The organism is Arthrobacter sp. TmtSoilC79 (assembly GCF_059739405.1).
On the sequence record NZ_AP046051.1, the window covers coordinates 2,617,717 to 2,675,387 of the forward strand.

A 57,671-nucleotide genomic window follows, 5' to 3' on the forward strand; every position below is an offset into this window, starting at 1 on the left:
GCCATCAGCATCGTGGGCTTTGACGACATCTTTGGCGCTGACTTCACCACCCCATCCTTGTCGAGCATCAGATCCCCGCTGGGAGAATGCGGATCGCTGGCCGCCGGGCTGATTCTGAACTCCTTTGCCGGCACCCCGCAGGAGCCCAAAAGCCTGATGGTGGACACGGAACTGGTCATCCGAGGATCTGCAGGTCCGGCAAGGAGTGCGCCATAAAGTGACCTGTAAACCGAGCGCTGGTCAATTTATACTTGGCTTGCGCTCTCGCGATACTTCACTTTCGAAGAGGGAGTACTGTATCTATGGTGTGGCACTCAGTTTTCAATTACTCTTTATCCATGGACTCCACAACGTCACCCCGGAAACGCTACGCGAAGACTCTTGAGCGACGTACGGCCGTTGCCCGGGCAGCCCTGGACATTGTCCTCGAGAAGGGGCATCGGGCTTTGACCACAGCTGAAGTCGCAGCGCGTGCATCCATGAGCGAAACTGCCATGCTCTACCACTTCCCAACACGCGATCACATCCTCGTGGCAGCAATGGAGCTGGCAGACCAGGAGTATCGCGCCATCCTCACAGCAGAGTTCCATGTCATTGACGGAGGAAACGCCGACTGGCCCCCACCGGCAATGGCACACCTGACACTGGATGACCAGGCCACAACCCGCCTGTTCCTTTCCCTCAGCGCGGAGGCGGTGGATCCCGGACACCCGGCCCATTCCTACCTGAAGGCCCACCACGAACAGGTGGTCTTTGAGTTCGCGGAAGGAGTGAGGAGACGCCAGGCAAAGGGGCTCGCGGATTCAGCGTTGGACCCGGACAAGGTTGGCCGCCAAATGATGGCAGCCTGGAGTGGCCTGCGGATGCAGTGGCTGATTGATCCCACCCTTGATCTCACCTCAGCAGTTTCCCAGGCGTTCCTCGCACTTAATGGGCACCCGCTCATGAAGTTCAAGCAGCAACTAACAGAGCTTATGGCCAAAAGCCAATCGGCAATTCCTTAAGAGCACCCTTCGGGATCTCCTGAAATAGACTCCGCCGCCTCGATCTTCGAAATACATTGTTTCGTTTATCAGGGGGCTATTTGTCGTACCCAGAAGTGAAACCTGCGGAATAGATTTAATCTTTAAAACATTTCTTGGCAATCGGTTGCCTTTTCGGTTTTCCAATGCTTTGCTAGTGATGTCGGTCACCCCCGACTGAATGGCCCAGACAATGGTCCCCCCTAAATCTCCAAAAGCTTTTCCTCAATGACAAAGGAGTCCCAAGACATGTTTCCTGTCTTGTCCCGAACCACATCACTGACCCGTGCGGTCGTAGCCTCAGTCGCGGTGGCGGCACTACTCTCCACAGCGGCCTGCTCATCTTCCGATCCAGCATCGGAGGCAAGCAGTTCCTCACGCAACGAGGAGCTCAGCATTGCCGTTCAAGCCCAGCCGGCTTCGTTGGACCCGGCCCAGCTCGCTGAAGGACAGCAGTCGTACATTTGGGCATCCATTTTCGACACTCTTCTCATGGTGGACAAGGACAACAAGATCCGTGCGAACGCGGCTGAGAGCTGGGAATATTCAGATGACCTCCGCACACTGACCCTCAAACTTCGCAGCGACCTGAAGTTTAGTTCCGGAGACGCCGTCACCTCCAAGGACGTTGCAGCAACCTTGGAGAGGACCAGGACGACACCGGGCCAGCAACAGCCCAAGCTCGCCAAGGTGTCTTCAATTTCCGCCCCCGATGCTTCGACGGTAGTCATTCAGCTTTCCGCTCCTGAACCATCGCTGCTGAACTACCTGGCGCAGGCCACAGGCGTTATCGGCGACGCGGACACGCTGGCATCAGAGACCACCAAGCTCCGCCCAACAGGCTCAGGACCCTACGTCCTATCGGACAAAACTGTGGACGGCACCGAGTACGTAATGGAACGCCGGGATGACTACTGGAACGCCTCGGTCTATCCCTTTAAAACCGTGAAGGTCAAAGTCATCCAGGACAGGACCGCCCAGTACAACGCGCTCCAGGCAGGGGAAGTAAAGGCAGCCCTGATTCAGGCCCCGCAACGCAAGCAGGCTGAAGGTGCGGGATTCACAGTCAAGGAGGTGCAGGCTACGGCCGCTCTCGTTCTCGTCCTGGCCGATCGAAAGGGAGAACTCGTTCCTGCCCTGGGCAATGTAAAGGTGCGCGAGGCCATCAACATGGCCTTTGACCGGGAACAGGTGGTGAAGGCCCTCCTCAACGGACTGGGCAAGCCTACGGTCCAGGTGTTCGACCCCAACAGTGGAGCCTACGACCCCGGGCTTGAAGATGCCTACAGCTTCGATCCGGCGAAGGCACGCAAGCTTTTGGCCGAGGCCGGATACGCCGATGGTTTCTCCATGACGATGCCAAGCACGGTCATCTCCCAGTCCTTCGAGCCTGTGATCACGCAGGCTCTTGCGGACATCGGGGTGAAGGTGACGTGGGAACCTGTGCCTCCGCAGAATACAGCGTCATCAATTGCTTCGAAGAAGTACCCGGCAGTTCTTTGGTTCTACGGTCTGAACAGTGCAGGCCGTCAGGTCGGCGACATGTACGCCCCTGAAGCCTTCCTCAACCCCTTCAAGTGGCAGGACCCCGAGTTCGACACGTTGCTTCAGTCCATTGCCACCGAACCGGACGATACAGCCCGTGATGCTCTGTATAAGAAGGTCAACGAATACACCGTGAAGCAGGCATTGAACGCACCGATCGCCTACGTAGGCACGCTCTGGGCCACAGCTCCGGGCATTGATTTCCTCCCTACCGGGGTGGTTTTGCCTACCGTACGTGACTTCGGCTTGTCTGGAAAATGATGCCAACCAGGAGCTCAGAGACGCCAAAGGAAAAGCCGAGAGTCTACTCATGATCAGTTACGCCCTACGACGACTTGGAGCAGGCATTGTCCTTGCCCTGCTCGTCACTTTAATTACCTTCTTCCTCCTCAGCGGCTCCTTGGAATCCGTTGCCCGCGAACGGCTGGGGGCTACCGGGACTCCGGAGTCGTTGAAGGCACTGATGACCGAACTTGGCTTCGATCGGCCGGCCATCGTCCAATACCTGGACTGGCTCGGCTCCGTCCTGACCGGGGATTTTGGTACCTCCCTTTTCACCAGTCAACCCGTAGCCCCGGCCGTTGCCGCCCGACTGGGCGTGACCCTGTCGCTCGTGGTCACAGCGCTCATCATCACAGTGATCGTCAGCGTTGCGCTGGGCGTCTGGGCAGCCACCAGGGGTGGACTGGCTGACAAGGTCTCCCAAGGCTTGTCCTTGATTGGTTACGTGGTCCCCGGCTTGCTCATCGCCATTGTCCTGGTGGCTGTTCTCGCGGTGAATTTGAAGTTGCTGCCGGCAACCGGATTCACTCCTTTCGCTCAGAATCCGGGGAAATGGGCCACATCGATCACCATCCCCGTCATTGTGCTTGTCATCGGTGGAGTGGCCAGCATGGCCGCACAAATCCGCGGCTCCATGATCGGCGAGCTCAGGAAGGACTACGTCCGTACGCTGAGGACCCGCGGGGTACCAACGCGCTCGATTGTTCTTCGCCACGCGCTTCGGAATGCGGCGAGTCCTGCCTTGACGGTCCTGTCCCTTGAATTCATTCAAATGCTCGGTGGTGCGCTCATCATCGAGAACGTGTTCGCGCTTCCTGGCTTCGGCGCCTACGCATTCAACGCCTCCCTCCAAGGCGATATCCCTATCATCATGGGCATCACCCTGTTCAGCGTCATGTTGGTGGTCATGGTGAACCTCATTACAGACGTCGTGAACGGCTGGCTCAACCCGAAGGCGAGAATCTATTGAGCATCGAAGAACTCAGCGTGGATCCGGGGCTTGCATCCCCACCCAGGAAATCTCCGCTAAGGAAACTCGCCAAGGACCCCCAGGCCATCATCACTTCGGTTCTGCTGCTTGCCATCATCATCCTGGGTCTCCTGACGCCGTTGATTGCGCCGCATGATCCCAATGAGGCCCAACTCAATGCCATCAACGCGGCACCCGGGACCCCGGGGTACATTTTGGGGGCCGACCAAAACGGGCGCGACATCGCTTCGCGGCTTCTGCATTCAATCGGTACCAGCCTGATCGCAGGATTAATCGGTGCAAGTGTTGCCTTGACCATCGGCATCACCTTTGGCCTGATCGGTGGGTACTTCGGCCGAAAGCTGCGCAGCGCAACGGAGTGGGTTTTCAGCCTCATCATGACGTTTCCGGGGCTCTTGCTGCTAATAGTCCTGATGCCGGTCACCAAGGGCGACTACCGGGCAACCATGCTCATCTTTGGGGTCCTGCTCTCCCCCGGCGTTTACCGTATCGTCAGGAACCTGGTCCTTGGGGTCAAGAACGAACTCTACGTTGACGCTGCGCGGGTATCGGGCTTGTCCAACCTGCGGATTCTTGGGCGGCATGTGTTGTTTGCTGTCCGCGGTCCCATCATCGTTGCCACCGCATTTCTTATCGGCTCCGCAATCAGCCTCCAGTCGGGCTTGGCCTTTCTCGGAGTAGGGTCAACACTGGTTCCCAGCTTTGGCGCGATGATCGCCGATGGCTTCACAAATCTCTACGTCGATCCCACCCAATTCATCTGGCCCAGTGTCATGCTCGGGACTCTGACAGCTTCCCTTGTATTGCTGGGCAACTCACTAAGGGACGCCTTTGAGGGCGTCAAACTCACGCCCGTGAAAGCCCGGGCCGCACAAGCCGGCCGCACCCCCGCGAAGGACGCCGTCCAGGGCTCGACGACGGACCTGCTGTCCGTCCGCGATCTGGGCATCGCTTACCCCACACCCTCGGGCGAACTCAAGGAAGTAGTGAAAGGGGTCGAGCTCACGTTACAGGCAGGTGAAACCCTGGGCTTGGTGGGTGAATCCGGCTCAGGAAAGACACAAACAGCTTTTGCCATTCTTGGTGTGCTTCCGCCTGAGGCCGTGGTCACGCATGGTTGGGCACAGCTGGCTGGCCGCAATTTGATTGGCCTTACCGAACGGGAGTTCCGTACCCTTCGTGGACGCGACATTGCCTACATACCCCAGGAACCCATGTCCAATCTGGATCCCTCCTACACAGTGGGCGCCCAACTCGTCGAAGGCATACGCGCCTCTGCACAGATGTCACGGCGGGAGGCAAAAGCAACAGTAATGGAGCTTCTGGTGCGTGTTGGAATTGAACATCCTGAACGGACTTTTGACTCTTATCCCCACCAGATCTCCGGCGGAATGGCCCAACGCGTCCTCATTGCAGGTGCTGTGGCCAGTCGTCCCAAACTCCTCATCGCCGATGAACCCACCACTGCCCTGGATGTCACTGTCCAAGCCGAAATCCTGGACCTTATCAGGGACCTGCAAGCCGAAATGGGCATGGCCGTGTTGCTAGTGACACACAACTTCGGCGTGGTGGCAGACATCTGTGACCGGATCGCCGTGATGCAGGACGGCCGGGTTGTGGAATCAGGGACAGCACTGGAGCTCTTCCGGGAACCTCAACATCCCTACACGCAGATGCTCCTCGGATCCATCCTTGACGAACACACCGTTCGGACCGACCAACCCATTCCCGTCTCGGCGGCTATTTCGGGGAGTAATTGATGACACCGCAGTTGTTGAACGTGGAAGACCTTCGCGTCGCCTTCAAGGGCCGGGGCTTCAGGCCCAGGGAAGTGGAGGTCCTGCACGGAGTTTCCCTGTCAATCGCCAAAGGTGAGACTCTCGGCGTCGTGGGGGAATCCGGGTCCGGCAAAACCACCATTGGCCGGGCCGTCCTTGGGCTTGTCAAGCCGGCATCGGGCCGCATCACCTTCCAGGGTTCGGATATCACCCACGCCACGCCCAAGGAACGCCGTCAGTTGTCCAAAGACATCCAAGTGGTGTTCCAGGACCCCTACACGTCCCTCAACCCGTCCCTGACCATCGGCGACACCCTGAGCGAGCCCCTCATCGTCCAGGGAACAAGTGCCTCTGAAGCCCGGACCCGGGTTCGGATGCTGTTGGATCAAGTCGGCCTGCCCGGGGACGCGGCTGAACGTTTGCCCCGGGAGTTCAGCGGCGGACAACGGCAACGAGTAGCCATAGCCCGGGCCCTTGCGCCCGAACCCAAACTCATTGTCTGCGACGAACCCGTCTCGGCGTTGGACCTTTCCACACAGGCCCGGGTCATGGACCTCTTCATCGACATCCAAAGGCGCACAGGCGTTGCCTACTTGTTCGTCTCACACGACCTGTCCGTGGTCCGGCACATCAGCCATCGGGTCAGTGTCGTCTACAGGGGGGACATCGTTGAAACCGGCCCTGCGGACCGGGTAACTTCCACACCCGAGCACCCCTACACCCAGCGACTGTTGCTGGCTGCACCCATCGCAGACCCCGTGGAACAGGAGAAGCGCCGGGCAGATCGGCACCGATTGGCTGAGCTGCACCGGGAACAGCAAGTCCAGGCTGGAGTTGCAGGATGACGAATGGACCCGTGGATGAGGCACGTCGTCCCCAAGCTCCACTGCGGTGGGCTGTTGCCGGGGCCGGGACTATCTCCCGCAGCATAGTGCCGGATCTACAGCTCTTGCCCGGAAATCACGTGGAAATGATCTTCAGCAGAAACCCGGCGAAAGCCGCCGGTTTCGCAGAGGACTTCGGCCTGGACAGGTGGACCGATGACTTCGATTCGCTTGTCATGGACCCTGAGGTTGACGTTGTGTATCTGGCGACGCCGTTCGCTACCCATGCTGCCTTGGCGCGCCAAGCGCTGAATGCCGGCAAACATGTGGTTGTCGAGAAGCCCATGGCACTGAATGCGGATGAAGTGCAAGACCTCTTTGCGCTTGCCGAAAGCCAAGGGCTCTTCCTCATGGAAGCAATGTGGATGAAGTTCAACCCCGCATTCCAACACCTCTTCGAACTGCTCCGCACTGGAATCATCGGACAGCCTTCCAGCATCCGCGCAGGATTTGGCTTTCCCCTGATCGCCGATGGTGGCAGCAGATGGGATATTGAGCGCAGCGGAGGAACGCTCCTGGACCAAGGGATCTACCCGGTGACCCTGGCCCACTCAATCTTCGGTGAGCCAACATCCATAACGGCCAACGGCCGCCTGAGGGCCGACGGGCTCGACTTCGCCGAACATTTCACCCTTGACTTCGCAGGGGGCCAGTTTGCGCAATGCGCGAGTTCAATGACCGAATTCGTCGATCCCTCTGCCTCCATCAGCGGCGCCAAGGGCTGGATCACCATCCCAGGCATGTTCTGGACATCCACTACCCTCCAAATCCACGCAGGTTCCTGGGAAAAAATGTTCGCCCCTGAACCCATCGATCACGCCCGCGAGGGCAACGGCTATGTTCCCATGCTCAGAGCCGCCGGCGAAGCAATCCGTGCCGGCGATACCCAACACCCGGTACATCCGGCAAAAGACACGATTGCCGTGTTCCGCACCCTGGACACCATCGCAAGCCAGTTATCTCATTGACAGCCAAGCAGGAGAAAATACATTGCTTAAGCCCCGCTCTACAATTACCCGCGAACTTATCAACTTGGACGGCCTTTGGCGCTTTGCCGTGGAGAATCCCAACGTCCCGGAACCCTGGAAAGGTGTTCTGGGAGGAAATCTCGAGGCCGCCGTACCGTCGAGTTACAACGACCTTTTTGCCGACCAGAAGATCCGGGACCACGTGGGCTGGGTGTGGTACCAGCGGACCGTCCGTGTACCGCGGGGCTGGACCGGCGAAAGAGTTTTGCTCCGCTTGGACGCAGCCACGCACGAGGGCAAGGTCTATGTTGACGACGTCCTGGTAGCCCGGCACGTAGGCGGCTACACACCTTTTGAAGCAGACATCACGGACCACCTCTCGCCCGGAGATGAATTCAGGCTCACGGTTGGGGTGAACAATGAACTGACCAGTGCCACTATCCCCCCGGGCAGCATCAGCGTCAGCCAGGACGGGCGACGCCAACAGACCTACCTGCATGACTTCTATAACTACGCTGGCCTGGCACGGTCAGTGTGGCTCTACAGCAAACCAGAACGCCATATCAGCGACATCACTGTTGTTACCGGCGTTATTGGCCGAACCGGCGTCATAGATTATTCAGTCGAAACAAGTCACAAGACGCCGGTCCGCGTCCGGGCTCTGGATGCTGCAGGCCAGGAAGTTTCATCGGCCGAAGGCACTCAGGGGACACTTACCATCGAGGATGTCTCGCTGTGGCAACCAGGCGCATCTTACCTATATAACCTGATGGTAGAGCTCCTCGACGGCGAAGACGTCATTGACAGTTACACGGAACCGTTCGGTGTGCGGACGGTGGAAGTCCGCGGGACCCAGTTCCTCATCAATGGAGAGCCCTTCTACTTTACGGGCTTCGGCAAACACGAGGACACAGCCGTCCGGGGCAAGGGTCACGATAACGCCTACCTTGTGCACGACTTCCAGTTGTTGGACTGGGTAGGAGCCAACTCGTTCCGGACCTCGCACTACCCCTATGCGGAGGAGGTGCTGGAATTCGCGGACCGCCACGGCATCGTCGTCGTCGATGAAACCGCAGCCGTTGGGCTGAACCTGGGGGTCCAGGGAGGGCTCACGGGGGTGGGCCCGAAACCCACTTTTTCACCGGAAACCTTCAACCACGAAACCCAAGCAGCCCACGCGCAGCACCTTCGCGAGGTCATCTCACGCGATAAGAACCATCCAAGCGTTGTCATGTGGAGTATCGCCAACGAACCGGCCTCCAACGAGGACGGGGCACGGGAGTTCTTCGAGCCTCTCGTCCAGCTCGCCCGTGAGCTCGATCCAACCCGTCCCCTGACCTACGCCGCCGTCATGTTTGCCACCTTCCAGAACGACAAAATCGCGGATCTCTTCGACGTCCTGAGCATTAATCGCTACTACGGCTGGTACATCTTCACCGGGGACCTTCAGACCGCAGAAGATTACCTTGAACGTGACCTCCGCGGTTGGGTGGAGGCCTTCGGCAAGCCCATCATGATGAGCGAATACGGGGCAGACACCATGCCGGGACAGCACTCCATCTGGGACATGCCTTGGAGCGAGGAATACCAGCAGTCCTTCCTGGCCATGAACCACCGGGTCTTTGACAGGATTGACGGCTTTGTAGGGGAACACGTCTGGAACTTTGCCGACTTCCAAACGTCCAACGGCATCCACCGTGTGGACGGCAACCGTAAGGGTGTTTTCAGCCGGGATAGAAAACCAAAAGCAGCAGCACACGCCCTGCGTGCCCGTTGGACTGGTCTCAAGCGTGCCAAGCCCGCGGTGGACGAAACAGCGGTCCCCGAAAACTTAACAGCCCAGCTCAAAGCAGCACCGGCTCTCGAAGGAGCAAAATGACCAACCGCACCAAGGCACTGACCGGCTCCCGCCCTATTCGGGAATGGCTTGCCCATCCCGCTGGCGGTCCCCTTCTTCGGGGAATGCTAAAGGAGGCAGGTCAGGACGAATCAGCCCTGAAACCCATCGATCACCTTGCCCTGCAACAGCTCGTGGAACTCGGTGGCGGACAGTTCCCGCAGTCTTTGCTTGATCATCTGGTCAGGGAAGCAAATGGGGGAATCGAACCAGAGGCGGACGCCGAGGACATCGACGACACCCTTTGGCAAGAACGCATCACCGATGGCAGATTCCTGGGTAAGACTGTGATCGTCACGGGCGCCGGCTCGGGTATCGGCCGGGCCACTGCCTCCAGGATTGCCAGGGAAGGCGGCAGGGTGATTGCCGTAGACATCGCAGCTGCCCGGCTTGAGGCACTGGCGATGGCTCACCCGGAGGCTGAGGTGGTAACCGTCCAGGCTGACATCACCAAGGAAGAAGACATTCTGAGGATTGTTGAAGCCGCTGGAGACCGGGTATATGCGTTGGCAAACGTCGCCGGAATCATGGACGACATGACCCCGTTGCACGAGGTGGCCGATGAGGTCTGGAACCGGGTGTTCGCGGTCAACGTGGACGGAATGTTCCGCCTGACCCGCGCCGTACTTCCGATCATGATGGCCGCCGGGCGCGGTTCCGTCGTAAATGTGGCCTCCGAAGCCGCACTACGTGGCAATTCTGCAGGACTGGCGTACACCGCTTCCAAACATGCAGTTCTCGGACTCACTCGCAGTACCGCCTTTATGTACGCGCCTCAGGGAATCCGCGTCAACGCAGTGGCCCCGGGCCCGGTTGCAACAGGCATCGAGGCCACCTTTGGATCCGAGCTCGGCGCGAACCGGTTGGGACCGTTCATGCAGATAATTCCCCCTGTTGCTGTGGCCTCGCAGTTGGCTGCCTCCATCACGTTCCTCCTCAGCGAGGACGGAACCAACATCTCCGGAGCCGTCCTGCCATCGGACGGTGCGTGGTCAGTTCAGTAGGCGCTGAACTGACCACGCTGTACCGCAAGCCACCATTCTCGGGTCACGTCCGCGAACGCCGGGATAACGTGAGGCTAGAACAGGGTTTCGCTTCGGATGACGTTGATCATGGGTGAAAGCAGTCGCAGGAGACTGTTGGCTTGATCGTGTGCTTCGTCGTTTTGGCCTGTACGTGACCGTCCTCGACGACGGTCACGTACAGGCCGGCGTCGGCGGCTCCGCCCCGGAGAGAAGTTCGCCGACCGCCCCCAATTCACTTCCGCATGCTTACACCAGACCGCGATGATCGATACACCTGAAAAGTGATCAAGCGTATCCGCCACTACGAGACCCTGGGCGTGACGGAGTTCGGCCTCTGGTCCTACAACAGCCTGTCCCATGAAGAGAAGAAGCGCTCATTGAAACTCTTCATCGAACACGTAGTACACGCCTTCCAGGAAGTACCGGCAAACGCCGCCCCATAGTCTGGTGATGTTTTCACGAGCCAATGCCGGAGCGCTCTGAAATCCACCGAATCGGCCGTCCTGGCCAGCCGGGCATGCGCCTGGCTGGCTAGGCCGGCCGCAGAGGATGGCCACCGTTGGGCGCGGCGGCGGACTCAATCCTCGGCGTCGGAGCCTAACTCGCCCTGAGGGAAAAGATGCCGGCGGGCGGCGCCAACAAGCTGGCGTTCTACGCCTACTTGCAAAGAGGCGCCTCCCGCAGGCAGCGGTTTGCGCACCGGATCTCTTGGAAGGTTGCCTGCCCTATGCTTGGTCTGGATTGAATCGGATGTGCCAGGGAGGCCTTTCCCTTGAAACCGGAGGAACACGATGACCACAACGGATCCCGCCCACCGGTTTCGCGGCGGGACGCGCGAAGGTGAAGCCAGAGCACTGGTTGCACTGGTGACTGGGGCAACCTCCGGTATCGGGGCGGAAATTGCCAAGCGTCTCCGTCAGGACGGGTTCATGGTTATCATCAGCGGCCGCTCCGTCGAAAGGGGCGAACGCGTGGCACGCGAACTTGGTGACACCGTGCACTTTGTCCAGGCCGACCTCACGGCACCCCGCGCGGCGGAAGAGCTCGTGGAGACGACGATCCGGGTAGCCGGCAACTTGGACGTACTGATCAATAACGCAGCAGTGGATCACGTAGGACCGCTGCTCGAAACACCCTCCGACGAGATCCGGGAAACATTCGAGATGAATACCTTTGGAGCTATCTCCTGCCTGCAGGCCGCGGGCCGCGCCATGCGCGCCCAAGGCACGGGTGGCGCAATTATCAATATCACTTCCCGTTTGGCCAGCGTAGGCGTCCCCTCCATGTCGATCTATAGTGCCAGCAAAGGGGCCATGCTCGCCCTTACCTCTGCAGCAGCCGTGGAGCTGGCACCCCACAATATACGTGTCAACGCTGTCGCACCGGGCATGACAAACACGCCCCTTTACGCCGAATGGTTGTCGGCCCAGCCCAACCCGGAGGAAACCATGCGACATGTGGCTGGCGCAATTCCCTTGGGACGGATAGCCGAACCCGCAGACGTGGCCGCGGCGGTGGCTTACCTGGCAAGTCCCGCAGCCGCCTACGTCACCGGCGTCTCACTACCGGTCGACGGCGGCTACCTTGCCCAATAACTTCCTGCCCACCGCCTTCCAACTGCGCCAGCCCTATACTTGCCCATGATTCGGCGGGCGCACGACCGGCTCTATCGTTGCTCTACCCCGCACCAATCAGCGATGAACAGCGCAATCGCCCTGGTGACCTCGCGAAGTGATTCCACAGACACACATTCGTCGGCACCGTGTGTACGCTGGCACTCGGGTCCGAACACCAGCGATGGAGTGTTATCGAACAACCCATAGACCCGTGCGTCGAGATAGGCAGGAGTGGTAACGGTGCCCAATAGCCGGCCGTTGGCTGCGGCGAAGGCTCTGCCAAAGGAATCTTCTGCCTCGCTTCCGGGCTCCAAGGAGTAACCGTCTGAGTAAAACCCCGTCTTGGTAACGCTCGGTATAACGCCCCCGAGGGCTGGATTCTCCTGCGCCGCCCGTTCGATGGTTTCAAGTATTTCAGCCCATGCGTCCCCGGCGGCACGTCCCGGGGGAAAAGCTACTCGCATGCTGAACTCACACCAGTCCGGCACTGATGAAGTCCAATCGCCTCCATTTATCAGACCGACGTTGAAGTTGAATGGGTGTTGCAGCTCCTCAAAATACTTGACTGATTTCGAAGCCTCGTTCCACCTTGCTTCAACTCTCCGCAAGTCGGAGATAAGGGCGTAAGCGGCATCCACTGCGTTGAAGCCTTCGGACATCTCGGCTGCATGAGCTGCCTGTCCGGCAAGGCGGACTTTGAACCAGATGACCCCGACGTGTGCCCTGACCAACTCGCCGCCCACGGGCTCCGGGATCAAAACCGCATCTGCGTGATAGCCGTGCTGGAGAGTTGAAACAGTGCCGTTGCCGGTGCTTTCTTCTTCAGGTACAGACTGCAGATGAACTCGGCCCAGAGGGCGCAGACCGGCAGCCTGCACGGCAGCCAAAGCGAAAGGGGCAGCTGCCAATCCTGCTTTCATGTCCGCAGCTCCTCGGCCATAGAGCCACCCCTCAGCTATCACCGCGTTGAAGGGTCCGCGGCTCCAGAGCTCGGGTAAGCCCGTCGGTACGACGTCGACGTGTCCGTTCAGTATCAAGCTGCGTCCGGTCTCCACTTCCGGAGTATAGGTACCGACCACGACTTCACTGCCGGAATAGTCGACGTCGATTGCGCCCGCGGCTGGGTGGAGGGCAAGTTCCGCAGGGTCGAGGGTCCACCGGTCGATGGTCAGCCCCAAACTCCTGTACCGGGACTCCATCAGGTCCTGGGCCGCCTTCTCAGAACCCCGCAAAGAAGGGGTTTCGACTAAGGAAACAGTGAAGGCCAACTGTTCATCGAAGGCTGCATCTACAGCTGAAAGAATGGCGTGTCGTTGCTGGGGCGTTGTCATGGAGTCCTTTCAGGAACCTCGGCGTTTTTCAGGAGCCAATCATGGCGGGAGAGTCGACGGGCAGGTTTTTTAGCCTGTAACGTTCCAGGGCCGCGACGCCAGTGGCCGTGGCGATAACGAGCAGCGCGTAGAAGGCAGCTACACTCCAAGGCCCGGTACCCACCAACAATGCTTGGGCTACCAATGGGGTGGAGCCACCAATGATCGTTGCGCACAGTTGATAGGCGACCGATACTCCGGTGTAGCGTACGTGGATCGGGAAAGCGGCCGCTAGGGTCGAGGCCAACAGAGCATAGTAGGCCGACCCTCCGAAAACATTCAGGACCATCATGGTGGCTAAGAACACGATGTTGCCTGACAAGAGCGCCAGGAACAGGGGCACAATCATCAACAGGGCGAGGCCCAAAGCACCGAGCATTAGTTTGAGAACACCGATTCGTTCGGCAATCCTCGCTGCCATAGGCTGCCAGATGAACTGGAGGATTGCGGTGGCAAGGAAGATATTGAGGATTACTTGACGGTCCATCTTCAATTGCCCAGTCGTCCAAGCGAGCAGGAAAGTGTTGCCGAAATAGGCCGATGAAATTCCCAAAATGGATGCCAAAACTCCGAGCATCACGGCCGTGCGTGCAACACGAAAGACAGTCACGACCGGGACTTCAGCGACCTTCCGGCGTGCCTTCGCCTCGGTGAAGGCCGCGGATTCCTCTACTTTGGCCCTGATGACCAGCCCTACGACCACAAGAACGGCGGAGAACAGGAACGGTATACGCCACCCCCATGCCAGAAATTGCTCGTTGGGTAGAAGACCGACCAGCAGGAATGCCAGGGTCGCCAGGATGGAGCCGGCCGGTGAGCCCTGTTGCACCCATGTCCCTGCCCGCCCCTTGTTTTGTTCTGATGCATTCTCTGTGGCAAGGAGGACTGCGCCGCCCCATTCACCGCCAACTGCTATCCCCTGCAGTGCGCGGAGCAAGATCAACAGCACAGGAGCGGCAATACCTATGCTGGCGTAGCCCGGAAGGACGCCGATCATGGCGGTGGCAATGCCCATCAGCATCAAAGTGATGATGAGCGTGTTTTTCCGCCCGATCTTGTCCCCGAAATGCCCAAAGATGATGCCGCCAAGCGGGCGGGCAAGGAAACCCACCCAGAAAGTGGCAAAAGACGCCATGAGAGCTGCACCCTCCGCCGCCTGAGGGTAGAAGACTTTGCTGAAAACCAGGGCTGCGGCAGTGCCGAAAATGTAGAAGTCGTACCACTCGATGGCGGTTCCGACGAAGGCCCCCAGAGTGGCGCGCCTTTGCGCCGTCGTGCGATCCGCCGGGATCTTGGCCATGTTGTCTCCTTGTTGTCGTAAAAAGAGGTGCAGGTCACTTCTACGACAACTATGGGCGGCCAGGACCTTTCAGTCATCGGTCATGTGACCGATGTTGCGACGTTTCGAAGTCTCTAGCATGTGGTGACCGTGTCACGCAGTCATCATCCAGGAGAGGTCGTCATGCAAGAAGCAAAAGTTGTGGTTGTTACCGGTGCAGGCAGTGGGCTGGGCGCAGCAATTGCCGATACCTTCGCTGGACAAGGTGCAACCGTTGTCCGTGGGGATATCCGCTACGAAGGTGAAAGGGACTCCCGACTTTTCCTTGACCTTGACGTGGCTGACTCCACTTCGTGGGAGGACTTCGCTTCCTCCGTGGAGCGGCGTTTCGGCGCCATTTCCGTTCTGGTCAACAACGCCGGCGTCAGTATTCGGACGGACTTGCTGCGAACGTCCGACGAGAAGTGGGACCAGATCATCCGGACCAATTTGTGGGCTCCATGGAAGGGAATCAAAGTGTTCTCCCCCCAGCTTCAGCAAACCAACGGAACGGTCATAAATGTGGGTTCCATTTATGGCGAGACTGTGCCTCCCATGACTGGTGAACTGCCTGCTTCTGTCGCATATCAAGTGAGCAAGGCGGGGCTGCACAGACTGACGAAGGTGGCCGCCGTTGAGCTGGCCACCATGGGCATCCGTGTCAACGCAGTTATGCCCGGAGTCTTCAGAACGCCGCTTCTGGAGGACCTCCCTGACTCCGAAGCCCGTCTTCGCATCGCCGGAGCACCCATGAACCGTGCGGGTCAAGTGCAGGAACTCGCCGCCGCCGTCGCGTTTCTCGCAAGCAACGAGTCCTCGTTCGTGACAGGTGCATTGCTACCGGTGGACGGGGGTTACCTCGCAGCGTCCTAGCCCATCCACCGTTTGCCCTAACCACCAGGCCCAAAGGTTACAAATAATGTCCAAGCAACAAATCAATATGCTGCAAACCCCGGCTTCCGCGGCAGCCCAACGTCGAGCAGTTCTCGCCGGGAGCTTCGGAAATCTTTTGGAACAGTACGACAACCTCGTATACGCCTACTCGGCCAGCCTTTTGGCAGTGGTGTTCTTTCCAACAGCAGAAGGCATCACAGGGATATTGGCAACCTTCGCCGTTTTTGCAGTTGGTTTCCTTGCCCGGCCCGCCGGAACACTGATTTTTGGCCATATTGGCGACAAAGTCGGCCGAAAACAGGCCCTTATTGTGAGTGTGGGGTTGATGGGCGCAGCAACTTTACTGATAGGTTGCCTGCCCACCTACAACTCCATAGGCGCCTGGGCTCCCGCTCTGCTGGTTGCCGTACGCCTTATTCAAGGCGCCGCCGTCGCGGGTGAGTGGGCGGGCTCCGCCGCAATGCTTGTCGAGTACGCTCCCCCGCACCGCCGCGGCTTTTTTGGAAGCTTTAACCAAGTAACCACGGCGGCCGGATTTCTCCTTGCTTCTGCGGTCGTCGCCCTGAATTCCCTTTTCTTCGATCAGCAGGAGATGATCGATTTTGGTTGGCGCGTACCTTTCCTGATTGGTGTACTCACGGCGGGCGTGGCAGTGTTCCTCCGTTTTGGCTTGGCCGACACCCCTTCGTTCCAAGCTGAAAAAGACGCGGGACAAACCGCAGACAAACCATTACGGATTGCATTCACTACTCAAAAGCTGGCGATAGCAAAGGGATTCGGATTTACGGTCGGTTGGACTGTCGCCTACTTTTTCTTTCTCACCTACATACCTACGTATCTCACGACCGTCGCCGGGGTCTCTCCGAACGTAGCCAAGTCCTCCAACCTGGTGAGCCTCGCGGTCATGGTTCTTGCAATCGCCGGCTTCGGTGCTTTGTCCGACCGAATTGGCCGCAAACCCCTGTTACTCATCGGGTCAGGCGGTTTCGTCGTACTGAGTTATCCGATCCTCCTGATGTTCGGCACTGGAAACGACTTCCTGGTGTATCTCGCACAGATCGTGGTGGCTGTCATCCTGGCCGCATTTTCAGGCCCGGGCCCCGCAGCCCTGTCCGAGCTCTTTCCCACCAGGGTTCGCTACTCATCCCTGGGCATCGGCTACAACTTCTCCGTCATGCTCTTCGGTGGCACGGCCGCCTTCTTCGCTACAGGGCTCGTGACGGCAACGGGCGTACCCGAAATGGTGGCTTTGCTTCCGATGGCCGCCGCTCTGGTAACCCTGCTCGTAGTCCTGCGGATGCCCGAAACTTTCCGCACTCCCCTTCGTTAGGACCAACCAATGCAACCAATCACCAACACGCCAGCTGTCTTCGCCGTTCAGGGCTCCTACTTGGACATGGGCGAGCAACTGGGACAACAATCCGCCAACCTCATAGAGCAAAGCCTGAACACATACGTCCAGCGTTTCAAGGACGATGCCGGGCTCACGGACAACGACATTGACCGTTGGGGCGAGCGGTATTGGCAAATCTTGAAAAGCTACAACACTGACATTGCTGCCATGCTCGAGGGCATGGCCAGGGGTTCCCGTCAACGCGTAGGACGACTTGCGGCTCTGAATGCGCGGACCGAGATACTCTATGGATCCGGATATACGGAAGAAGGATGCACTTCGGTTTCCGTCGTGTCGAGCCATACCGCAGATGGTCACACACTGATCGGTCAGAATTGGGACTGGCATCCTGAGCAAGGGCCTGCCACCTTCCTTTTGGCGACCCGTGACACGAACGGCTTCTCCGTGTTGTCACTAACGGAAGCAGGCATGCTTGCCAAGTCAGGGTTGAACTCCGCCGGGCTGGGTGTCTGCGCCAACCTGCTTGTATCTGACCGGGACGCAGGCGGCCATGGTGTGCCGTACCACTACTTGCTTCGCGGGGTCCTGCAAGCCAGGACCATGAGCAAGGCTCACAAGGCGGTTCTTGGGGTCAGCCGGGTCTCTTCAGGCAATATTCTCCTGGCTGACGCCGACGGGGAATCAATCGATTTCGAGTTGGCTCCGGACGACTTCGGTTATCTCCTGCCGGCAGACGGAATGATTGTCCACGCGAATCATTTTGAAAGCGGGCTCAACCTCAAAGACTTGAAGGCTGGTACAAGCGCACTGACTCTTCTGAGGTCCTCCCGGTTGCGCCGACTACTGGAAGGCAAGGCCCAGGATCGCGCCGTCGAAGTCTCCGATCTGATCAGCGCCCTCAGAGACACCTACTCCTACCCTGACGGAATCTGCCGTTACCCGGACCCCGGAGTCCCAGGGAACGAACAGGTATCCACCGTCTATTCCGTGGTGATGGACCTTAACACCCTGGACTTATGGATTGCGCCAGGTTCACCAAGTGAAAACCCCTACTCGAGATGGAATCTGCACTCACTCTTTACCCCTGGCCAGCAGCCGAACCTTGAGTTCCACCCTCTGGAGGCTGCACATGTCCACTAAAAGGGGAACCGTTTGCCTGACCTTCGACTTCGATGCCATCTCATTGTGGATTGCGAGGTCCATGACCTCGCCCGGCCCGGTGTCGCGGGGCGAGTTTGGTGCTTACGCCATCCCCAGAATACTTCGCCTGCTTTCGCGCAACGGCATCACCTCGACGTTCTTCATCCCTGGGCACACCTTGGAAACCTATCCCCAAGAGAGCCAGTGGATAGCCGACGCCGGCCACGAAATCTCCCTGCACGGATACGCCCACGAAAACGTTTCGCTTCTGACCGAAAGTGAAGAAAGGAGTATCAATGAACGAAGCATCGCCCTTATTACGAAGCTGACTGGCTCGGCGCCCAAGGGTCATCGCACACCAAGTTTCGACTTCACGAACCACACAGTAAAAATCCTTGAACAACTGGGGATCGAATATGACTCCTCCCTTATGGGTCAGGACTACCAGCCCTACTTTGCGCGTTACGGCGACCACTGCCCGCCCGACGCTTCCTTCGAGTTCGGAACGCCCTCTTCAATCATGGAACTGCCGGTTTCCTGGACCTTGGACGATTATCCACACCTTGAGTTTGTACGCACCAAGGACTTCGTCATGCCCGGGCTTGCAGATCCGCAAGCCATGTTCAGATCCTTCCTCCGCGATGTGGAATTTATGGTCCGTGAGGAAACCGGAGGAGTATGTGTGGTGACGCTCCATCCGCAAGTAATCGGCCGGGGCGGGCGCCTCCTGGCCTTGGAGCAGTTCATTGAGCAGTGCCTGGATTTGGGCGTTGCCTTTGAGACTTGCCTCAATGCGTCCAGGGAGAAGCGCAGGGAGCTTCTAACGAAATGAAAGATCTCTCGCGCAAATATCTTGTCATCGGCTCAGAGGGAGGTCTCGGGAAATCCGTAACCGCAGCCATGGAAACCTCCAAACATTCTTTTACTGGCTTGGACCTGCCTGAAGTAGATCTGAAGGTCAACGGAACTTTGCGGCCAATGATTGAAACCAAGTGGCTGGAGTCGGGTCCGTTCGACGGCTTGGTTTTCGCGGCCGGAATGTTTCCGGCAATACTGGCCGACGAAACGAGCGAGGATCAGTTCGATGAACTCATGGTGGTCAATGCACGCTCGGCGTTGATCGCGATAACGACCATGGCCCGGCTGACTGTGGCTGACTCCCGGCAGTGCTCGGTAGTTGTCATTAGTAGCACCGCAGCGGCCCGGGCGAGGACCGGTACCACCGCCTACGCAGCTTCCAAGGCCGCCCTGGAAGCAATAGTCCGTGGAGTCGCACTGGAGAATTGTTCAAGGGGCTTCCGCGTCAATGCTGTCGCTCCCGGGTTTGTTGACGGTAGTTCTCCCCTCAACGCAGTCCCGCGGGATTACGTCGCCGCGCTCAGCACCGCTTCGCCTCACGGAAGGGTCGCGATCCCGCAGGACATCACACCAGCGATTATGTGGCTCCTTAGCGCGGAATCACACTGGGTCACAGGTCAGACACTAGTGGTTGATGGCGGCACCAGTCTTGGGTCGCAGAATGCTCCGAACTGGCTGAAATAGACACTCTGTAAGCAGTGTTACGCCCTTTCGGGCCCTTACGTCGGGAGTAAAATTGACGAACTAAAGGTCACCCTAGGTCGCTGACAGGACTGGATGATGGATCGCCGCACTTGTGCTCCACTGCCCGCGAAAACGGATCATCAGATCATCGTGTGGGATGTAGACAACACTCAAACCACCAGCCCCGGATTTTTTGCTGCCAGAGCTTCCTTAGTTGACTATGCTGTCCGTGCTCTGAATAACAAGGTTTCCCACGTGTCGTTCTTATTCGTCGATGGACGACACGTACGGAGAATACGAATTGAGACTGCAGTTGGCCATAGGCTTTCCACGGTTTTGACGGCCGAGTCCACACCTCCGCCCTTCGGATTAACGGTCAGAGAGCTCGAAGTGGCCTCCTGCGTAGCTGGCGGCCTTTCCAATCCCGAAATCGCGGAGCTGTTTCACTGTGCCCGACGAACAGTCGCTACTCACATCGAACACATCCTCACGAAACTCAACGTCGCCTCCAGGGCCGCTGTAGCTGCCTTGATCGCGGCAGCCAACGCTTACGTTGCTCCACTGTGCACTACCAGGATCGAGTTACCGGAAGACCTTCGACAGGTTCTCCTCACACAGGTGGCGGAGAGGCGAGGGCCGGCTAGCCTTCAGCGGGCGGCGAGCATGAGGCCTATTCGTCTGGCCTCAATTTTTCCAGAGGGAATCGCAGGCCGGCATGACGTGGGAAGCATGCGTCGCGGCTCTGAGCTTGCTGTTGCCCGGCTGAACCGGATCGGCGGTGTTAACGGACGCCCGGTAGAACACGTGGCAATCGAGACCTCAGCAGAGAGTCTTGCCCGGGTCGTGGGAAATATGCAGGACATCGATATGGACGCATTCACGCTGGGAAACTTCCCGCTGCCCGCTGCGTCCGCGGCGCTCCACGTCGCATCACGTAGCGGTACACCCTTGTTGCACGGCATGGTTAATCCGGCCCTGAGCCACGACGTGATGGAAAACTCGACGATACTGGGAAACACCTTCCAGGTCTGCGCGACAGAAATCGCCTATCTGTCCGGTTTTTCCCGAACACTTAGCATGTTCGTGGACACCGGACAGTGGGAGCCCCCGGGCAAGTCCGTGGCCTTGGTGGTGCGGCAAAGTTCGCTGGCGCGGGCGAGCGTCGAAGACCTCCAGCGCGAGGTTGAAAACAGCGGATGGAAGGTTGGGTTGGTGATTACCGTTGATGACAGTGAACCCAACCTCGCCAAGGTGGCCGCCGAGGTTTCACTGGCACGTCCAGCGGCTGCCTACATCTCCGTTTTTCCAGAACGCGATCTCGAGGCCTTTATCGGCGGACTCAAGACCCATGGAAGTCCTCCGCTGGTATACACGGCATGGTCACCGACCGTCCCGAACTTTGCCGCCCGTCTGGGACGGTTGGCAGAAGGGTTGGTATGGTCCACCGTCATCGGAACCTATGATGATCCGGTCAGTGCACCGTTCAGGAAGCTTTACACTGCCACTTACGCGCAGGATCCTGGATCCGGCGGGGCGGCAATGCACTTTGACATGGTCAACGTTCTCGCTTCGGCCTGGTCGCAAGTGAACGCTCCGTGGGATTTTGAAGTTGTCAAAGCGGCGCTCAGGGACACTGTGTACCGCGGAGCCGCAGGACCGTATTACTTTGGCGGAGCGGGGCAAAGAGCACTGTCATTTCCTGATGACACCTTGGATGCCTCATTGGGGCACATGCACCTGGTCCATCAGATTCAAGGAGGCCTAAGCAAACTCATCGGACCGCCACCGTTGGCAAGCCACAAGTTCGTCGCACTCGAGCCGGACCACAAGCCGTAAGAGTCAGAACGTCTTCCTATTGCGCCTGTTCTGCCCTTCGAGGTCGTGTATGCCGCCAAAGGGCGGGCCTGATGGACAGGCCCGCCCTGGTGGTTCCCGGAGGGTTCAGATTTCGGTTGACTGGACTCGGCCGCCACCGTGCTTGATGGGTGGTTGGTGTCCGCTGTCCGGATTTTGGAGGTCCTCGACACTTTGAGCAGCGTTGCTCTCTCGCTCGTGGAGACGCATCTCCGGTGGTTCCTTGCGGAAGCCCTTGGTCAGGAAGGCGAGGTAGATAACGCCCAGGGCGATCCAGCAAAGTCCGATGGTGATGGCAATGGAACTGAGCTGGGTCAGGAGGTAAATGTCGACGCCGGCACCCAGGATGGGTAACACTATGAAGCCGATGACCGACATCTTTTTGCCCTGCTTACGGCTTCGGATGAAGTAGGCGATAACGCAAAGGTTGACCGTTGTGAATGCCAGGAAGGCTCCGAAGTTGATAAAGGATGTGGCGATTTCCACGGAGATGTTCAGTGCCAGCATCGCCATTGCGCCGACCAGGACGAGATTGAAGACGGGCGTTTTGGTTCGGCGATTGAGGCGCCCGAAGAGCCTGCGGGGCAGGACTCCGTCACGGCCCATGACATAGAGGAGGCGGCTGGTGCTGGCTTGGATGGCAAGGCCGGATGCGAATCCGCCAATGATGCCCAGGATATTGGTGACGTTGGCGTAGAACTGACCCCCGACCAGGACCTGCATGGCGTACGCGGCAGTTGCCGCTTCCTCAAAGTCCCCACCGGGGTGTACCAGCTGCATGATCAAGGAGACAACAACGAAGAGTATTCCACCGACGATGACAGTCAGGAGGATCGCGCGTGGGATGTTCCGCTCAGCGTTTTTGGTCTCTTCGCTGAGCGTGCTTACGGCGTCGAATCCCAGGAAGGAGTAGGCAGCAATGGCGGCGGCAGCGGCGACGCCGCCCACCGTGGTGGCGTTGTTCCAGAAGGGATCCGTGAACGACGCCGCCGGGTTTCCGCCGAGGTAGGCCAGACAGTATGCGATGAAGATGCCGATGAGAGTGACCACCAGAAGCGTCAGGACTTTGTTGACGCGGTCGGTGAGTACGATTCCCGTGACGTTGATGATCGTCGTCAGACCTGCATTCAGCGCGAGCCAGGCCCAAACCGGGATGTTGGGAAACTGCGCTGCCAGATAGAAGGACTGGAAAAGCCAGGCCACGGTGGGAAGGAAGAGGTAGTCCAAGAGGATTGCCCACCCCACGAGAAATCCGACGCGGGAATCGAGCAACCTCCTCGCATACACGTACGCAGAACCGGAGTTCGGGAAAATCTTTGCCATCTTCGCGTAGCTAAGTGCCGTCAGCAACATGGCGACGGCGGCTAGTGCGAACGCCGTGGGCGCTGTTCCCTCGCTGGTGGCGGCGATAACGCCGAAAATCGAAATGACGATCCCCGGGGCCATGTAGGCCAGCCCGAACACGACTACCGATAACAGCGATAGCTTGGGGGCAAGTTTGGTGGGCTCAGCGGACATGGGAGGTTCCTTGGGCTAAGGCAGTGCTGAGGTCGGTCATGATAGTCGGGGAGTTTGTCTGGCGCCAGAGAAGGGGATCAAGCCGGCCCGAGTAAAGCGGCAAGGGAATCGATTCGTCGTTTTCAGCGAACTGGTCCCAGGGTCGGGTCACGCCCGCCGTGCCATGCCGACGAACATTGACCACCTGGTCCAGGTCGATCACATCCACCAAGGTCGCATCTTCAGGTCCGGTCGCCGAGACCCGCACGCGGCCCTCGGGGTCGATCAGGAGGCTGCGCCCCACCCCGTGGGGGCCGGCCGCGTTGACGCTGGCAACGAAGTTCTGGTTGACGATTGCGTTGGCTTGGCTGATTACTACTTCTTGCACCCGGTCATTGGTGGGGGTCTGAACAACATTGAGAATGAGCTCCGCGCCCATCCATGCCAAATGCCTGCTGTGCTCGGGGAACCAGGCGTCGTAGCAAATGGACAAACCCACCCTGCCGTAGCCGGCCATATCGAAGACCACGAAGTCTGTACCCGAGGAAACCGTTTCGTAAGGCTTCCACGGAAAGATCTTCCGGTAGGCAGCCACGGCTTTTCCCTGCGGTGAGTAAACAACGGCGGTGTTGTAGATGCGACCATCAGTGCCACGTTCAAGAACACTGCCAGGCAACAGCCAGATACCCAGATCGCCGGCGAGCTCGGCAAGAATGCTCCCGCGCGGGCCATCAAGAGGTTCGGCAGAGGCCTCCATGTAGGCCTGCCGCTCGGCAGGACCAGGAGCATCTGCGCTATTCAAGTGCAACTCCGGGTAGACGAAGAGGTCGGCGACCGCATGTGCTTTGACCTTCCGCTCGAGACCAGCTGCAAAATCAGTCAAGGTCTCTGCGGGCGATTGCACAAGAGCCAGAGGGAGAAGTCGAGTCATGGCGTGGGATTCCTAGAGGGAGAGTTCATTAACTAAATATTAATTAAAGATTAATTAACGAACTATGATGTGTCAAGGCTCACGTCGAAGCGGTATGAAAGCATGGTGACCATGGCAAGACCACGGAATCAAAGAGAACGCCGGGATCAACTCGTAGCAGCAGCCGCACGAGTCCTGCTGGATAGAGGATCATCGGCGGCACGCCTCTCCGACATTGCAAACGAAGCGGGCGTCACCCCCGCTGCGGTTCTGTATTACTACCGCGACGTTGATGAACTCTTCAGTGAGGTCTTCCATCAAGGTGTCACGGAGTACTGCGACCGTAGGGAAGCCCGGATCCAGGCTGAAAGCGGACCTGAAAACCAGCTCAGGGCCTGCATCCATTCCGGGGTCCCATGGCCGGGCGAAAGCGAAACCGCCAGCCGCATCCTCGTGGAACTCATCCCTGTGTACCTGCGCAATGAAGCGGCCGCACGCCAGCAGATGGCCTTCGTCGAACGCCAAACGAATCTCTACCAAGGGATCCTGGATCGCGGGGCACAGGCGGACGCTTTCACCTTGTCAGCACCAGCGGCATTCCTGGCACGTAGCTTCGTAGCGCTGGAAGACGGACTCGTCATGGATGTCCTGCTCGGGGACCTCACGCCGGACGACGAATACGAATTCCTGATCAGCTATGCGATGAACATGGTCAAGACCAGACCCGGAAAAGACTTGCAGCTCAACTGAACTCCCGCGCTGCAATGGCCAGCGCCACGTTGGTCCGATGGTGATGCTACAGTCGGGCGGCTGGATACAGGTCCGCGGTAAAACGTGAAAGGTTCTGCAGGCACTCCCCTATTGCCGGCGCCGCGAAATGCAAGGGATTCCAGACGCCGAAGAGGGTGAACACAAGATCCTTTCCCCTATGCGTGATAGGCATGGCGTGCACCCCAAAACTTGGATCATCCGAGAGTACGCAGATTCCCTTACCGGCTGCTGCCAAGGCTTGGCCGACGCGGGCTGAACGCACTTCAAATTCGGCGGTGTAGGTGAGGTGCTCGGCACTGACAGCATCGTCGAACATCGTCCGAACGCCAAAATCAGCTGTCATGGCAATGAGAGGCCATTGGACAAGTTCGGAGAGGCCGATTTTCTCCCTGCCCGCCAGAGGATGCTCGGCGTTGCACTGAGCCCAGAGGAACGCACTGCCAACAACAATCGATTCCAGATTCGATGGTGGCGGCTTGGTCCCCAGGGCAAAGTCAGCCCTGCCCTCCTGCAACTCCTGGTAGACAAACTCGGGGGTTGCCTCGACGACGTCGGTCAGTATTCCCCCCGGCCCTTGGGAAACGATGAACGGGGCGATGATGTCGGCGATGGTCGCGGAGGCCGCCGCTATCGTAAGCCTTTGAACGGAACCGCCCGCCATTGCGCGAGCGGATGATTTGGCCTGTGCCGCGCGAGTGACCAGGTCCTTGGCAATCGGCAGAAACGCAGTGCCCGCCGCAGTCAGGGACAACCTTGCTCCCGATCTATCAAAGAGGGTCAGCCCGAGCTCCTTCTCCAAGGAACGAAGCTGCCTGGAAAGAGACGGCTGGGCGACCAACAGAGAACGTGAAGCTGCGTTGATTGATCCTTCATCAGCGATGCTCAAAAAGTACGTCAGGTGTCTCAGATCCACTATGCCTCCAAGGTATTGGTTTTACTCATCATAGGCATTTCCCAGGCATAGTCGCTCATAGTTAGACTCGTCACACTTCCCCACCTTCTTCAAGGAGTCTCTGTGGCACCCTTATTTCAACACCCTGCTCGGACCGCTTTCGCCGCGGCCGCTGCAGCCATACTTGCCCTAAGTTCAGCCGGCTGTACCTCGACGCCGGACACATCGTCAAAACCTGAGGTCTTCAGCGTTGCTGCGTCTGCGGCCATTACAACCTGGGATCCAGTCCGATCCTTTTCAACCGAAGCCCTGTATATGGGCAACATTTACGAGCCTTTGCTGTGGAAGAACCCGGAGGGTTCGGCCGAGGAATTCAAGCCCGCTATCGCCGAGTCCTGGAGCGCCAGTGAGGATGGAAAGGCCTGGACTTTCAAGATCCGTTCCGGCGCGACCTTCCATGATGGCGAGCCCGTCAACGCCGCCGCTGTCAAGGCCAGCATTGATGCTGCGAGGACGCGGGCAGCAGCATCCTTTATCTGGGCGCCGGTGGAGAGCATTGATGCTCCTGACGACTCTACGGTCGCCATCAAACTCAAATACGCCGCCCCGATGGACCTCGTCGCTTCCTCCACCTATGGTGCATGGATCGTTTCCCCTAAGGCACTCGCAGCATCCGAGAAGGACGACAAGTACTTTGATGCCGGAATCGATGGGGGCTCTGGACCTTACACGATCGACTCCTACAAACCCGGCTCTGAGGTTGTGCTGAAAAAATTTGAGGGTCACTGGAACAGAGCATCTGCCCCTCATTTCGACGTGGTGGACATCTCCATCACCCCCGATGCTGTAACCGCCCAGCAGATGTTGACGGCAGGCGAGGTCGACTACGCGACCAGCATTCCGCTGGAAAACGCCAAAACGTTAGCCGACGATCCGAAGTTCACGGTGAAAGACTTCAACTCTCCGTTCAACTTCATGGCCATGTTCAACACGACCCGCGCGCCGCTCAACGATCCGGAGGTCCGCCGCGCGCTCAGCTATGCCATTCCGTACAAGGAGATTATTGACATAGGAGCCCAAGGCTACGGCACACAGTCCCATGGACCGGCTCCCCGGGGTATCTTCCCCTTCAGCCCGGATGTGCCGCAGTACTCCCAGGACTTGGAGAAGGCCAAACAGCTTTTGGCCTCAGCTGGTCATGCCGACGGCATGAAGCTGACGCTTAGCTACGCATCCGAGAACCCTGCCGAAGCCCGATTTGTGCCACTGATCAAGGACGCGTTCGCCAAGATAGGGGTGGAGCTTGAGGTCAAGGCGCAGTTGTTCAATCAGCAGTGGGATGCAGCCAAAGCAGACCCCGCAACAGCTCAGGACATCTTCGTCTTGTACTACTGGCCCACCTACAGCGATGCCGGAAGTGACAACCTCACCACTCTCTTCCGTTCCAGCGAAAAGCCGTCCTTCAACTTGAGCTACTGGAATTCCCCGGAGTACGACAAGTTGGTGGACCAGGCGGCGACGTTGACGGGCACGGACAGAGCTGCAGCCCAAGACCTATACAAGCAAGCCATGGACCTCCTCTACAGGGAAGCACCTGCGGCATTCCTCTACGACGCCCGCGGCGTCTCCGTCGTGCCGGCTGGACTGAATGTTTCCCAGTTCAACGAAAACTACCCCTTCACGGTGTTCTTTGCAGACATGAAACCCGCTGCATAGTCACCCCCAATGGATCGAGGCCCGGGCCATCTGGTCCGGGCCTCGTCTCTCCCCTGCTCGAAATTCAAACAATTGTTAAAGATAAGGAGAACCATGTTGCGCTTTGTCCTCAGACGGCTCATCACATCGGTGCTGGTTCTCGCCGTGCTCACAGTAATCGTTTTTGTGCTGGCCCGTATCGTTCCCAGCGATCCAGCCGTCATTTATGCCGGTCCTAAGGCTCCGCCTGCCGAGCTCGATCGGGTTCGTCAGGAGCTGGGCTTTGACCGGCCCATGATCGTTCAGTACTTCGAATACGTGAAGAACCTGCTCACCGGCGACTGGGGCAATTCGCTTGCCACAAAACGCCCGGTGTTGGATGAATTGCTCTCACGCCTCCCTGCCACCTTGGAACTCATCGGTTTTGCCATGTGTCTGGCTGTTCTCGCAGGGGTCTTCCTGGGCGTCGTTGCGTCCCGTCGTCCTGGAAAGTTTCTGGACGGCACTATTCGGTTCCTGTCCATCGGGGGAATTTCCGTGCCCGCGTTTTGGCTGGGGTTGCTTCTCCAGCTGTTGTTCGTTGGGGGGCTGGGTGTACTTCCAGCCACGGGACAGTTCAGTAATTCCATCAAGTACTCCGATCCGATCACTCACATCACAGGGTTTCCCTTGTTCGACAGCCTGCTCAGCGGAAATGGTGCGGCCTTCCAGGATGGATTGCAACACATGATATTGCCGGCGCTCACCCTTGCCGCGTATCCCCTTGGACTCATGGCGCGTATGACCAGGGCCGCCATGCTCGATGTCATGAACCAGGACTATATCTTCACGGCCCAGGCGTACGGTCTGAAGGAGGTCGCCATCCGCTGGCGCCTTGCCCTGAAAAATGCCCTGCCGCCCGTTTTATCGATCGCCGGAATGGCGACAGCCTACGCCCTGACAGGAACGTTCTTCGTCGAGGCCGTCTTCAACTGGCCGGGGATCGGGCAGTTCGCCACGTCCTCCATGCTCGCAGTGGACTACCCGGCCATCATGGCCATTACTCTCATGGGCGCCACAGCATACCTCGTGGCCAACCTCCTGGTGGACATACTGCAATCCCGAATCGATCCCAGAGTGAGAATGTCATGAGCCCCACAACCGAAAGCACCACCCCGAGTCGATCCCGTGCGTCCGCGGAACAATCCAACCTCAGACCGCTTAAACTTCTTAAGCAGACCTTGGGCCGCGACCGTCTGGCCGCTGCTGGGGCGGCGATCATCGTCCTCGTCATTGTCTTGGCAGTTTTTGGGCAATGGCTGGCACCCTTCCCCGACCAGGGCATGGGCTCCACAAATGCCTCTGCCCGGAACCTCGCTCCCAACGCCCTTAACTGGCTTGGCACCGACCAGCTTGGCCGCGACGTTCTCAGCCGGATCATCATGGGCGCCAACCCGGCGCTGACGATCTCTGCGACTGTTGTCGCCGCTGCTGCCCTCATAGGAATACCACTCGGCGCTGTGGCCGGGTACTGCGGCGGCTGGCTCGACGAAACCTTGATGCGTGTGACAGAGATCTTCCAGGCGTTCCCGCCGCTGCTTCTGGCAATGGTCACCGTTGCCATCCTTGGGCCAAGCCTGACCAACGCTGGTATCGCTTTGGCCATCAGCTGGTGGCCTTGGTACGCACGCCTTGTGCGTGCGGAAGCAAGATCCCTTCGCGAACGCTCCTACGTCGAAGCAGCCCGCGCCATGGGCATCTCTCAGTTGCTGATCATCACCCGCCATGTACTTCGCAATTGCATGACACCCATCCTCGTCCAGGCAACGGTCGACATCGGCACGGTGATCCTGGCCGCGGGATCCTTGGCATTCATTGGTCTCGGAACCCAGCCCCCCCTGCCCGATTGGGGCCTAATGGTTGCTGAAGGACGAGGACTCATCTTCAGTTCCTGGTGGATAGCCACCTTTCCGGGTCTAGCCATCTTCCTGGCAGTCCTCGGATTCAATCTCCTCGGAGACTCGCTGCGCGACCTCCTTGACCCCAGGCAGGTAAAGCGATGACACACGTACTGACCATCCGCGACCTCAACGTGGAATTCATCGATCGGGGAAAGGTCACCAATCGCCCGGTCCGAGGGATCGACCTCGATGTTTCCGCCGGTGAGATCCTCGGCCTGGTGGGGGAAACCGGCTGTGGCAAATCCCTGACGGGACTGGCCGCTTTGGGCATCCTTCCACGCGGCGCGCGCCGTACGGGGCAAGTGACGATGGGCGGTGATCCCCTGCAGCCGTCGTCGGAGCCGGACGGTCCGGCAGCAATCGTCTTTCAGAACCCCGGGACCGCTTTCAACCCCGTCTTCACGCTTGGCCGCCAACTTAGCGATGTCCTGAGCCGGCACCGGCAGATCTCGAGGTCCGACAGTAAATCCGAAGTGTTGCGGCATCTCGGTCTTGTCGGTCTTCCGGACCCTGAGCGGGTCTTCCTCAGTTATCCGCATCAATTATCCGGCGGGATGCTGCAGCGTGCCATGATTGCCATGGCCCTGCTGCGCCAACCCCGGCTACTGATCCTGGATGAGCCCACAACGGCCCTTGATGTCACTGTCGCACGGCAAATTTTGGTCCTCATCGACGAACTCAGGCATGAGTTTGGGTTCGGCGTGCTGCTCATCAGCCATAACCTTGGCATCATTCGCGATGTCTGTGACAGGGTATCCGTCCTCTACGCCGGCAGGGTGATCGAAACCGGGACCGTGGACGCGGTCATGAACAACCCCCGCCATCCATACACCCGCGGACTCTTGGGCGCCCTGCCGGCAGGACGAACCCATGGCGAACGACTGAGTGCCATCCCCGGATCAGTGCCAGGAAACCTCCTGTCCATCACAGGGTGCGCCTTCATGAACCGATGCCCGCATGCAGTCATCGACTGTTCCTTTACAGACCCTTTGCTCACCCGCAACGGGTCAGACCATGCAGTCGCCTGTATCAAGGAAGACGAACTATGACCAACGTCCTCAGCCTCGAAAAAATCGTCAAGACCTTTCCTCACCATAAAAGAGTCTTCACCGCAGTGGACGATGTCTCCCTCAGCATCAAGGAAGGTACGGTCTACGGACTTGTCGGCGAATCCGGCTCCGGGCAAAAGCACCCTCGCCCGCTGTGCCATGCAACTGGTGCGCCCAACATCCGGAAGGACAATTTTTGAAGGAGATGACCTCGGCAAGCTTGCACCCAGAGCATTAAGGAACGTCCGTGCGCGGATGGGAATGGTTCTTCAAAACCCAGTGGCGTCCTTGAATCCACGCATGACCATCGGCGCTTCGGTGGCGGAACCCCTCCGGGCCCACACCACCCTTAGGGGGCAGGCTCTCCAATCGAAAATCGAAGATCTCCTGGACGAGGTCGGGTTGGGAGCCGGGCACGCCCACAGGCTGCCGCACCAACTCTCCGGAGGACAGTGCCAACGAGTTGGGATAGCGCGCGCACTGGCCACATCGCCCCGCCTGTTGATCCTGGACGAACCCACAAGTGCCCTTGACGTTTCAGTCCAAGCCCAGATTTTGAACCTTCTTCAGGATCTGCAGCAGCAAAAAGGGCTCACCTACTTGCTCATCTCGCACGACCTCGATGTCGTCCGTTATCTCAGCGATGAAGTGGCAGTCATGAAGTCCGGAAAGATCGTAGAGAGCGGAGCAGCTGAACGGATCTTTACAGATCCACAGCATGACTACACGCGCACACTCCTCGAGGCTGCACCTGGACACAAGGCATCACCTGGAGTCGGCTCGCACACTCGCTACGTCCACGTTCTCAAGGGAAGTGCCTACGGTGATGCGACCGTCCGCCAAGTCCTCGACATGACGGCAGCGGTCCAGTACAGCGAGGACTACCTGGATTCAGACGCTGAAGTCCAGCAGCAGGACCGGATTGCCGGCTGGCGTCCGAAGCTCGAGACAGACGCCGGGGACACCTACGAATTCCTCACGCGCCTCAAGCCGTCCGGAGAGCATGGCCAGTCATTCCAGTACTGCTCGGCAGGCACCGACGTGCTTGCATGGATCATCGAGAACGTCACCGGTAAGCGGTATGCAGACGTCGTCTCAGATGAACTCTGGTCCCGGCTCCTGACCGAGGATGATGCACTCATCACCACCGATTCCGGCGGTTTCGCGTTTGCCAATGGTGGGATTGCCTGCACGGCACGTGATTTGGCCAAGATCGGACAGCTGTTGCTGGACGACGGCAACGTCAACGGCCGCACGGTGGTCCCGTCGTGGTGGATCAGCGACACAATGCGGGGCGGAGACCCACTACTTGCCAGAGGGAGCGCCTACCAGAAAGTCCACCCTGAAGGTTCTTACAGAAACCAGTGGTGGGTCCTCGGCGATGAGAGGGGCACACTCTACGCCGCAGGAATCCATGGCCAATTTATCTGGATCGACCCTGTCAGCAACACCGTCATAGCGAAGTTCTCCTCGTGCGCACAACCGGTGGGCCTGGAACTAAGCCGGGCGCATGCGACCGGCTTCAGGCAAATAGTCAGCCTCCTGGAGAACCGCCCCGACTAAAAGGACCGGTAAGGCCCATGAGTGGAGGGCGCCCGCGCTGCCCTCCACTCAAAGCCACGCTCACCGTAGTCATGCTTCGGTTGCGTCAAAACCTGATGATCTGGCGCATGGCGAGTCCATCCGCGAGGTCATCCATGGCTTGGTTTACTTCTCCGAGTGTAATGGTCGATGAAATCAGCGCTTCGATGGGGAGACGTCCTTCACGCCAGAGCTGCGCGAACGCCGGGATGTCACGGGCCGGTACAGCCGACCCGAGATAGCTGCCAATGATCGTGCGCGCTTCGGCCGTAAGCCCAAGCGGCTTGATGACAGCTTCAGCAGTTGGGGCTGGGAGGCCAACGGTGACGGTCCTGCCACCGACGCCGGTCAGCGCCACTGCGGTCTCAAAGGCCCTGGCATTCCCGGCCGCCTCAATCACAATCGGCGCTTTAAGCCCTGCTTCGGAGGCCTGGCCAGGGGAATAAACGGCCGTGGCACCCAGGGCCATGGCCCGTTCAAGCTTGTCAGGGACGGCGTCCACCCCGATGACATCGCCTGTACCAAGGGAAACCGCTGTGAGCAGTGCGGCCATTCCAACGCCACCGAGTCCAACAACCACGATCGACTCCCCCGGCTCGGGCTTCGCAGCATTTATGACGGCTCCTCCGCCGGTGAGCACAGCGCATCCAAGGACAGCCGCGACCTCCGGCGGGATGTCGTCGCCAACAGGCACCAGCGAGCGACGATCGACGACGGCGTGGGATGCGAACGCGGACACGCCCAAATGATGGTGAACGTCCTGCCCGTTACTATGCAGCCGAACTCCGCCCGAAAGCAACGTTCCGGCGTTGTTAGCCTTGGACCCGGGTGTGCAGGGAAGACGGCCGTTGGTGTGGCAGTTGGAGCATTCCCCACAACGAGGCAGGAAAGCCATCACTACCTGCTGTCCATTGCTGAGGTCCTCGACCCCGGACCCGCAACTGACGACGCGACCGGCCGCTTCATGCCCCAGCAGCATCGGTACGGGACGAATGCGGTTGCCGTCCACCACAGAGAGGTCGGAGTGGCAAATTCCTGCGGCTTCGATTTTGATCAGCACTTCTCCCTCACCTGGCGGGTCGAGGTCGAGTTCTCTGACGCTGATGGGTCGCGAGGCTGCGAAAGGCCTTGGGCTGCCGATATCTTCGAGTACTGCTCCTACTATTTTCACGGTGTGGCTTTCATGTTGGTGGTCCCCGGACCAGGGGCCGGGTGAGTATGCGGGGTTGCTCCCTCTGCCATGGCCGAGGACACTGCCTCGGCAATGTCATCACCGGCACGGAGCGGGCGGCCCGAGAAGATGCCTTCGTGCGCGAGGATGGGGCGTCGGTCTCCGGCCAGCTCGGGGTACTTTTCTTCAAGTGCCTCGCGGCGCCCTGCCAGACGGTGCCAATGCGCTATCGCGTCCGGGTCGCCTTGCCCCACCGCATTCCAGCTTCGCGGCATCTGCTCACGGGAGGGTCCCGCGGAAGCGCGTCCGCCGATGTTGAGCCGGCTGGGACGCCTGTTGGTTTCTGCCTGACAGGCCGGGCAGGGCGGGTTGGCCGATGACATGCTTTTGAGGCCAGCCTCGAAGAGGTGCCCGTTCTGGCAGCCGAAATCGTAGAGGATCATGGTTCTCTCCCGGTTAGCGGGTCAGTTGTAGAAACCGTTGGGTGCATAGCGCAGTGTTTGGGCTTGATCTCCGTCATGGCCGAAGATGACCTCCGCCCCGGTGCGATCTGCGATACCCCGAAGTTTTTCGACGGACTCGAGCCAGCGAAGGTTGTCCCAGACGATTGCCGCGCCCACGGCTGGAGGCCCCCAGCTGTCAGCGAGGTACACGGCGTCCGAGGTGAAGATTTTCGTGCCCTCGTTCTTGAGATCCAGTTGCAACGACATGGTTCCCCACGTATGTCCAGGAGTCTCCAGTGCCTTGACGCCGGGAACGATCTCCACGTCGCCGCTTATCCCCTCCAGCTCCAAGGAGTCGTAGTCCGAGACGATATGCGCTCCCTGTGAGTAGCCCTCAATGGCCCGCGCGCCTGCGATTTCGGCGCTGTTCGCGATGATCCGGGTCTTGCCGTTGCTGAACATTGAGGCATTGGCGGCGTGATCGAAATGCAGGTGAGAGAGCACCAGGATGTCGATGTCGTCCGGTGTCAATTCCAACTGCGCGAGTGAAGAGTCCAGATAGCCCGGACCGTCCACGGGTTCGCGTACCGGGAAAAAATCCTGAAATCCCGTCGGCGCCCATCGTTGCTCCCAATCACGGGGAACGCCTGTGTCCCACAGTATCCGTCCCTCTGGGTGCTCGATGAGCACAGCATGAGTGGGGCACTCTCCCCAGACCACCGGATCCTCCTTGTGGTGTCGGTCGCGAATGGTCCGCCCGCCTTTGAGCAGAAGCCACGTGAGATCTGTTTCCATGACCCCTGTGGACAGAATATGGACTCGCATGTCCGTCACTACAACCTCCTTGTTGTTGCCGGCAACTTTTGCCGTGTCCCAACTCTGCAGGTTGATCATCGGCAAAACCATGGCTCCAGGCGACATATGGGCGCGCATGTCATGGCACAACCAAACACCTCCCGCGTAGAATCGCGGTATGGATGAGGCAAGCAACCGGCACTTCAGGGCTCCGGAAGATACCGAGATACTCAACGCCACCACCGAAAGCTCAAGGGATCTGGCAAGCGTGCGCGACCGCACCCTTATTCTGAAGGGAATCCTGCGACGCACCCGCACCCTTTTGGACGCCGACATGGCCTACCTCAGCCTGAACGACCTTCCCTCCGGGGAAACGTACATCCACGTAACCGACAACGTACAAACCGAGGCCTACCGAAATATCCGCATGCCCTTGGGCACCGGCGTGCTGGGAGCAGTTGCGGCAGGCGGCTCGACCGCTTCGACGCTTGACTACCTGGCGGATCCAAATATGAATCACATTCCCACCATCGACCAAGTGGTCGCCGTCGAAGGCGTCAAGGCGATCGCCGGGGCACCACTCCGGGTGGGTGGCCGGATCGTCGGCGCACTCCTCGTCGCCCATCGATCGCCGGCGAGTCTCCCTCCGGCCGGGGAACGGGCACTTGAGCACATGGCCGCCCAAGCCGCCATCGCTCTTGAACAGACGCGCCGCGGCAGTGAGATCATGCAGCTTCGGGCACTGATAGGAAGCACGACTACCAGCAACGAGGGCCGCACCCGGGAACTGCAAGCAATGCTCGCACTCGATGAGCGGCTGATGGGGAGCATGGTGGCCTCCGTCAATGCCGAGGGAGTCGTAGCTGTCCTCGAAGAGGCCACGGGCCGGCCACTGGGCCTGTTTGATCCAACAGGACGTCACCGATTCGGCTCGGTAACCCTGACCAAGTCCGCGTTTGAAAACTGGGGTGTGCAATCAGCAATCAACACATCTCTCCACGGCGCGGGCGCAGCAACCGTGCGCCACAAAGGCGAGGTCTACACCGTCGTGGCAGTGGCGGCCGGCAAGGAGCACCTGGCGACGTTGGTCATGAACGGCACCGCAGGCAAGGAGATTGCCCTTCTTGAGCGGGGTTCGGTTTTCGTGAGCGCAGCGCTTCTCTTCGAACGCACACTTGTGGACGCCAACAACCGCGCGCAATCAACACTCATGGAAGACTTGCTTGCCAGCCGGACAGAGGACCAGGCGCAAGCTGTGAGAGCCAGGTTCGTTACCTTCGGCCTTGAACTGCGCAACGATACTGCCGTACTGGTCATCCTGGTCGATCCTCCGGTACGCCACAGCGCACTTGCAACCGTTCAGCAAAGGCTTCGTAGAGGTCCAATGCTCGTCTCTACGCACATAGGCCATATCTGCGTGGTCACGACGTCGAGCGGCGAAGCGTTGGCCAGGGAGATGGACCAGATTCTGCACCAGGAAGGGATCCGTGCAGTCATAGGCCACGCAACATCCACCAGCGGCAGCATCAGCGGCATCCGTGAGGCCCACGACGAGGCCTCAGAGGTTGTTACGGCAGCAAAGGAACTCGGCTGGAGGCGAGGATTTGCCGACCTCAACGATCTGGGGATTGCCGGAATTATGCTCAGCCACGACAGCGCTTCAACTGCAGCGAGGATTGTGGAAAGAACCCTCGGCCCTGTCCGGGACTATGACCGCGCGCATCGAACGGAACTCCTCGGCACGCTCTGGTCTTATCTCGAGTCCGGGAGCAGTCTTCAAAGAACGTCCTCACAACTTCATATCCACCAGAACACCGTCAGGCAGCGACTCGAGCGGATTGACTCCCTGCTCGGCGCCCAATGGCGCACGCCGTCACGTCGCATAGACGTCCACTTCGCGCTTCGGCTGTGGAAGTTGGCTCCACCAACGTCAAAACCGGACGCCGTCCGGGGCCAGTGACCCGGACGACGCCCGCTTTGTTGAAGGTTCTAGCCTGCGCTGGCGCGCACCTCGGTTACTCCTGCATCTTTCTCGTCTTCATCTTCAGCGGCAGCGAGACGTCGCTCCAGCCTTCCGAGGGTTTCCGGCGCAAGCATCGTCGCCACCACAGTGATGATCCCTATCCCGCTGAAGTAGAGGATCACCCACCCCGGCTCGCCATTTCCGGCGTTCAGCAGGGCCACGGCCACCAACGGTGCGATGCCACCAGCCAGAACGGAACCGAACTGATACCCCATGGACGCTCCGCTGTAGCGCAGCTTAGTGGAGAACAACTCGGAGAAGAAGGCGGCTTGGGGACCATACATGGAGTTGTGGAAGACGGCTAGCCCGATGATGATTGCGAGCGTTGCCAGCAGTGCGCTGCCCGTATCCGTCATGACGAAGTAGAGGGGGAAGAACAGGAGCCCGCCGATTGAACCAAACAGGTACAGGGGTTTGCGACCGATTTTGTCAGAGAGGATCGCCCACAGCGGTACGGCAAAGACACCTATGGCTGAGGCGATAAGTACAGACAGTGTGCCCTGGTTGGCGCGCTCGGGCCCAAACGTCCTCATGATGTAGACCACCGAGAACGTTGTGTAGAGGTAGAAGGCGGAGTTTTCTGCCAATCGCATGCCAACAACCAACCAGATTCCCTTGGACTCCTTCTTCATGGCTTCGCCGAGAGGCTTCTTAGAGGTCTGTTTCGTCGCAACCAGCTCTTTGAAATCGTCAGAGTCCTCAAGCTTGGCCCGAACCACCAGCCCGACGACGATCAGCACCACACTCAGCAGGAACGGAACTCGCCAAGCCCAGGCGTCGAAAACCTCAGCAGGAACGGCGGACTTGACGATCAGGACGCTTGCGTTGGCAAGCAGCATCCCGGCCGGGACGCCCATCTGCGTGAAGCTGCCGAAGAATCCGCTGCGTCCCGCGGGGGCATGCTCAATGGAAATGACAGCGGCACCAGCCCATTCGGCACCAGCACCGAATCCCTGCAGAAGTCGCAGGACCGTCAGGAGAATCGGGGCCCAGACTCCGATTTGGGCGTATGTGGGAAGCAATCCCATGGCCAAGGTGGCAAAGCCCATGATGAGAAGTGACAGTACCAGCATGGGCTTACGGCCGATTTTGTCACCGAAGTGGCCCGCGAACATGCCACCGAAGGGCCGTGCGATGAAGCCAACGGCATAGGTCACAAAGGCCAGGAGGAGTCCCGTCGCAGGGTCCTGCTCAGGAAAATAGAGTCGACTGAAGACGCCGGTAGCGGCGAGCAAGCCGAAGATGTAGTAGTCGTACCACTCGATGGTGGTGCCTGCGAAGCTGGCTAGCGGTACCCGCCAAGCCGTCGTCGTGGTTTTACTGTGGGAGATCGTCATTGGTCTTCTCTTTCAGGTGGAAATGTCGGGAGCCGCTGGCTACCAATCGAGCGCGATGTACTTGGTTTCGGTGAAATCGAGCAGGCCCTGATGAGCCCCTTCGCGGCCGAGGCCGCTATGTTTGACTCCGCCGAAAGGTGCTGCAGGGTCCGAGACGAGGCCTCTGTTGAGGGCCACCATGCCGCTTTCGATGCGTTCAGAGACCCTGAGTCCGCGTCGGAGGTCCTCGGTGAACACGTAAGCGGCGAGGCCGTCGTCGGAATTATTGGCAGCGACAATGACCTCATCTTCGGTATCAAAAGGGATGATCGAGGCCACCGGCCCGAATATTTCCTCATGCACCATGCGGGCCTCCAGCGGTACGTTGGTCAGAACGGTAGGCGGATAGAAGAATCCCGGACCGTCAAGGGGATTACCTCCGGTGAGCAGTTTGGCACCTTGGCCGACAGCGTCGCGGACCAGCGAGTCAACCTTCCGGACACTGGCCTCATCCACGAGCGGTCCAACCTCGGTATTGTTATCGGTGCCCGGGCCAACGCGCATTTTCCTCATCCGATCGGCAAGCCGACGGGCGAACTCATCATGGATGCCACGCTGGACATAGATGCGGTTTGCTGCTGTGCAAGCCTGACCGCCGTTACGCATCTTAGCGATCATGGCGCCGTCGAGTGCCAACTCGAGGTCCGCGTCATCAAAAACCAGGAACGGAGCATTGCCGCCCAGTTCCATTGAGCACTTGAGCACGTTCCCGGCCGCTTCCCGCAGCAGGTGGCGACCGACGCTGGTGGAACCTGTGAATGAGAGTTTGCGGACCCGGGAGTCAGCAAGGATCGGGGTGACTACCTCGTTTGTCTTACTCGTGGTGATGACGTTGACCACGCCGGCCGGAGTGCCGGCGTCGATCATTATCTGGGCGATAGCCAAGGCGGTCAGCGGTGTGAGCATTGCCGGCTTCAGCACTGTGGTGCAACCAGCCGCCAACGCGGGGGCCAGTTTCCTCGTGGCCATGGCGGCCGGGAAGTTCCAGGGGGTGATCAGCACGCAGACACCGATTGGCGGGTGCTGGACAAGGATCCGGTTTGACCCCGACGGCGAGACGGACACGTCGCCGATGATCCGGACCGCTTCTTCGGAGTACCAGCGGAAGGACTCTGCGGCATAGGCCACTTCTCCACGCGCGTCTGCAAGGGCCTTGCCGTTCTCAAGGGAAATCAAGTGGGCCAGCTGCTCGCTGCGCTCAGACATCAATTCGAAGCAGCGGCGCAAAATCTCCGCCCGGCGCCGCGGTGGGGTGGCCGCCCATTCAGGAAAGGCTGCAGCCGCCGCGTCAACTGCAGCGGTACCATCTTCGACGTCAGCGTCGGCAATGTCAGTGATAACCGTTTCGTCGGAGGGGTTGATCACCTCGACGGTGTTCCCGCTGCCAGCGTGCCGCCAAGTGCCGCCAATCAGCGGATGGTGCGGTAGCCAACAAAAGCTGCATGAACAATGGAGTTCACGGCTTCGAGGTCCAGAGGTACGGGATTGTTGTCGATGAGCCGTTTGGAATTCAACGACAATGCGGCGACGTGGGCGAGGTCGCTTTCCTGCAGGCCGATATCCTTCAGCGTCGCGGGCAGTTCAATGGCAGCGATGACCTCATCGATGGCTTCGACACCGGCCAGGGCGGCGTCGCGCTGGTCGAGTTCGCCGATGTCCCGACCCAGGACCTTGGCGATCTGCGCCAGCTGAGGTTGGATGGCTTCGAAATTATGCCGAACAACGTATGGCAACAAGAGGCCGACTCCTACGCCGTGGGGTGTGTGGGTCATTGCACCTACCGGGTACTGGATAGCGTGCGCCGCGGCAGTTCCTGCATTGCTGAGGACTACCCCTCCGTAGAGGGCTGCCAGCATCATCCCGGCCCGTGCTTCTTCGTTTTCCGGGTCTTTGTAGGCCGTCACCAAGTGGCGTCCAACCAAGCCGATGCCGTTCAGGGCTATCGAGTCTGTCAGCACGTTTTTGCCGACTAAGACCCGTTCATTGGCCAGCGCGGCAGTGGGCTTGCGGGTAATGGCAGTGAACGACTCGACCAAGTGCACGAAGGTGTCTGCGCCCGTGGCGGCGGTGAGGGAGGGCGGACAGGAGTATGTCAGCTCGGGATCGCACACGGCGGCAAACGGGATGATGTGCGGGCTCGATATGCCCATCTTCATTCCCAGGTCGGGGTCGGAGACCACGGCGATTGCCGTCGCTTCAGACCCGGTGCCGGCAGTGGTGGGAACGGCGATGACAGGCTTGGTGGGACCGGGAACAGCGAACTCGCCATAGTAGTCGCTTGGCTTGCCGCCGTGCGTCAGTAGAACGGACACAACCTTTGCCATATCCATGCAGCTGCCACCGCCAAAACCAACAATGACATCTGTCTCTTGACCATCGAGCTCCTCTACACATGCCAGGATGCCAGGAGTGGGCAACTCGGCCTCAGTATCCCCATATACTCGCACCGTCAGGTCCCGGTCCTTCAGAATCCGGACCAATGCCTGGAGTTCCTCCGAGAGGGCCAATCGAGGGTCCGTGCATATGAGGACGTTCGTTCCGAATTGGGCTGCGATATCAGCGACGGCGAAACGCTGCCCGGCGCCGACAACGACTGTCCGGGGCAGCCGAAGGACGCCGAAAGTTGCGGGACTTATACCCGCTGCGTGCGCACACGACATTGTGTTTAACTCCTAGAGAAGGGACGAACGACGGCCATTAGGGGCGCCGCGTGTCCCAGCATTCCAGAGCCTTATGGCTCCAGCCATGTACCAGAAAGCCATAAATTGTTCCACTGCATGTGGCCACCTGACATGTGCGCGGGCGATGTACGGCTAATCTCCCCACGAACTTTCCAAGAACCGCTGCGGCGCGCCACCTCGCAGCGCTAGTCCGCTATGCGGTTGGATTTACCGATCGACCAGGATCGGTGAAATACGATGGTGGAATGGTAACCAGCGTTGACGTGGCCCGTCATATGGGATTGTCGCAATCGACGGTGTCGCGCGCTCTTCGGGGGCATCCGTCCGTCGCTCCGGCCACGAAAGCGCGGATTCTGTCGGTGGCGAGGGAGCTTGGGTACGTGCCCGATGCCGCTGCCCGCATGATGGTGACAAGACGGACCCACGCCGTTGGGGTGGTTGTTGCTGACCTGACCAGCCCCATCTACCCGGTCATTGTTGAGTCCTTGCAAAACAGGCTTCTCGAGCGTGGGTATCGGATGGTCCTCATCAGGGATCCGGACATCTCACCTGATCCTGACGCTGTTGACGTCCTTGACACTGCAACGGTCGACGGCATGATATTTGTCTCAGCACGTGAGTCTTCCGCCGCCGTCCGCAGGGTGTTGGAGCGCGGGACCCCCGTGGTGTTGCTCAGTCGCGACGATACAACTGTTGAGGTCGAGGCAGTACTTGCTGATGACCGACGTGCCGGCGAGATCGTCGTCGCCCATCTCGAAGAATTGGGGCACAAGCACATTGGTGTCCTGACCACGCTGCGAGATCGTTCCAATGGGCGGGACCGTGAGGACGGCTTCCGGGCGGCCATGGAACGGCGAGGGCTGCAGATTCGTGAAGAGTGGGTTCGACATCTTCGGCTCACCCATGATGAGGGTGTTCGGGCCGCGCTGGAATTGCTGAACAGCGGCGATCGGCCCACGGCCGTCTACTGTGTGACGGATGCGTTGGCCTTTGCCGTCCTGGATGCCGCCGCGCAATTGGGAATCAGTGTTCCGCAGGATCTTTCCGTGGTGGGGTTTGATGATTCCGGTCCGGCGGGATGGGCCTTCATCAACCTCACCACTGTGCATCAGCCGATCCCGGAAATGGCGTATCTGGCAGTGGACCGTCTCGCTGGGAGGATTGAAGGTGAGCCCCCCAGCGAAACGATGAAGACCGTCTTTCCGGTCCGCCTGCAGATTCGAGCGACGACGGCTCCTGCGGTTTAGGCGGTGTTGCGGCCGCCGCTGAGGTCCAGGGTCTGTCCCGTCATGTAGCTGGCCTCCGCGGAAAGCAACCATGTGGCCAGCGCGGAGAATTCTTCCGGCAACCCGACTCTGCCCATAGGAACCTTGGCGAGAAGTTGGGCATTTCGTTCGGGGCTCAGGTCCTGAAGGAGCCGGGTTTTCATCATGGAGGGTGCGATGGAATTGACCGTAACACCATAGGGGGCCACCTCTTTCGCCGCCGTTTTCACCAACGCAACAAGGCCGGCCTTGGACGCAGAGTAAGCCGCCTGGTGCGGATTGCCTTCACGCGCGGATATGGATGAAAGGATGGCAATTCTGCCATAGGCCCGGCCGGTGAGGACCGGCAGGATGCTGGCAAGGCCGTGAAGGCAGCCGTCCAGATTTATGCTCAGGGTCCTGGCCCATCCCTCTGCCGGCATGTCCGTCACGGAAACCTCAGGTCCCTGTACGCCGTGGGCAAAGAGCGCCCCGTCGATCCTGCCGTACCGCTCCAGCAGGTCCTTCACGATGTGGTCCCAGTCCTGCCTTTGGGTGACATTCAACGCCATGCAGTTGGACGGGCTGCTGCCGTCACCCCGGCCGCCGGCAGAGACGTCGGTGCAGACAACTTTGGCACCTTCGCGTGCCAGTCGGTCCGCCGTGTCAGAGCCGAGTCCACCTGCGGCACCGGTCACCAGGATCACCTGGTCCTGAAAACGGCCAGGCCAATAGGTCTCCGGCGTGGCGATCCGGGCTGTTGCTGCTTGGGTAAGTTCGCTCATAGTGTTCACTTCGCTTCAGTTTTCGGGGAGGTTCGAGTCAGCGTCGCAGCTGCCTCATAGAGGTGTTGAAGATGCGCAACTGTGCCGTGCGCCTCGACAGCCAGGACGTCCGGGACTTCTACGCTGACCGGCGTATCCGGGAAAAGATCCAGTATCTCCCTGAGGGGGAAGACACCTTCCCCGGGGGCCAGTCTCTTTGAACGGGATTCGATCTGCCGCCGGGATCCATTGACGTCCTGGCCCAAGGGCATGGCACGAGGGACCGGCAAGTCAGGGGTGTCGGCAGGACCGTCACAGAGTTGAATAACAGTCACGGCCTCCGTCGGCAGATGTTGCAGTTCCGCAATCCGACCGCCGGCACGCACAAAGTGCAGAATATCGAGCATGATCCCGCAACCGGTTTGCTTTACAAGGCGTCCCGCTTCGGACACGGATGAAAGTGGCTGGTATGAAATGGGCTCAACGGATGGCCGGATCCCGAATCCTCTGGCATCCTCAACCAGCGCGGAAAGACTATCCCGTAGTCGTATGGCGTCCGGATCGCTCCCGATGACGTTAAGAACGCTGGCCCCCAGTGCTGCCCCCGCCTCAAGGACGGGCGCCCACTCCGCACGGCCTCGGTTCCCATCGAGGGTGAATACCTCCACGTCGCGTACAGCTACTCCCCTGTCAGCGAGTCGGTCCAGCATCCGCGCAGATAACTCTGAGCCAGCGGCCATCGGGTAGGTCGATTCGCCCTTAGTGGCAGGGAAGACACGAACGCCTACGGAGGTAAAACCGGCATCAGCCGCAGCGTCCACCAGTTCGGGCGGACTCAAATGCAACGCTGACAAGTGGGCCAGACCAATGGTTCTCTTCATAACTTCCGTCCTGCTCAATAGATGTTTGACCGCGATCCAACGATGCGCGTATGATCAAAATCACTAAATGACTACGTAGTCATTAAAGCACTCATCCCGCTCGCCAGCAAAGATGCAGCCGAGCTACAGAAAGGTTGCGGTGAACCGCAATGACGAGTCCCCAAACCCCCAACACAGTGAGCGTCACAGCCATGGGCACCCCTATCCCTCCCCGGGCAGCGGTGAATGCCAAGGCTGGCCGCCGCGCAGCACTGGCCAGCACAGTAGGCGCCATCGTCGACTGGTACGACTTCTTCCTCTACGGCACGGCGGCCGCCGTTGTGTTCGGCCCTTTGTTCTTCCCGTCCGACAACCAAGTCGCCGGCTTGCTGGCCTCCATGGGATCCTTCGCCGTCGGATTTTTGTTCCGCCCGTTAGGCGGGGCCATCTTCGGGCATTTTGGTGATAAGTACGGTCGCCGCACCATGCTCTTCATCACCGTCATCATGATGGGTCTCGCCAGCACTGCTATCGGCTTGCTTCCCGGTTATGCCGCAATCGGTGTAGCAGCACCCATCCTGCTTGTGACCCTGCGGGCCATCCAAGGCATCGCCGTCGGCGGGGAATGGGGAGGCGCGGCCCTGATGGCAGTGGAAAACGCGCCGGCTGGCAAACGAAACTTCCTGGCCACCGGCGTCCAAATCGGCTCTTTCGTCGGCTTGCTGCTCGGCACTGGCGCATTCTCATTGGTTACCGCCATGACCACCCCCGAACAGTTCCTTGCCTGGGGCTGGCGGCTGCCATTTGTGATCAGCATTCTCTTCGCCCTCGTCGGTCTCTGGATCCGAGCCGGGGTGCCGGAATCAGCCGAGTTCGCCGCCACCAAACAGGAGCACAAAGCCGCTCAGGCTCCTCTGGCAGAAGCTCTCAAGACCAGCCCCAAGAAGATCCTGGCCGTGATCGGCATGCGAATGGTGGACCAAAGCACCTTCTACATGGGCTTCACGTTCTCGCTCGCCTACGTCAAGAACTTCACCGACACCCCAGCGTCCACTGTTCTAACCGCTTCCATGGTCGCCATGGTCCTGGCCATTCCTTTCCTGGCGTTCTGGGGTCGGCTCGCTGACAAGTTCGGCCGGAAATGGTTCTACATCATCGGTCCACTGGCCGCAGCGCTTTCAGCTGCCCCATTCTTCGCCGCCCTTGAAAGCGGAAACCTTTTCCCGATGATCCTTGGCTTTGTCGCACTCATCAATCTTGGACACAACATCTCCACCTGCGTTCAGCAGACCTGGTTCACCGACATGTTCGATGTCCGGATCCGATACAGCGGTGCCGGATTCGCTTATGCACTGGCCGGCGCCGTGGGTGGTTTCATCCCCCTGATCGCTACTGCCCTCATGGCCAGCAGTGGCAGCTGGATTCCTGCGGCAGCACTCCTTGCAGGACTCTGCCTCATCGCACTGGTCTCAAGCCTTTGGTCTTACAAATGGGCCAACAAGGAACACCACTAGCTCAAGCAGCACGCAGTCCCTCCCAGCAATAGACCGGAAGCAGGTGCCGGCCAGGAATAGCCCGCACCTGCTTCCCCGTCCGTCACTAGAAAAACGAAGGCCAAAACCGAGTGAAGACCACCAGTATCAATGAAACAAGCACAACGCCACGCTCTACCTTGGACTGCGATGTCCTAGTGATCGGATCGGGCGCCGGCGGGCTCTCGGCAGCGGTCACAGCCGCGTACCACGGCCTGAAAGTCATTGTTGTGGAAAAGGCGGACGTCTGCGGCGGTGCCACAAGCTGGTCCGGGGGCTGGGCCTGGACCCCGGGAAACCCCTTGGCCAAGGCAGCCGGAATCCACGAGGACCGCGAATTGTTCCGAACCTATCTCCGGCACCGGCTCGGTAGAAGCTACAACCCGGAAAGGATCGAAGCATTCCTGGAAGCGGCACCTCACATGGTTGGCTTCTTTCACAACAAAACGAGCCTCCAGTTCGTCGCCGGGGCCAAGATCAAAGACATCTACGGGCAAACCCCGGGCGCGGGAAGCGGAAACCGCTCCGTCGGCCCCAAACCCATCAACGCCCGCAACATCAAGCCGGAGCTACGAGCCAAGGCACGCCACCAACTCTACGAAACATCATTCCTGGGCATGGGCATCATGGCCGGACCCGACCTCACCAAATTCCTCTCCGCATCCCAAGGCAACATTGGCGGACTGCTGCATGCAACCTGGCGGGTAGGACTTCATATCCTGGACCTGCTCGTCCACCGCCGAAACATGCAACTCGTCAACGGCACAGCACTTACCGCCCGGCTCCTGAAGTCAGCTGACGACCTTGGCGTCGACATCCGCGTCTCCACCCCCGCCAAACGTCTCCTCACCGATCAGTCAGGAAAGGTCAGTGGCGCCGTCGTAAATTCACCCGACGGCAGCTGCACCATCAACGCATCCCGTGGCGTCGTACTCGCCACGGGCGGCTTCCCCAACGACGTCGCCCGCCGTGCCCAGCTGTTCCCCAAGACTCCCACCGGTGAAGAACACTGGACACTGGCTCCCAAGGAAACCACTGGAGACGGGATCACCATGGCCCAAGCCATCGGTGCCAGGTTCGACACCGACCTTGAATCGCCCGCAGCCTGGTGCCCCGTCTCGCTGGTTCCCTACCGCAACGGCCGGACAGGAACCTTCCCCCACATCATGGACCGGGCAAAACCAGGCAGCATCGGTGTGCTGCGGAACGGTCAAAGATTCGTCAACGAAGCCAACGGATATTACGACTACGTTGAAGGAATGCTCCACGCCACGCCCGAGGGTGAACCGGTTGAAGCCTGGCAAATCGCGGACGCTGAATACGTGCGCAAGTTCCCGCTTGGAATGGCCAAACCACTGCCCGTACCACTGTTCCCTTACCTTCGATCGGGCTACCTGAAAAGAGGCGACACCATCGAAGAACTGGCCACCGCATGTGGCATCGATCAACAGGCTTTGGCTCAAACCGTGGCCCGATTCAATGACAACGCGCGCAAGGGCATCGACTCCGATTTCAATCGGGGAGCCACCGAATTCAACCAATACGGCGGGGACCCCAAGCACACCCCCAACCCATCCCTCCGCCCACTGGAGAAAGGACCCTTCTACGCCGTCAAAGTGCTCCCCGGATCCTTCGGAACGTTCGCAGGCCTCGCCACCGACCCCCGCGCACGCGCCTTGGACACCACCGGCCAACCCATTAACGGACTCTACGTCGCGGGCAACGACCAAGCCTCCGTCATGGGTGGGCATTACCCCGCAGGAGGCATCAACCTGGGCCCCGCACTAACCTTCGGCTACATCGCCGGACGTAACTTGGCCGGCGTCACCGGCTATGAAGATGACAGAGAGCCGGCTCTTGAGAACAGCAAGGGGAGCCAGCAATAGCTACGGGCTCAGGCCATATGCGCCCATTCGAGATCGAGCCCCTTCGGGCCGCAGAGCGGCTAAACGGTTGTGAAGAACGTTGAGAACAGAATGAGTCCTCCGCCGCCCAGGAGAGTCATGGGATCCTGCGTGTCGGCAAAGAGGACGGTAGCCGGCTGCCCCTCGGCCGAGGGGCAGCTTTGTCATCCAAGCCTGAATGGCTGTACGCATGGTTTCCCCTCCGCCGCAAACGTCGCCGTGCATGATGTAGGTTCCAGAGCCGAAGACTTCTTCGTTGTTGGCCATTCCAACGGTCAGATTTCGGGCATAAAGATCCAATAATTCCGCTGCGGCAGCGTTTCCCTTGGTGGACAACGCCACCAAGGCGGCTGAGTCCATGGAATCGGCTTGAGGCAGTTGCAGTTCTGCTGCCGGGTCCCTGAGCCACCCGAGGGTAGCGACGGTTTCCCAACAGCCTTGGCGTCCGCAGCGGCAGGGTGCTCCGTCAAGCTGCACTGTGGTGTGTCCGGATTCGCCACCTGCGCCGTCCTTCCCACGGACTATGGCTCCCTGGTAGACAATTCCGAAGCCCAGGGCTTCGCCCGTGTAGGCGGAGGCAAAGTCCTGCAGGTGCCTGCCCAGGCCAAACCAGCGGTCTCCCAACGCCTGAACTCTCGGATGGTGATCAACGAGGACCGGGACACCTTACCGTTCCCTGAGTTGGGGACCGACCTCGAGTCCATTCAGGCCGGGCGTCAGGTGTATAGAGATGATGGTGCCCGTGCGGGCGTTGACCATGCCCGCCGCGCCAACACCTATGCCGATGATTTCCGCCCGACGAAACACTCATCAGCGCAGTCTTCAACGGCGGCCATGATGGTCTCCGCAGCAGCGTCCCGCCGGTAGGCCCGGGAAGCTTGAACCCGGATGGTACCGTCGATGCCCATCAGCGCAACCGTGCCCACGGCCAAATCCTCCAACTCCGACGCCAGAATCCCGGCACGCCTGCCGACGCCAAACCACCTGGGCAATAGACCCCCATCCGCAGCCTGCAGCAGTGAACCGGCTAGTTGGCGGACAGTTCGCGGTAGAGGACTTGGACGCGGATTTCGGTGTCGTCGCGGAACAGGCGCATGCGTTCCATGCCTTCAATGCCACGTTCGGAGGGCTCGTCGGTCTCCCGGATTTCGAAGCGCTTCCCGGCAAGTCGGTGGACTTTGGCTTTGGTTCGATGACGGTGTCGAGGAGCGTCACTGACCGGTTTGGTTCTGCGGAAACGGCTGGTAGCACTGAGCTCCTGCACCAGGTTCCGTCACCGTCATCCTGAGGAGCCAGGCCCCCCTAATCAGGGGACGGAAGTCCCGGCAGCGGGCCATTTTTCCTGCTCAAAGAAATGAAATTTCAGTTAAGGCCACGTTCACCTGAAATTTCATTGCAATGACTGTGCGCCGTATGTACTCTGTGATTTAGAGGCGCCCACAAGTCGTTGGGTGCCAGGAGGAGTGAGAGTGTCGGAACAGTTGGAGTTTTTGAGCGAGTGCGAGATCGGGGCGGGTGAGGTTGCTGCCCGGTTGCGTATCGTGTTCCCGCAACTCAGCACGAGCGATCGACGTATCGCCGATGTGTTGCTGACCCAGCCTGCCGTTGTCGTCCGTTCGTCCGTATCGGAGGTAGCTGAACTCGTCGGGGTGTCAGCCGCGACGGTCGTACGTGCTTGCCGGCGGTTCGGGTTTGAGGGATTCCAAGATGTAAAAATCTCGATCGCGCAGGATTTGGTTCGAACGGGGGAGGCTGAGGCGGAGGGCCCCACTGGCCTTTTGGATGAGTCGGCCTCCTCGGGTGAAGTCCTTCGGCGAATCTTGGGTGCGGGTTCGCAAGGGCTGGCCGATGCTCAGATGACCGTGGATGAAGAGCACTTCATGGCCGCCGTCGAGACGTTGGCACCCAGCCCGCAGATTCTGTTCCTTGGCGGGGGCTCATCGAGCTGCGTCGCCGCCGATGCGGCGTACTGGTTCACGGCGATCGGGAAGCTCGCGTTCGCGCCGAGCGACCCGATGAGCCAGCATCTTGGGGCGCGGCATCTACCGGCGGGCGGCGTCTGCGTCGCTATCAGCCATTCGGGCGCGTTTAAGCAGACTGTCGATGCCGCCCGGATCGCGAAGGAGGCCGGCGCCACCGTTATCGCGGTGACGAGTTTCGCAAAATCGCCGCTTACAGAAGTTAGTGATATTGCGTTGGTTTCGGGCGGCAGGTCCCTCGGCTATCGCTTGGAAGCATCGGCTGGACGTCTCGTTCACCTAACCGTTGTCGACGCGTTGCGCATTGCCGTTGCGTTGCGGCGCGGACCGGTGTCATTCGAGGCACTTGACCAGATGGCAGACATCAGCAAGGGGCAGCAGCTATGAACACGGGTACCAGACCACTGACGATGGTCCTTGTCGTTGACGGACTGCGTCCAGACCAGATCCATCCTGACATCACGCCCACAATCTCAGCACTAAGCTCCGAGGGCCGCTGGGTGGAACAGTCGTTCAGCTCGATCCCTACGGTGACACGAGTGAACGCCGCCAGCCTGGTGACCGGGTGCTACCCGGCAAACCACGGGTTGTCTGGTAACTATCTTCGGACTGCGGACGGGAAATCGGCGGTCAACACACTGGAGGCTGATTTCGTCTCGGCGGTAGGCCTTGAACCCGAGGAGCTCTTACGCGTAAAGAGCCTGGGCCACCGCCTCGCCGAGGCAGGGCAGACCCTGGCGGTGGTGTCCACGATCTCATCGGGTGGCGCGCTCGTGCTAAATCCTGGCGTGGAGCTCGGCCATGGAGTGACCTTGTCTTTGCGCCCGGGGCCCGACGGAAGCCACGCACAACCGGCATGGGCCAACGACGCCCTTCTGGAGAAGATGGGCCCGGCGCCGAGCCTTCGTGATGGTGCAAGTACCGCCGAGCTCGTCGACTATGCGGTCGACGCGAGCGTGAATTTTGTGTTTCCCGAAGTGGATCCAGATGTGCTCGTATGCTGGTTCGTCGAACCCGACAAGACACAGCACGGGTTCGGAGTCGGCTCCCCGGAGGCAAGATCCGCTCTCACTCACTTGGATGCCGCGATCTCCCGCCTCTTGGAAGGCGCGGAGTCATTCGCGGCAGGACGTGACCTGACCGTATTCGTCATCTCGGACCACGGATTTGCTCGCACCATCGGTTCGATCGATGTCGCCGAACGCCTCAGAGAGGACAGCATCGACCTGACCGGGGTGACGATCGTTCCCACAGGACTTGCGATGGTGTGGTGCGAAGAGATTTCGACGGCCCATCGCATTCAGGAATGGGCGGACCAACAGCCATGGCTTGCCGGCTGCTTCCTCGGCAAAAGGCTACAGGAAGGCAGCGAAAGCGGCCATTTCGCTTTGGATCTCCTGCGTTGCCACCCGGCCGATACGGCCCCTGACCTCGTGCTCGCACCTTTGTCGGCGGAGGCACCCAACGAGTTCGGCGTCCCAGGCGTCCACTATCTCCTCGACGGCTCCGCGGGCAAGTTCCACAGCGGCCATGGCAGTTTGTCTCCCTACGAACTGCGCTCAACAATGATCGTTCGTGGTCCGGGCGTGCAGGGCACGGGACCATCCAAAGTGCCGGCGGGCATCGTCGATGTGGTTCCTACCATCCTGAGCCTCCACGGCGTTGGCTCCCCGGGGTGCGATGGCCGGGTGCTGCGGGAACTGTTCGATGCCTCTGCTCCGGAACCCATCGTCACGGCTCGCACTCTTCGCAGTAAAGCGCACACCAAACACGACCTTGAAATGTCGATCCTGGAGGTGAACGGACATGACTACATCACCGCATTCAATATCAGCTAGACCTCGAATCGTGCCTACCGTCGAGCATCCGGTAGGCAGGCGCCGCATGAGCCGGACCCGGATCGGTCAGCTCTTCGTATTGCCGACACTGCTGTTCCTGTTGGCCTTCGCCATCATTCCCGCAGTCGCAAACTTCACGCTGTCATTCTTCGACTGGAGCCCTCTGCGACCGGCATTCGAGTTCGTTGGCATCGACAATTACGTCACGGTGCTCCAATCAAAGGGCTTCATCTCCGCGCTGGGGAATACCGTCATCTACGCCATCATCACGGTACCTGTCTCCATCGCACTTGCCTTACTGGTCGCCGTGGGAATCATGGGTCGCCTCCGAGGTGCGGGCGCATTGAAAGCGATCTACTTCATGCCCACAGCAGCAATGCTGGTCGCGATGGCGGTCGTGTGGCAGTTCATTCTCGACCCGAGAGTCGGTCTGCTGAACGAGTTCCTAAGCTGGTTCGGGATACCACCCACGGGTTGGCTGCTCAATTCATCCACAGCGTTGCCGTCAATCATTGCCTTTGGAATCTGGCGGCAAACGGGCTACATGATGATCCTCTTCCTCGCAGGCCTCGCCGCCATCCCACGGACCGTCTACGAAGCCGCTGCCCTGGATGGCCTGCACGGTCTCAAGCGTTTCTGGCATATCACCTGGCCGATGCTTGCCCCTACGACGACGTTCGCAGGAATTATCGGCACCATCGCCGCAGTGGAACTATTCGATGCTCCCAAGATAATGACTGATGGAGGCCCGGCTGGTGCAACGACCACGCTATCGATGATGATCCAGCAGGAAGGCTTCACCTACTCCTCCTTCGGCACCGGGGCCGTCGTTTCTCTGGTCCTGTTCATTCTCACACTGGCCATCACCGCCGTGCAGTGGACGATCTCACGCCGCAGCCCTATGGCTGGACCGCAATGAGCGCCGCACCTTTCGGTCGGAACATACCGACCCGCCTACTAGGGGCCCTGACGTCCATCGGGTTGTGGATAGGCGCTGCCATCTGTCTGCTGCCGATGGTCTGGATGGTGGTCTCATCCCTTCGACCACGGTCTGTCGCACCGAACCAGATCTTCACCGGGCTTGATCAGCTCACCTTGGAGAACTACCAGAATGTGTTCGACCGCGTCCCGATCTTGCAACTCTTCGGCAATACGATCCTCGTCTGCGCTGCCGTGTTGATTTTGCAAATCGGCATCGGAGTACCGGCCGCCTACGCGCTGGCCCGCATTCGGTTCAGGGGTAGCCGACTGATGTTCTGGCTCGTCATGCTCACACTGATGGTCCCTAGCCAAGTCACAATACTCTCTGTCTATATCGGCTTCGCAAACCTCGGTCTGGTCAACACCTATGCCGCGCTGATCCTGCCTTTTGGGATGAGTGCCTTCGGGGTCTTCCTCTTTTACCAGTTTTTCCGTGGCCTACCGCACTCGCTGCTCGACGCAGCGAGGGTCGACGGATTGTCGGAATGGTCCATCGCGTGGACCATCGTTTTCCCTCTTGCACGTCCTGCAGTGACCGCCTTCGCCATCTTCAGCGTGGTCGGCCGCTGGAACGACTTCTTCTGGCCGCTGATGATGACTCAAGGCTTCGGTATCGCTCCGATCACTCTTGGGATCTCCTACTTCGCGGACGCCGAGACCGGTCGGGATTACGGGGGCCAGATGGCCCTATCGACCCTCGCTGTTTTACCTCTCCTTATCGCATTCGCCTTCGCCCAGAAACGCTTTGTCGAAGGAATCGCCCTTACCGGATTGAAAGGCTAGACATGAAATCCCAACCCGCCTTCGCGGCCTTAGCCGCCATACTGGCCGCCGCTGGCCTCCTCACCGGGTGCAGCAGCACTCAGAATTCGGCTCCAGCCAAGGACGCCTTCGCACCAGGCATCGAGGAGCCTACCACGGTGAGCCTCTGGTACACCTACCCAACTCTCTTCGACGGAACCATCGCCAGCATCGTCAAAACCTGCGAAGCCAAGGTCAAGAACCTCACCATCAACGCCCAATCAGTCGGCGCCGACTACAACGAACTCAACCACCGCGCCCAGACTGCCATCGCGTCGGGAAACGGGCCAGACATCACCCTCGAGGGTATCGGCAACGTCGAACCCCTCTCCGACCTTCCAGCGGTGAACAATCTAACCGATCTGGTCGATAACGGTTCAGACTTCGCAGGACTGGACTCCTTCCTGCCCCTGGCCAAAGCGGGCAACGGCGTCCAAGTCGGCGTTCCCTACGCCGTCAGCGCGCCGGTACTGTACTGGAACCGTGAGCACTTCAAGGCAGCCGGCCTGGACCCCGATAAGCCGCCAACCACCATCGACGAACTGCTGGCCGACGCTGCCAAACTCGCCAACCCGGGCACGGGCCGTGTCGGGTTGAGCATCGACTATGCACTCTCCAACAACTTCTCCGTGCCGACCATCATGGCCAACTCCGGTGCCACCGTCGTCAAGGACGGCAAGCCCGAATTCGCTTCGGATAAATCAATCGAACTGCTCTCCAAACTCTCAAAGGGTGTGAAGGACAAATCTGTCGGCGTTTACGCGGACAACTCCCAGAGTACGCAGGCCTTCGACACTCAACAGTCATCGATGCACATCGGGAGCATCGCCTCTCTGCCGCAACGGTTGAAGAGCCTTGGGCCCATATTCAGTACCACCAAGGTCCCCCACGCCGCAGACTATTCAGGTGACTACACAGCCTTCGGATCCGGAGCCATGTGGGTCATGTACTCCCAGTCCGACGCAAAGCGGCGAGCCGCCGCGGAAGCCCTCCGTTGCTTTGCAGGTCCTGAGGCCACCAAGCTCCCCTTCATCAACAGCGGTTACCTCCCCGGCAGCACAAGCGCCCTCGAAGATCCTGACGTCCAGAAGCTGCTGCAAGAACAGCCAGCACGACAGGCCGGAATCGACGCCATGAAGTCCCTGGCCAAACTACCGGCCTTCGGGGGGCGGGACGGAGCACGCGCAGCGGATGCCTTCCGAGACAGTTGGGTTCTCGGATTCGCCGGACAGAAAGACCCGGCTGATGTCCTCAATGAGGCCAAGGCCGAGATCGAGGCCCTCAATGTCAAGTAATCCATCGACTGCTGCGGTCAGTATCTCCGGGCTCACTAAAAGTTTCGGGCACGGTACCCCTGTGCTGCGCGGAGTCGATCTGGAGGTCCAACCGGGTGAATGCGTGGTCTTTCTCGGACCATCGGGGTGCGGCAAGACCACTCTGCTGCGCTGCATAGCAGGCCTCGAAGAACCTACCGAGGGGCACATCCTGTTCAACGGCACCGACCTCACCAAAGAGCAACCGCAGCACAGGCCAGTCGGGCTCGTTTTCCAGGACTTCGCTCTGTATCCGCACAAGAGAGTCCGAGACAACATCGGACTCGGACTACGCGTGGGCGGACTGCCGAAAGCGGAAGTGCGGGAGCGCGTGGAAGAAGTCGCACGCCTCTTGCAGATCGATCATCTGCTGGAGCGCTATCCTCGCGAACTCTCGGGCGGACAGAAACAGCGCGTCGGCATCGGCCGCGCCCTGGCAAAAGAACCCAAAGTTCTTCTCATGGACGAGCCACTATCCAACCTCGACGCCAAGCTCCGCTACGAGATGCGCAACGAGATCGAAGGCCTGCGCGGTCGTCTCACCGAAACTGCCATCATCTATGTCACCCATGACCAGTCAGAAGCCATGAGCCTGGCGGACCGGATCATCGTGATGAACAAAGGAGTGATCGCGCAGGAAGGCTCCGGACGCGATATCTATCTCTCGCCCGCTGACCGTTTCGTAGCGGAGTTCGTCGGAAGCCCACCCATCAGTTTCCTCACCCTGCCCGACGACCGGGTTCTCGGGCTCCGCTCTGAAGCCGTCCACCTTGGACATCCAGTCGGAACGGAAGAGCTGGGGGCCGGCCACCTGCTGGGAAGTGAACACTTCGGACACGAGATCCTCGCCAGATACCGCACGGCGTACGGAGAACTGACGGTCCGGCTGTCGGCGGATATCGAACACATCCCGGACGAGACACCCATCTCCTACACATCGCACCTTGCCTTGTGGTTCGATCAGTCCGGCAACAGGGCGAACTCTCGTCAGGACGCTCTGGAGCTACGATCATGACCGGGCGACTCGCCCTCCTGATCCGCCACGCCCAATCAGTGTGGAATGCCGAAGGCCGATGGCAGGGCCGTGCCGATCCGCCCCTCACCGCGGAAGGGCTGCAGGTGGCACAAGAAGCCGCGCCCCTGCTGCCGAGAATCTTCACCCAAGTCCTCTCATCACCGCTGCAACGAGCTGCCCAGACAGCACACGCACTCGCCCAGGAGCTAGGTATCGACGCCATTGACTCCGATGCACGACTCGTCGAGCGGCACCTGGGAAGCTGGGAGGGCCTCACCAAGGACGAGGCCCAAAAGGCATTCGTCGATGACTGGACACGCCTGACCACCGAGGCCATCGACCCCCCGGAATGGGAATCGCCCGCCTCGGCCGTGGCGAGAGTTCATCAGGCACTGACCGAAGCCCATGGGCAAGAAACAGGGCCTCTGCTTGTCGTAAGCCACGCAGGCCCGATCACGTGCCTTCAACAACATCTCACCGGCGGCAGCGCCGAACTCACGAACCTCGAAGGAATCTGGGCCATCATCGAACCCGAATCCATAACCCTCCTCGGTAGACAACGCTTCACCACTCAACACACCACCACCGGGTTGCTGTAACAGAGCAGCGCAGAAAGAAAATTATCAAAACAGCGACAGCCTCCTCGGGCCAGCGACCATCGCCCGAGGAGGCGGCATATCAGGCCAACCCTGAATCCACCCGCACCCTCGATCGAGCCCCCTCCGGTACCGATCCCAATTCCCAAGGCTCACTTTCTGAGCCGGCCCCTGGACTACGACTCGATGCAGTACGCGATGAACTGGCTGGGCGAGGGCCGCGGTATCAAGGTCATCCGCACGGCCATCCCCAAGCCCAACGTCAGAGGGAAAGACATGGATGTTTTTGAGATCAGCCTTCGACTTGGCGCCGCCGTGGCCGCTGGCCTCGTCGTGGGCATCGAGAGAGAGATCACCGGCCATCCCGCCGGAGTCAGAACCCACGTCCTCGTTGCGCTGGGGGCGGCTATGTTTTCGCTGGCTGGGGCGTACGGTTTCGCTGACGTTACACATGGACCAAACGTGGACCCGGCACGCATCGCCGCGCAGGTTGCCTCGGGGATCGGGTTTATCGGGGCGGGGGCGATCATCAGAGACCGCGGCGCAATCAAAGGACTCACCACTGCCGCGACAGTGTGGTTGGCGGCATCGTGCGGCGTTGCCGCCGCGGGAGGCTCGTATCTGGAGGTTTCCGTAGGAACTGTTTTCGTATTGATCACGCTTATCGGCTTGAGGCTTGTTAGGCCCAGCAAGTGGCGTCAGAAGCAAAAGGTCCAGCTGGAAATCGAATATTCGGCAAGGCAGGGAACCCTGGCACCCATTCTGGAGACGTTGAAGTCCTCAGGCACTGTGGTCACAGGGATTGATGTACGGGATGAACCAGACACCTCCATGCGCCACCTCAGTCTGAGGGTCACCGTCCCAGCCCGGTCCAACTCCGAGACGGTAGTAGCGGATGTTGCCCAACTCGGCCAAGTGCACCGGGTGGCCGTCTCGGACGAGGACGGATAGATGGCCATTGAGACCAGTATGTACTTCCCCGTCGGGCTGGGATGTCGTCCTGAACGTCCCTGCCCCCTGAACTGACCGTTATTCACGCACTCCCTGGTTATGCCTAAGGGCACGAGTAGCAGGGATGTTCTTCTGTCCTGGCGGCCCGCGAGCCTCCGACTGACAGGTAGAAGGAAGCCACAGCAAACCGAATCGGCCCCGAAGGAAATCGTCATGACGGTCATAATCCGCCCCGTTCCGCCGGGGCCAGAATCACTTGACACAGCCAATGCACTGACAGACCTGGAAAGCGGTCAGCATTGAAGGATCGATGGAACGGACAGAAGGAGCACAATGACAACGTATGACATTGCGCTGATCGGCTTCGGCGGCGTCAACAGGACACTGGCCAAACTGATTGCAGCACGCGGTGAGGCATTGCGTTCCGAGCTGGGCTTTGGCCTGCGCGTGGTGGCCATCACCGACCTGCACCTCGGTTCCCTGGCCAAACCCGAGGGCATCGATCTCTCCCTTGCCCTCCGCCTGGACGGTGGCAGTGATAACTTCTCCGGGTACGGCGGATCCGCGGACACCAACAACGAAGCAGTCATCCGCAATTGCACGGCTGACATCATCTGCGAGGCCACGTTCACGAATCCCGAGGACGGCGAACCAGCGGTTTCCCACGTGCGATGGGCCCTCGAATCCGGCAAGAGTGTCTGCACCACGAACAAGGGCCCGGTTGCCCACCGCGGCGCCCAGCTGACCTCCCTGGCCGAACAGAACGGCGTGCACTTCGAGTTTGAAGGCGCCGTCATGAGCGGCACCCCCGTCATCCGGCTGGCCAAGAAGATGTTTGCGGGGCTGAAGCTGAACGGCTTCGAAGGCATCCTCAACGGCACTAGCAACTATGTGCTCGGAAGGATGGAAGCCGGACTGGATTTCGAAGCGGCCATCAGCGAGGCACAGGAACTCGGCTACGCCGAGGCAAACCCCGCAGCAGACATCGAAGGCTACGACGTTCAGCTCAAGGTCCTCATCCTCGCCAACGAACTCCTCGACGCAGGCATGGAACTCAAAGACGTTAAACGCCAGGGCATTTCGACCGTGACGCCGGAGAACATCCAGAAGGCAACCCGCGAGGGACGCCGCTGGAAGCTCCTCGGTACAGCACGGCGGAACCCGGACGGATCGGTGACAGCCAGCGTATCCCCCATAGCGCTTCACCTCGGACATGGGTTGGCAGGTGTTTCCGGGGCGACCAACGCTGTGTCCTTCGACACCGACCTTCTGGGCGCAGTAACCGTCTCAGGACCGGGAGCCGGCCGCGTGGAGACCGCCTACGCTCTGCTCTCTGACATCATCGCCATTCATACAGACCGCACAGAAATGGCGGCTAATGTCTGATTCCATCCTGTGTTCGACGCCACGGCGCAGCCGCAGTTCCGCGACGTAGCCATCCCCTACGGATTCCAGTGGGGAGATACAGAACGACGATCCTTCCACCGACGTAATCGTCCCGGACCCCTGACCCCCGACCCAAGATGCCGGCCGCCCAGCAACAGTGCCGGGATCCATACAGCCACCCGACTCCTTCAAAGGATCGACTT

At 59.7% G+C, this 57,671-nt stretch carries 53 protein-coding genes (1 of these 53 running past the window's edge); 37 read left to right on the top strand and 16 right to left on the bottom strand.

Annotated features, from left to right (window positions below; all coding sequences use genetic code 11):
• The 11 genes from AC6JA3_RS12055 to AC6JA3_RS12105 all read left to right on the top strand — a co-directional run.
• Positions 1 to 216 carry the final stretch of a LacI family DNA-binding transcriptional regulator gene (locus tag AC6JA3_RS12055; protein WP_347783476.1) on the top strand. 810 nt of this gene lie to the left of the window's left edge, so the window shows 216 of its 1,026 coding nt (coding positions 811–1,026); its start codon lies off the left edge, out of view; the stop codon is at positions 214 to 216.
• A gap of 122 nt (positions 217 to 338) precedes the next feature.
• A complete protein-coding gene (locus tag AC6JA3_RS12060; RefSeq protein WP_026540410.1) occupies positions 339 to 1,004 on the top strand; it encodes a TetR/AcrR family transcriptional regulator in 666 nt (221 codons plus the stop codon).
• 267 nt (positions 1,005 to 1,271) lie between these two features.
• Complete coding sequence (locus AC6JA3_RS12065; RefSeq protein WP_051421495.1) at positions 1,272 to 2,828, top strand: ABC transporter substrate-binding protein; 1,557 nt, start codon at positions 1,272 to 1,274, stop codon at positions 2,826 to 2,828.
• A gap of 49 nt (positions 2,829 to 2,877) precedes the next feature.
• A complete protein-coding gene (locus AC6JA3_RS12070) occupies positions 2,878 to 3,819 on the top strand; it encodes an ABC transporter permease (protein WP_026540408.1) in 942 nt (313 codons plus the stop codon).
• A complete protein-coding gene (locus AC6JA3_RS12075) occupies positions 3,816 to 5,600 on the top strand; it encodes a dipeptide/oligopeptide/nickel ABC transporter permease/ATP-binding protein (protein WP_238324864.1) in 1,785 nt (594 codons plus the stop codon). The genes AC6JA3_RS12070 and AC6JA3_RS12075 overlap by 4 nt, the downstream gene beginning before the upstream one ends.
• Positions 5,600 to 6,463 (top strand): ATP-binding cassette domain-containing protein, encoded by an 864-nt coding sequence (locus AC6JA3_RS12080; protein WP_026540406.1) that lies wholly within the window; start codon positions 5,600 to 5,602, stop codon positions 6,461 to 6,463. Before AC6JA3_RS12075 ends, AC6JA3_RS12080 begins: the two co-directional genes overlap by 1 nt.
• Positions 6,460 to 7,470 (top strand): Gfo/Idh/MocA family protein, encoded by a 1,011-nt coding sequence (locus tag AC6JA3_RS12085; protein WP_081733265.1) that lies wholly within the window; start codon positions 6,460 to 6,462, stop codon positions 7,468 to 7,470. The genes AC6JA3_RS12080 and AC6JA3_RS12085 overlap by 4 nt, the downstream gene beginning before the upstream one ends.
• Positions 7,471 to 7,492: 22 nt before the next feature.
• On the top strand, positions 7,493 to 9,349 hold the full coding sequence (gene uidA, locus AC6JA3_RS12090) for a beta-glucuronidase (protein WP_051421493.1): 1,857 nt from the start codon (positions 7,493 to 7,495) through the stop codon (positions 9,347 to 9,349).
• Positions 9,346 to 10,371, top strand: coding sequence for an SDR family NAD(P)-dependent oxidoreductase (locus AC6JA3_RS12095; RefSeq protein WP_035760625.1), 1,026 nt, complete (start codon positions 9,346 to 9,348; stop codon positions 10,369 to 10,371). The genes uidA and AC6JA3_RS12095 overlap by 4 nt, the downstream gene beginning before the upstream one ends.
• A gap of 302 nt (positions 10,372 to 10,673) precedes the next feature.
• A complete protein-coding gene (locus AC6JA3_RS12100) occupies positions 10,674 to 10,835 on the top strand; it encodes a hypothetical protein (protein WP_209320057.1) in 162 nt (53 codons plus the stop codon).
• A 348-nt stretch (positions 10,836 to 11,183) separates the two neighbouring features.
• Positions 11,184 to 11,987 (top strand): SDR family NAD(P)-dependent oxidoreductase, encoded by an 804-nt coding sequence (locus AC6JA3_RS12105; protein WP_081733264.1) that lies wholly within the window; start codon positions 11,184 to 11,186, stop codon positions 11,985 to 11,987.
• A gap of 71 nt (positions 11,988 to 12,058) precedes the next feature.
• Here AC6JA3_RS12105 and AC6JA3_RS12110 read toward each other — a convergent pair whose 3' ends face one another.
• On the bottom strand, positions 12,059 to 13,339 hold the full coding sequence (locus AC6JA3_RS12110) for an ArgE/DapE family deacylase (protein WP_026546628.1): 1,281 nt from the start codon (positions 13,337 to 13,339) through the stop codon (positions 12,059 to 12,061).
• 28 nt (positions 13,340 to 13,367) lie between these two features.
• Positions 13,368 to 14,678, bottom strand: coding sequence for an MFS transporter (locus tag AC6JA3_RS12115; RefSeq protein WP_051420757.1), 1,311 nt, complete (start codon positions 14,676 to 14,678; stop codon positions 13,368 to 13,370).
• A gap of 162 nt (positions 14,679 to 14,840) precedes the next feature.
• On the opposite strand from AC6JA3_RS12115, the gene AC6JA3_RS12120 reads away from it, so the two are divergent.
• From AC6JA3_RS12120 to AC6JA3_RS12145, 6 genes are all read left to right on the top strand, one after another.
• Positions 14,841 to 15,569 (top strand): SDR family NAD(P)-dependent oxidoreductase, encoded by a 729-nt coding sequence (locus tag AC6JA3_RS12120; protein WP_026540401.1) that lies wholly within the window; start codon positions 14,841 to 14,843, stop codon positions 15,567 to 15,569.
• Positions 15,570 to 15,615: 46 nt separating this feature from the next.
• Entirely contained in the window at positions 15,616 to 16,920 is a 1,305-nt protein-coding gene (locus tag AC6JA3_RS12125; RefSeq protein WP_347783477.1) for an MFS transporter, read from the top strand.
• Positions 16,921 to 16,929: 9 nt separating this feature from the next.
• Positions 16,930 to 18,084 (top strand): C45 family autoproteolytic acyltransferase/hydrolase, encoded by a 1,155-nt coding sequence (locus AC6JA3_RS12130; protein WP_347783478.1) that lies wholly within the window; start codon positions 16,930 to 16,932, stop codon positions 18,082 to 18,084.
• The gene (locus AC6JA3_RS12135) at positions 18,074 to 18,916 is read left to right on the top strand and encodes a polysaccharide deacetylase family protein (protein ID WP_026540398.1); all 843 of its coding nucleotides are present in this window, start codon (positions 18,074 to 18,076) and stop codon (positions 18,914 to 18,916) included. Before AC6JA3_RS12130 ends, AC6JA3_RS12135 begins: the two co-directional genes overlap by 11 nt.
• 68 nt (positions 18,917 to 18,984) lie before the next feature.
• Positions 18,985 to 19,626: an SDR family NAD(P)-dependent oxidoreductase gene (locus tag AC6JA3_RS12140; RefSeq protein ID WP_280642490.1), complete on the top strand. Its 642-nt coding sequence runs from the start codon at positions 18,985 to 18,987 to the stop codon at positions 19,624 to 19,626.
• Positions 19,627 to 19,719: 93 nt separating this feature from the next.
• Positions 19,720 to 21,462, top strand: a complete 1,743-nt coding sequence (locus tag AC6JA3_RS12145) for an ABC transporter substrate-binding protein (RefSeq protein WP_081733262.1) — start codon at positions 19,720 to 19,722, stop codon at positions 21,460 to 21,462.
• Between the two features lie 105 nt (positions 21,463 to 21,567).
• On the opposite strand, the gene AC6JA3_RS12150 is transcribed toward AC6JA3_RS12145, so the two are convergent.
• Together AC6JA3_RS12150 and AC6JA3_RS12155 are read right to left on the bottom strand one after the other, a co-directional pair.
• The gene (locus tag AC6JA3_RS12150; protein WP_081733261.1) at positions 21,568 to 22,998 is read right to left on the bottom strand and encodes an APC family permease; all 1,431 of its coding nucleotides are present in this window, start codon (positions 22,996 to 22,998) and stop codon (positions 21,568 to 21,570) included.
• Positions 22,988 to 23,908, bottom strand: a complete 921-nt coding sequence (locus AC6JA3_RS12155; protein WP_051420755.1) for a carbon-nitrogen hydrolase family protein — start codon at positions 23,906 to 23,908, stop codon at positions 22,988 to 22,990. The genes AC6JA3_RS12150 and AC6JA3_RS12155 overlap by 11 nt, the downstream gene beginning before the upstream one ends.
• Positions 23,909 to 24,019: 111 nt before the next feature.
• Between AC6JA3_RS12155 and AC6JA3_RS12160 the strand changes: the two genes are divergently transcribed.
• Positions 24,020 to 24,637, top strand: a complete 618-nt coding sequence (locus AC6JA3_RS12160; protein ID WP_051420801.1) for a TetR/AcrR family transcriptional regulator — start codon at positions 24,020 to 24,022, stop codon at positions 24,635 to 24,637.
• A gap of 46 nt (positions 24,638 to 24,683) precedes the next feature.
• Here AC6JA3_RS12160 and AC6JA3_RS12165 read toward each other — a convergent pair whose 3' ends face one another.
• Positions 24,684 to 25,571 (bottom strand): LysR family transcriptional regulator, encoded by an 888-nt coding sequence (locus AC6JA3_RS12165; RefSeq protein ID WP_026540396.1) that lies wholly within the window; start codon positions 25,569 to 25,571, stop codon positions 24,684 to 24,686.
• 294 nt (positions 25,572 to 25,865) lie between these two features.
• On the opposite strand from AC6JA3_RS12165, the gene AC6JA3_RS12170 reads away from it, so the two are divergent.
• The 6 genes from AC6JA3_RS12170 (at position 25,866) to AC6JA3_RS12195 (ending at position 31,797) form a co-directional block, all read left to right on the top strand.
• Positions 25,866 to 27,266 (top strand): ABC transporter substrate-binding protein, encoded by a 1,401-nt coding sequence (locus AC6JA3_RS12170; RefSeq protein WP_051420754.1) that lies wholly within the window; start codon positions 25,866 to 25,868, stop codon positions 27,264 to 27,266.
• A gap of 93 nt (positions 27,267 to 27,359) precedes the next feature.
• Entirely contained in the window at positions 27,360 to 28,376 is a 1,017-nt protein-coding gene (locus AC6JA3_RS12175; RefSeq protein ID WP_026540395.1) for an ABC transporter permease, read from the top strand.
• Positions 28,377 to 28,465: 89 nt separating this feature from the next.
• Positions 28,466 to 29,287 carry an ABC transporter permease gene (locus tag AC6JA3_RS12180; protein ID WP_026546627.1) on the top strand — a complete coding sequence of 274 codons (822 nt, stop codon included), beginning with the start codon at positions 28,466 to 28,468 and terminating at the stop codon, positions 29,285 to 29,287.
• Positions 29,284 to 30,234 (top strand): ABC transporter ATP-binding protein, encoded by a 951-nt coding sequence (locus tag AC6JA3_RS12185; RefSeq protein ID WP_026540393.1) that lies wholly within the window; start codon positions 29,284 to 29,286, stop codon positions 30,232 to 30,234. The genes AC6JA3_RS12180 and AC6JA3_RS12185 overlap by 4 nt, the downstream gene beginning before the upstream one ends.
• The gene (locus AC6JA3_RS12190) at positions 30,231 to 30,434 is read left to right on the top strand and encodes a hypothetical protein (RefSeq protein ID WP_497920141.1); all 204 of its coding nucleotides are present in this window, start codon (positions 30,231 to 30,233) and stop codon (positions 30,432 to 30,434) included. Before AC6JA3_RS12185 ends, AC6JA3_RS12190 begins: the two co-directional genes overlap by 4 nt.
• Positions 30,394 to 31,797, top strand: coding sequence for a serine hydrolase (locus tag AC6JA3_RS12195; RefSeq protein ID WP_497920142.1), 1,404 nt, complete (start codon positions 30,394 to 30,396; stop codon positions 31,795 to 31,797). Before AC6JA3_RS12190 ends, AC6JA3_RS12195 begins: the two co-directional genes overlap by 41 nt.
• 85 nt (positions 31,798 to 31,882) lie before the next feature.
• Here AC6JA3_RS12195 and AC6JA3_RS12200 read toward each other — a convergent pair whose 3' ends face one another.
• From AC6JA3_RS12200 to AC6JA3_RS12210, 3 genes are read right to left on the bottom strand one after another with little or no spacing between them, the layout of a single operon-like run.
• Positions 31,883 to 32,986 (bottom strand): alcohol dehydrogenase catalytic domain-containing protein, encoded by a 1,104-nt coding sequence (locus tag AC6JA3_RS12200; RefSeq protein ID WP_497920143.1) that lies wholly within the window; start codon positions 32,984 to 32,986, stop codon positions 31,883 to 31,885.
• The gene (locus AC6JA3_RS12205) at positions 32,983 to 33,429 is read right to left on the bottom strand and encodes a zinc ribbon domain-containing protein (RefSeq protein WP_175493405.1); all 447 of its coding nucleotides are present in this window, start codon (positions 33,427 to 33,429) and stop codon (positions 32,983 to 32,985) included. Before AC6JA3_RS12205 ends, AC6JA3_RS12200 begins: the two co-directional genes overlap by 4 nt.
• 21 nt (positions 33,430 to 33,450) lie before the next feature.
• A complete protein-coding gene (locus AC6JA3_RS12210; protein ID WP_238324862.1) occupies positions 33,451 to 34,323 on the bottom strand; it encodes an N-acyl homoserine lactonase family protein in 873 nt (290 codons plus the stop codon).
• 79 nt (positions 34,324 to 34,402) lie between these two features.
• Between AC6JA3_RS12210 and AC6JA3_RS12215 the strand changes: the two genes are divergently transcribed.
• Positions 34,403 to 36,184 carry a helix-turn-helix domain-containing protein gene (locus AC6JA3_RS12215; protein WP_026540390.1) on the top strand — a complete coding sequence of 594 codons (1,782 nt, stop codon included), beginning with the start codon at positions 34,403 to 34,405 and terminating at the stop codon, positions 36,182 to 36,184.
• Between the two features lie 29 nt (positions 36,185 to 36,213).
• Here AC6JA3_RS12215 and AC6JA3_RS12220 read toward each other — a convergent pair whose 3' ends face one another.
• From AC6JA3_RS12220 to AC6JA3_RS12230, 3 genes are read right to left on the bottom strand one after another with little or no spacing between them, the layout of a single operon-like run.
• Complete coding sequence (locus AC6JA3_RS12220) at positions 36,214 to 37,584, bottom strand: MFS transporter (protein WP_026540389.1); 1,371 nt, start codon at positions 37,582 to 37,584, stop codon at positions 36,214 to 36,216.
• A gap of 39 nt (positions 37,585 to 37,623) precedes the next feature.
• On the bottom strand, positions 37,624 to 39,036 hold the full coding sequence (locus AC6JA3_RS12225; protein ID WP_497920634.1) for an NAD-dependent succinate-semialdehyde dehydrogenase: 1,413 nt from the start codon (positions 39,034 to 39,036) through the stop codon (positions 37,624 to 37,626).
• A complete protein-coding gene (locus tag AC6JA3_RS12230; RefSeq protein ID WP_035760622.1) occupies positions 39,033 to 40,283 on the bottom strand; it encodes an iron-containing alcohol dehydrogenase in 1,251 nt (416 codons plus the stop codon). Before AC6JA3_RS12230 ends, AC6JA3_RS12225 begins: the two co-directional genes overlap by 4 nt.
• A gap of 266 nt (positions 40,284 to 40,549) precedes the next feature.
• Here AC6JA3_RS12230 and AC6JA3_RS12235 point away from each other — a divergent pair, with 266 nt between their 5' ends.
• The gene (locus tag AC6JA3_RS12235; protein ID WP_026540386.1) at positions 40,550 to 41,551 is read left to right on the top strand and encodes a LacI family DNA-binding transcriptional regulator; all 1,002 of its coding nucleotides are present in this window, start codon (positions 40,550 to 40,552) and stop codon (positions 41,549 to 41,551) included.
• On the opposite strand, the gene AC6JA3_RS12240 is transcribed toward AC6JA3_RS12235, so the two are convergent.
• Both AC6JA3_RS12240 and AC6JA3_RS12245 read right to left on the bottom strand, forming a co-directional pair.
• Positions 41,548 to 42,333, bottom strand: a complete 786-nt coding sequence (locus AC6JA3_RS12240; RefSeq protein WP_051421489.1) for an SDR family NAD(P)-dependent oxidoreductase — start codon at positions 42,331 to 42,333, stop codon at positions 41,548 to 41,550. The two genes, AC6JA3_RS12235 and AC6JA3_RS12240, sit on opposite strands and share 4 nt — an antisense overlap.
• A 5-nt stretch (positions 42,334 to 42,338) precedes the next feature.
• Positions 42,339 to 43,193, bottom strand: coding sequence for a sugar phosphate isomerase/epimerase family protein (locus AC6JA3_RS12245; RefSeq protein ID WP_347783481.1), 855 nt, complete (start codon positions 43,191 to 43,193; stop codon positions 42,339 to 42,341).
• Positions 43,194 to 43,342: 149 nt separating this feature from the next.
• Here AC6JA3_RS12245 and AC6JA3_RS12250 point away from each other — a divergent pair, with 149 nt between their 5' ends.
• Both AC6JA3_RS12250 and AC6JA3_RS12255 read left to right on the top strand, forming a co-directional pair.
• Positions 43,343 to 44,686 (top strand): MFS transporter, encoded by a 1,344-nt coding sequence (locus AC6JA3_RS12250; protein ID WP_202900149.1) that lies wholly within the window; start codon positions 43,343 to 43,345, stop codon positions 44,684 to 44,686.
• Between the two features lie 110 nt (positions 44,687 to 44,796).
• Positions 44,797 to 46,590: an FAD-dependent oxidoreductase gene (locus AC6JA3_RS12255; RefSeq protein ID WP_238324861.1), complete on the top strand. Its 1,794-nt coding sequence runs from the start codon at positions 44,797 to 44,799 to the stop codon at positions 46,588 to 46,590.
• Here AC6JA3_RS12255 and AC6JA3_RS12260 read toward each other — a convergent pair whose 3' ends face one another.
• The 3 genes from AC6JA3_RS12260 to AC6JA3_RS12270 form a co-directional block, all read right to left on the bottom strand.
• Entirely contained in the window at positions 46,591 to 47,232 is a 642-nt protein-coding gene (locus AC6JA3_RS12260; protein ID WP_497920144.1) for an ROK family protein, read from the bottom strand.
• A gap of 152 nt (positions 47,233 to 47,384) precedes the next feature.
• The gene (locus AC6JA3_RS12265) at positions 47,385 to 47,534 is read right to left on the bottom strand and encodes a hypothetical protein (RefSeq protein WP_155854071.1); all 150 of its coding nucleotides are present in this window, start codon (positions 47,532 to 47,534) and stop codon (positions 47,385 to 47,387) included.
• Between the two features lie 101 nt (positions 47,535 to 47,635).
• Entirely contained in the window at positions 47,636 to 47,872 is a 237-nt protein-coding gene (locus AC6JA3_RS12270; protein WP_497920145.1) for a hypothetical protein, read from the bottom strand.
• Positions 47,873 to 48,077: 205 nt separating this feature from the next.
• Here AC6JA3_RS12270 and AC6JA3_RS12275 point away from each other — a divergent pair, with 205 nt between their 5' ends.
• From AC6JA3_RS12275 to AC6JA3_RS12315, 9 genes are all read left to right on the top strand, one after another.
• The gene (locus tag AC6JA3_RS12275) at positions 48,078 to 48,974 is read left to right on the top strand and encodes a MurR/RpiR family transcriptional regulator (protein ID WP_051420746.1); all 897 of its coding nucleotides are present in this window, start codon (positions 48,078 to 48,080) and stop codon (positions 48,972 to 48,974) included.
• 23 nt (positions 48,975 to 48,997) lie between these two features.
• Positions 48,998 to 50,425 carry an alkaline phosphatase family protein gene (locus AC6JA3_RS12280; protein WP_026540380.1) on the top strand — a complete coding sequence of 476 codons (1,428 nt, stop codon included), beginning with the start codon at positions 48,998 to 49,000 and terminating at the stop codon, positions 50,423 to 50,425.
• A 46-nt stretch (positions 50,426 to 50,471) separates the two neighbouring features.
• A complete protein-coding gene (locus tag AC6JA3_RS12285; protein ID WP_051420745.1) occupies positions 50,472 to 51,344 on the top strand; it encodes a carbohydrate ABC transporter permease in 873 nt (290 codons plus the stop codon).
• Positions 51,302 to 52,189, top strand: coding sequence for a carbohydrate ABC transporter permease (locus AC6JA3_RS12290; RefSeq protein WP_202900148.1), 888 nt, complete (start codon positions 51,302 to 51,304; stop codon positions 52,187 to 52,189). Before AC6JA3_RS12285 ends, AC6JA3_RS12290 begins: the two co-directional genes overlap by 43 nt.
• Positions 52,190 to 52,191: 2 nt before the next feature.
• Entirely contained in the window at positions 52,192 to 53,502 is a 1,311-nt protein-coding gene (locus AC6JA3_RS12295) for an extracellular solute-binding protein (RefSeq protein WP_026540378.1), read from the top strand.
• A gap of 61 nt (positions 53,503 to 53,563) precedes the next feature.
• Positions 53,564 to 54,535: an ABC transporter ATP-binding protein gene (locus AC6JA3_RS12300; protein ID WP_497920146.1), complete on the top strand. Its 972-nt coding sequence runs from the start codon at positions 53,564 to 53,566 to the stop codon at positions 54,533 to 54,535.
• The gene (locus AC6JA3_RS12305; RefSeq protein ID WP_051420742.1) at positions 54,532 to 55,134 is read left to right on the top strand and encodes a histidine phosphatase family protein; all 603 of its coding nucleotides are present in this window, start codon (positions 54,532 to 54,534) and stop codon (positions 55,132 to 55,134) included. Before AC6JA3_RS12300 ends, AC6JA3_RS12305 begins: the two co-directional genes overlap by 4 nt.
• 183 nt (positions 55,135 to 55,317) lie before the next feature.
• Entirely contained in the window at positions 55,318 to 56,082 is a 765-nt protein-coding gene (locus AC6JA3_RS12310) for an MgtC/SapB family protein (protein ID WP_051420741.1), read from the top strand.
• A 333-nt stretch (positions 56,083 to 56,415) separates the two neighbouring features.
• Complete coding sequence (locus AC6JA3_RS12315) at positions 56,416 to 57,468, top strand: homoserine dehydrogenase (protein ID WP_497920147.1); 1,053 nt, start codon at positions 56,416 to 56,418, stop codon at positions 57,466 to 57,468.
• The last annotated feature ends 203 nt before the right edge of the window (positions 57,469 to 57,671 follow it).

Bases quoted from the DNA above. Each gene is read 5' to 3' on its own strand.
- AC6JA3_RS12060 (WP_026540410.1), top strand. From the start codon at position 339: ATGGACTCCACAACGTCACCCCGGAAACGCTACGCGAAGACTCTTGAG.
- AC6JA3_RS12065 (WP_051421495.1), top strand. From the start codon at position 1,272: ATGTTTCCTGTCTTGTCCCGAACCACATCACTGACCCGTGCGGTCGTA.
- AC6JA3_RS12070 (WP_026540408.1), top strand. From the start codon at position 2,878: ATGATCAGTTACGCCCTACGACGACTTGGAGCAGGCATTGTCCTTGCC.
- AC6JA3_RS12080 (WP_026540406.1), top strand. From the start codon at position 5,600: ATGACACCGCAGTTGTTGAACGTGGAAGACCTTCGCGTCGCCTTCAAG.
- AC6JA3_RS12085 (WP_081733265.1), top strand. From the start codon at position 6,460: ATGACGAATGGACCCGTGGATGAGGCACGTCGTCCCCAAGCTCCACTG.
- AC6JA3_RS12095 (WP_035760625.1), top strand. From the start codon at position 9,346: ATGACCAACCGCACCAAGGCACTGACCGGCTCCCGCCCTATTCGGGAA.
- AC6JA3_RS12105 (WP_081733264.1), top strand. From the start codon at position 11,184: ATGACCACAACGGATCCCGCCCACCGGTTTCGCGGCGGGACGCGCGAA.
- AC6JA3_RS12110 (WP_026546628.1), bottom strand. From the start codon at position 13,339: ATGACAACGCCCCAGCAACGACACGCCATTCTTTCAGCTGTAGATGCA.
- AC6JA3_RS12115 (WP_051420757.1), bottom strand. From the start codon at position 14,678: ATGGCCAAGATCCCGGCGGATCGCACGACGGCGCAAAGGCGCGCCACT.
- AC6JA3_RS12120 (WP_026540401.1), top strand. From the start codon at position 14,841: ATGCAAGAAGCAAAAGTTGTGGTTGTTACCGGTGCAGGCAGTGGGCTG.
- AC6JA3_RS12125 (WP_347783477.1), top strand. From the start codon at position 15,616: ATGTCCAAGCAACAAATCAATATGCTGCAAACCCCGGCTTCCGCGGCA.
- AC6JA3_RS12130 (WP_347783478.1), top strand. From the start codon at position 16,930: ATGCAACCAATCACCAACACGCCAGCTGTCTTCGCCGTTCAGGGCTCC.
- AC6JA3_RS12135 (WP_026540398.1), top strand. From the start codon at position 18,074: ATGTCCACTAAAAGGGGAACCGTTTGCCTGACCTTCGACTTCGATGCC.
- AC6JA3_RS12140 (WP_280642490.1), top strand. From the start codon at position 18,985: ATGGAAACCTCCAAACATTCTTTTACTGGCTTGGACCTGCCTGAAGTA.
- AC6JA3_RS12145 (WP_081733262.1), top strand. From the start codon at position 19,720: ATGATGGATCGCCGCACTTGTGCTCCACTGCCCGCGAAAACGGATCAT.
- AC6JA3_RS12150 (WP_081733261.1), bottom strand. From the start codon at position 22,998: ATGTCCGCTGAGCCCACCAAACTTGCCCCCAAGCTATCGCTGTTATCG.
- AC6JA3_RS12155 (WP_051420755.1), bottom strand. From the start codon at position 23,908: ATGACTCGACTTCTCCCTCTGGCTCTTGTGCAATCGCCCGCAGAGACC.
- AC6JA3_RS12160 (WP_051420801.1), top strand. From the start codon at position 24,020: ATGGCAAGACCACGGAATCAAAGAGAACGCCGGGATCAACTCGTAGCA.
- AC6JA3_RS12170 (WP_051420754.1), top strand. From the start codon at position 25,866: ATGGGCAACATTTACGAGCCTTTGCTGTGGAAGAACCCGGAGGGTTCG.
- AC6JA3_RS12175 (WP_026540395.1), top strand. From the start codon at position 27,360: ATGTTGCGCTTTGTCCTCAGACGGCTCATCACATCGGTGCTGGTTCTC.
- AC6JA3_RS12185 (WP_026540393.1), top strand. From the start codon at position 29,284: ATGACACACGTACTGACCATCCGCGACCTCAACGTGGAATTCATCGAT.
- AC6JA3_RS12190 (WP_497920141.1), top strand. From the start codon at position 30,231: ATGACCAACGTCCTCAGCCTCGAAAAAATCGTCAAGACCTTTCCTCAC.
- AC6JA3_RS12195 (WP_497920142.1), top strand. From the start codon at position 30,394: ATGCAACTGGTGCGCCCAACATCCGGAAGGACAATTTTTGAAGGAGAT.
- AC6JA3_RS12205 (WP_175493405.1), bottom strand. From the start codon at position 33,429: ATGATCCTCTACGATTTCGGCTGCCAGAACGGGCACCTCTTCGAGGCT.
- AC6JA3_RS12210 (WP_238324862.1), bottom strand. From the start codon at position 34,323: ATGATCAACCTGCAGAGTTGGGACACGGCAAAAGTTGCCGGCAACAAC.
- AC6JA3_RS12215 (WP_026540390.1), top strand. From the start codon at position 34,403: ATGGATGAGGCAAGCAACCGGCACTTCAGGGCTCCGGAAGATACCGAG.
- AC6JA3_RS12220 (WP_026540389.1), bottom strand. From the start codon at position 37,584: ATGACGATCTCCCACAGTAAAACCACGACGACGGCTTGGCGGGTACCG.
- AC6JA3_RS12230 (WP_035760622.1), bottom strand. From the start codon at position 40,283: ATGTCGTGTGCGCACGCAGCGGGTATAAGTCCCGCAACTTTCGGCGTC.
- AC6JA3_RS12235 (WP_026540386.1), top strand. From the start codon at position 40,550: ATGGTAACCAGCGTTGACGTGGCCCGTCATATGGGATTGTCGCAATCG.
- AC6JA3_RS12240 (WP_051421489.1), bottom strand. From the start codon at position 42,333: ATGAGCGAACTTACCCAAGCAGCAACAGCCCGGATCGCCACGCCGGAG.
- AC6JA3_RS12245 (WP_347783481.1), bottom strand. From the start codon at position 43,193: ATGAAGAGAACCATTGGTCTGGCCCACTTGTCAGCGTTGCATTTGAGT.
- AC6JA3_RS12250 (WP_202900149.1), top strand. From the start codon at position 43,343: ATGACGAGTCCCCAAACCCCCAACACAGTGAGCGTCACAGCCATGGGC.
- AC6JA3_RS12280 (WP_026540380.1), top strand. From the start codon at position 48,998: ATGGTCCTTGTCGTTGACGGACTGCGTCCAGACCAGATCCATCCTGAC.
- AC6JA3_RS12285 (WP_051420745.1), top strand. From the start codon at position 50,472: ATGAGCCGGACCCGGATCGGTCAGCTCTTCGTATTGCCGACACTGCTG.
- AC6JA3_RS12295 (WP_026540378.1), top strand. From the start codon at position 52,192: ATGAAATCCCAACCCGCCTTCGCGGCCTTAGCCGCCATACTGGCCGCC.
- AC6JA3_RS12305 (WP_051420742.1), top strand. From the start codon at position 54,532: ATGACCGGGCGACTCGCCCTCCTGATCCGCCACGCCCAATCAGTGTGG.
- AC6JA3_RS12310 (WP_051420741.1), top strand. From the start codon at position 55,318: ATGCAGTACGCGATGAACTGGCTGGGCGAGGGCCGCGGTATCAAGGTC.
- AC6JA3_RS12315 (WP_497920147.1), top strand. From the start codon at position 56,416: ATGACAACGTATGACATTGCGCTGATCGGCTTCGGCGGCGTCAACAGG.